This window comes from Anaerovibrio lipolyticus DSM 3074, from assembly GCF_900141865.1.
Lineage (GTDB): Bacteria > Bacillota > Negativicutes > Selenomonadales > Selenomonadaceae > Anaerovibrio > Anaerovibrio lipolyticus.
Genome location: NZ_FQYW01000003.1, coordinates 1 through 57,671 on the forward strand (window position 1 = coordinate 1; position 57,671 = coordinate 57,671).

Annotated in this window: 54 protein-coding genes (1 of these 54 running past the window's edge); 5 read left to right on the plus strand and 49 right to left on the minus strand. The window is 43.6% G+C overall.

The features are described from left to right. Positions 1-100 precede the first annotated feature (100 nt). Positions 101-1,294, plus strand: coding sequence for an IS256 family transposase (locus B6K08_RS00015; protein WP_080325129.1), 1,194 nt, complete (start codon positions 101-103; stop codon positions 1,292-1,294). 49 nt (positions 1,295-1,343) lie between these two features. Here B6K08_RS00015 and B6K08_RS00020 read toward each other — a convergent pair whose 3' ends face one another. The 8 genes from B6K08_RS00020 to B6K08_RS00055 form a co-directional block, all read right to left on the minus strand. Then, on the minus strand, positions 1,344-1,580 hold the full coding sequence (locus B6K08_RS00020) for a hypothetical protein (protein ID WP_080325130.1): 237 nt from the start codon (positions 1,578-1,580) through the stop codon (positions 1,344-1,346). Positions 1,581-1,592: 12 nt separating this feature from the next. Next, positions 1,593-3,008 (minus strand): MBOAT family O-acyltransferase, encoded by a 1,416-nt coding sequence (locus B6K08_RS00025; RefSeq protein ID WP_080325191.1) that lies wholly within the window; start codon positions 3,006-3,008, stop codon positions 1,593-1,595. Positions 3,009-3,153: 145 nt separating this feature from the next. Then, a complete protein-coding gene (locus B6K08_RS00030; RefSeq protein ID WP_080325131.1) occupies positions 3,154-3,909 on the minus strand; it encodes an ABC transporter ATP-binding protein in 756 nt (251 codons plus the stop codon). Then, the gene (locus tag B6K08_RS00035) at positions 3,906-4,724 is read right to left on the minus strand and encodes an ABC transporter permease (protein ID WP_080325132.1); all 819 of its coding nucleotides are present in this window, start codon (positions 4,722-4,724) and stop codon (positions 3,906-3,908) included. The genes B6K08_RS00030 and B6K08_RS00035 overlap by 4 nt, the downstream gene beginning before the upstream one ends. Next, complete coding sequence (locus B6K08_RS00040) at positions 4,702-5,667, minus strand: ABC transporter substrate-binding protein (protein ID WP_080325133.1); 966 nt, start codon at positions 5,665-5,667, stop codon at positions 4,702-4,704. Before B6K08_RS00040 ends, B6K08_RS00035 begins: the two co-directional genes overlap by 23 nt. A gap of 2 nt (positions 5,668-5,669) precedes the next feature. Beyond that, the gene (locus tag B6K08_RS00045) at positions 5,670-7,139 is read right to left on the minus strand and encodes a class I adenylate-forming enzyme family protein (protein ID WP_080325134.1); all 1,470 of its coding nucleotides are present in this window, start codon (positions 7,137-7,139) and stop codon (positions 5,670-5,672) included. Positions 7,140-7,515: 376 nt separating this feature from the next. Then, positions 7,516-8,622 carry a hypothetical protein gene (locus tag B6K08_RS00050; RefSeq protein ID WP_080325135.1) on the minus strand — a complete coding sequence of 369 codons (1,107 nt, stop codon included), beginning with the start codon at positions 8,620-8,622 and terminating at the stop codon, positions 7,516-7,518. A gap of 12 nt (positions 8,623-8,634) precedes the next feature. Continuing rightward, entirely contained in the window at positions 8,635-10,098 is a 1,464-nt protein-coding gene (locus B6K08_RS00055; protein WP_200810368.1) for an MBOAT family O-acyltransferase, read from the minus strand. Between the two features lie 186 nt (positions 10,099-10,284). On the opposite strand from B6K08_RS00055, the gene B6K08_RS00060 reads away from it, so the two are divergent. Then, a complete protein-coding gene (locus B6K08_RS00060; RefSeq protein ID WP_080325137.1) occupies positions 10,285-10,812 on the plus strand; it encodes a helix-turn-helix domain-containing protein in 528 nt (175 codons plus the stop codon). A 608-nt stretch (positions 10,813-11,420) separates the two neighbouring features. Here the strand turns inward: B6K08_RS00060 and B6K08_RS00070 are convergent. The 7 genes from B6K08_RS00070 to pyk all read right to left on the minus strand — a co-directional run bounded on the left by B6K08_RS00070 (position 11,421) and on the right by pyk (position 19,350). Then, the gene (locus B6K08_RS00070) at positions 11,421-11,729 is read right to left on the minus strand and encodes a hypothetical protein (RefSeq protein WP_080325139.1); all 309 of its coding nucleotides are present in this window, start codon (positions 11,727-11,729) and stop codon (positions 11,421-11,423) included. A gap of 837 nt (positions 11,730-12,566) precedes the next feature. Beyond that, the gene (gene pfkA / locus B6K08_RS00080; protein ID WP_039210930.1) at positions 12,567-13,544 is read right to left on the minus strand and encodes a 6-phosphofructokinase; all 978 of its coding nucleotides are present in this window, start codon (positions 13,542-13,544) and stop codon (positions 12,567-12,569) included. Positions 13,545-13,799: 255 nt separating this feature from the next. Beyond that, positions 13,800-14,264: an SsrA-binding protein SmpB gene (gene smpB, locus B6K08_RS00085; protein ID WP_039210927.1), complete on the minus strand. Its 465-nt coding sequence runs from the start codon at positions 14,262-14,264 to the stop codon at positions 13,800-13,802. A 58-nt stretch (positions 14,265-14,322) separates the two neighbouring features. After that, entirely contained in the window at positions 14,323-16,692 is a 2,370-nt protein-coding gene (rnr, locus tag B6K08_RS00090) for a ribonuclease R (RefSeq protein WP_080325141.1), read from the minus strand. A 24-nt stretch (positions 16,693-16,716) separates the two neighbouring features. Then, positions 16,717-17,460: an alpha/beta hydrolase gene (locus B6K08_RS00095; protein ID WP_080325142.1), complete on the minus strand. Its 744-nt coding sequence runs from the start codon at positions 17,458-17,460 to the stop codon at positions 16,717-16,719. An 81-nt stretch (positions 17,461-17,541) separates the two neighbouring features. After that, entirely contained in the window at positions 17,542-17,751 is a 210-nt protein-coding gene (secG, locus tag B6K08_RS00100) for a preprotein translocase subunit SecG (protein ID WP_039210939.1), read from the minus strand. Between the two features lie 180 nt (positions 17,752-17,931). Next, positions 17,932-19,350, minus strand: coding sequence for a pyruvate kinase (gene pyk / locus B6K08_RS00105; RefSeq protein ID WP_080325143.1), 1,419 nt, complete (start codon positions 19,348-19,350; stop codon positions 17,932-17,934). Positions 19,351-19,601: 251 nt separating this feature from the next. Here pyk and B6K08_RS00110 point away from each other — a divergent pair, with 251 nt between their 5' ends. Further along, positions 19,602-21,866 (plus strand): anaerobic ribonucleoside triphosphate reductase, encoded by a 2,265-nt coding sequence (locus B6K08_RS00110; protein WP_039210918.1) that lies wholly within the window; start codon positions 19,602-19,604, stop codon positions 21,864-21,866. Positions 21,867-21,937: 71 nt separating this feature from the next. Here B6K08_RS00110 and B6K08_RS00115 read toward each other — a convergent pair whose 3' ends face one another. From B6K08_RS00115 to B6K08_RS00245, 27 genes are all read right to left on the minus strand, one after another. After that, entirely contained in the window at positions 21,938-22,318 is a 381-nt protein-coding gene (locus B6K08_RS00115; RefSeq protein ID WP_080325144.1) for a WaaS/CpsH family glycosyltransferase, read from the minus strand. After that, positions 22,251-22,898, minus strand: a complete 648-nt coding sequence (locus B6K08_RS00120; protein WP_080325145.1) for a hypothetical protein — start codon at positions 22,896-22,898, stop codon at positions 22,251-22,253. The genes B6K08_RS00115 and B6K08_RS00120 overlap by 68 nt, the downstream gene beginning before the upstream one ends. A gap of 22 nt (positions 22,899-22,920) precedes the next feature. Further along, positions 22,921-24,093, minus strand: coding sequence for a glycosyltransferase (locus tag B6K08_RS00125; RefSeq protein WP_039210914.1), 1,173 nt, complete (start codon positions 24,091-24,093; stop codon positions 22,921-22,923). A gap of 12 nt (positions 24,094-24,105) precedes the next feature. Further along, positions 24,106-25,023, minus strand: coding sequence for a VirK/YbjX family protein (locus B6K08_RS00130; protein WP_039210912.1), 918 nt, complete (start codon positions 25,021-25,023; stop codon positions 24,106-24,108). Between the two features lie 19 nt (positions 25,024-25,042). Continuing rightward, positions 25,043-26,161, minus strand: a complete 1,119-nt coding sequence (locus B6K08_RS00135; RefSeq protein WP_039210910.1) for a glycosyltransferase family protein — start codon at positions 26,159-26,161, stop codon at positions 25,043-25,045. Further along, the gene (locus B6K08_RS00140) at positions 26,161-26,922 is read right to left on the minus strand and encodes a glycosyltransferase family 2 protein (RefSeq protein ID WP_039210908.1); all 762 of its coding nucleotides are present in this window, start codon (positions 26,920-26,922) and stop codon (positions 26,161-26,163) included. The genes B6K08_RS00135 and B6K08_RS00140 overlap by 1 nt, the downstream gene beginning before the upstream one ends. 25 nt (positions 26,923-26,947) lie before the next feature. Then, on the minus strand, positions 26,948-27,445 hold the full coding sequence (gene gmhB, locus B6K08_RS00145) for a D-glycero-beta-D-manno-heptose 1,7-bisphosphate 7-phosphatase (RefSeq protein WP_039210905.1): 498 nt from the start codon (positions 27,443-27,445) through the stop codon (positions 26,948-26,950). An 8-nt stretch (positions 27,446-27,453) separates the two neighbouring features. Continuing rightward, positions 27,454-28,455 (minus strand): ADP-glyceromanno-heptose 6-epimerase, encoded by a 1,002-nt coding sequence (gene rfaD / locus B6K08_RS00150; RefSeq protein ID WP_039210903.1) that lies wholly within the window; start codon positions 28,453-28,455, stop codon positions 27,454-27,456. A 3-nt stretch (positions 28,456-28,458) separates the two neighbouring features. Beyond that, positions 28,459-29,466 (minus strand): D-glycero-beta-D-manno-heptose-7-phosphate kinase, encoded by a 1,008-nt coding sequence (gene rfaE1, locus B6K08_RS00155; protein ID WP_039210900.1) that lies wholly within the window; start codon positions 29,464-29,466, stop codon positions 28,459-28,461. Between the two features lie 15 nt (positions 29,467-29,481). Continuing rightward, the gene (locus B6K08_RS00160) at positions 29,482-30,663 is read right to left on the minus strand and encodes a glycosyltransferase family 9 protein (RefSeq protein WP_080325146.1); all 1,182 of its coding nucleotides are present in this window, start codon (positions 30,661-30,663) and stop codon (positions 29,482-29,484) included. A 17-nt stretch (positions 30,664-30,680) separates the two neighbouring features. Continuing rightward, positions 30,681-31,709: a glycosyltransferase family 9 protein gene (locus tag B6K08_RS00165; RefSeq protein WP_080325192.1), complete on the minus strand. Its 1,029-nt coding sequence runs from the start codon at positions 31,707-31,709 to the stop codon at positions 30,681-30,683. A gap of 1 nt (position 31,710) precedes the next feature. Next, entirely contained in the window at positions 31,711-32,187 is a 477-nt protein-coding gene (gene rfaE2, locus B6K08_RS00170; protein WP_080325147.1) for a D-glycero-beta-D-manno-heptose 1-phosphate adenylyltransferase, read from the minus strand. 30 nt (positions 32,188-32,217) lie between these two features. After that, positions 32,218-33,219, minus strand: a complete 1,002-nt coding sequence (locus B6K08_RS00175; RefSeq protein WP_234985124.1) for a bifunctional heptose 7-phosphate kinase/heptose 1-phosphate adenyltransferase — start codon at positions 33,217-33,219, stop codon at positions 32,218-32,220. Positions 33,220-33,230: 11 nt separating this feature from the next. Then, the gene (locus B6K08_RS00180; RefSeq protein ID WP_080325149.1) at positions 33,231-34,766 is read right to left on the minus strand and encodes an LPS-assembly protein LptD; all 1,536 of its coding nucleotides are present in this window, start codon (positions 34,764-34,766) and stop codon (positions 33,231-33,233) included. A 161-nt stretch (positions 34,767-34,927) separates the two neighbouring features. Continuing rightward, on the minus strand, positions 34,928-35,857 hold the full coding sequence (locus B6K08_RS00185) for a hypothetical protein (protein WP_080325150.1): 930 nt from the start codon (positions 35,855-35,857) through the stop codon (positions 34,928-34,930). An 83-nt stretch (positions 35,858-35,940) separates the two neighbouring features. Further along, positions 35,941-37,260 (minus strand): glutamate-1-semialdehyde 2,1-aminomutase, encoded by a 1,320-nt coding sequence (gene hemL, locus B6K08_RS00190; protein ID WP_080325193.1) that lies wholly within the window; start codon positions 37,258-37,260, stop codon positions 35,941-35,943. Between the two features lie 23 nt (positions 37,261-37,283). Further along, a complete protein-coding gene (gene hemB, locus B6K08_RS00195; protein WP_080325151.1) occupies positions 37,284-38,261 on the minus strand; it encodes a porphobilinogen synthase in 978 nt (325 codons plus the stop codon). Beyond that, positions 38,261-39,778, minus strand: a complete 1,518-nt coding sequence (cobA, locus tag B6K08_RS00200; protein ID WP_080325152.1) for a uroporphyrinogen-III C-methyltransferase — start codon at positions 39,776-39,778, stop codon at positions 38,261-38,263. Before cobA ends, hemB begins: the two co-directional genes overlap by 1 nt. A 300-nt stretch (positions 39,779-40,078) precedes the next feature. Next, entirely contained in the window at positions 40,079-41,020 is a 942-nt protein-coding gene (hemC, locus tag B6K08_RS00205; RefSeq protein ID WP_080325153.1) for a hydroxymethylbilane synthase, read from the minus strand. Further along, positions 41,013-42,293 (minus strand): glutamyl-tRNA reductase, encoded by a 1,281-nt coding sequence (hemA, locus tag B6K08_RS00210; RefSeq protein WP_039206940.1) that lies wholly within the window; start codon positions 42,291-42,293, stop codon positions 41,013-41,015. Before hemA ends, hemC begins: the two co-directional genes overlap by 8 nt. Continuing rightward, positions 42,268-42,915 carry a precorrin-2 dehydrogenase/sirohydrochlorin ferrochelatase family protein gene (locus tag B6K08_RS00215; protein WP_039206904.1) on the minus strand — a complete coding sequence of 216 codons (648 nt, stop codon included), beginning with the start codon at positions 42,913-42,915 and terminating at the stop codon, positions 42,268-42,270. Before B6K08_RS00215 ends, hemA begins: the two co-directional genes overlap by 26 nt. 113 nt (positions 42,916-43,028) lie before the next feature. Next, positions 43,029-43,700 (minus strand): response regulator, encoded by a 672-nt coding sequence (locus B6K08_RS00220; protein WP_027396814.1) that lies wholly within the window; start codon positions 43,698-43,700, stop codon positions 43,029-43,031. 141 nt (positions 43,701-43,841) lie between these two features. Continuing rightward, a complete protein-coding gene (locus tag B6K08_RS00225; protein WP_052211956.1) occupies positions 43,842-45,107 on the minus strand; it encodes a type II secretion system protein GspD in 1,266 nt (421 codons plus the stop codon). Beyond that, a complete protein-coding gene (locus B6K08_RS00230; RefSeq protein WP_039206907.1) occupies positions 45,092-45,703 on the minus strand; it encodes a hypothetical protein in 612 nt (203 codons plus the stop codon). The genes B6K08_RS00225 and B6K08_RS00230 overlap by 16 nt, the downstream gene beginning before the upstream one ends. Positions 45,704-45,842: 139 nt before the next feature. Then, a complete protein-coding gene (locus B6K08_RS00235) occupies positions 45,843-47,291 on the minus strand; it encodes a glucose-6-phosphate isomerase (RefSeq protein ID WP_039206910.1) in 1,449 nt (482 codons plus the stop codon). Positions 47,292-47,354: 63 nt separating this feature from the next. Further along, positions 47,355-48,725: an MATE family efflux transporter gene (locus B6K08_RS00240; RefSeq protein ID WP_039206912.1), complete on the minus strand. Its 1,371-nt coding sequence runs from the start codon at positions 48,723-48,725 to the stop codon at positions 47,355-47,357. Positions 48,726-48,750: 25 nt separating this feature from the next. Beyond that, a complete protein-coding gene (locus tag B6K08_RS00245; protein WP_080325154.1) occupies positions 48,751-49,509 on the minus strand; it encodes a YdcF family protein in 759 nt (252 codons plus the stop codon). A gap of 434 nt (positions 49,510-49,943) precedes the next feature. Between B6K08_RS00245 and B6K08_RS00250 the strand changes: the two genes are divergently transcribed. After that, the gene (locus B6K08_RS00250) at positions 49,944-50,288 is read left to right on the plus strand and encodes a cupin domain-containing protein (RefSeq protein ID WP_039206918.1); all 345 of its coding nucleotides are present in this window, start codon (positions 49,944-49,946) and stop codon (positions 50,286-50,288) included. A 278-nt stretch (positions 50,289-50,566) separates the two neighbouring features. Here B6K08_RS00250 and B6K08_RS00255 read toward each other — a convergent pair whose 3' ends face one another. The 4 genes from B6K08_RS00255 to nagA form a co-directional block, all read right to left on the minus strand. Further along, positions 50,567-52,021 (minus strand): sensor histidine kinase, encoded by a 1,455-nt coding sequence (locus B6K08_RS00255; RefSeq protein ID WP_080325155.1) that lies wholly within the window; start codon positions 52,019-52,021, stop codon positions 50,567-50,569. Next, on the minus strand, positions 52,005-52,703 hold the full coding sequence (locus B6K08_RS00260) for a response regulator transcription factor (protein ID WP_080325156.1): 699 nt from the start codon (positions 52,701-52,703) through the stop codon (positions 52,005-52,007). Before B6K08_RS00260 ends, B6K08_RS00255 begins: the two co-directional genes overlap by 17 nt. Before the next feature lie 24 nt (positions 52,704-52,727). Continuing rightward, positions 52,728-53,606, minus strand: a complete 879-nt coding sequence (locus tag B6K08_RS00265) for a LysR family transcriptional regulator (protein WP_027396806.1) — start codon at positions 53,604-53,606, stop codon at positions 52,728-52,730. 71 nt (positions 53,607-53,677) lie between these two features. Continuing rightward, the gene (gene nagA / locus B6K08_RS00270) at positions 53,678-54,844 is read right to left on the minus strand and encodes an N-acetylglucosamine-6-phosphate deacetylase (RefSeq protein WP_080325157.1); all 1,167 of its coding nucleotides are present in this window, start codon (positions 54,842-54,844) and stop codon (positions 53,678-53,680) included. Positions 54,845-54,949: 105 nt separating this feature from the next. Between nagA and deoC the strand changes: the two genes are divergently transcribed. Next, positions 54,950-55,615, plus strand: a complete 666-nt coding sequence (gene deoC / locus B6K08_RS00275; RefSeq protein ID WP_080325158.1) for a deoxyribose-phosphate aldolase — start codon at positions 54,950-54,952, stop codon at positions 55,613-55,615. A gap of 136 nt (positions 55,616-55,751) precedes the next feature. On the opposite strand, the gene B6K08_RS00280 is transcribed toward deoC, so the two are convergent. The 3 genes from B6K08_RS00280 to B6K08_RS00290 form a co-directional block, all read right to left on the minus strand. Then, positions 55,752-56,072, minus strand: a complete 321-nt coding sequence (locus B6K08_RS00280; RefSeq protein WP_080325159.1) for a hypothetical protein — start codon at positions 56,070-56,072, stop codon at positions 55,752-55,754. Between the two features lie 84 nt (positions 56,073-56,156). Further along, positions 56,157-56,765: a DUF3846 domain-containing protein gene (locus tag B6K08_RS00285; RefSeq protein WP_039206935.1), complete on the minus strand. Its 609-nt coding sequence runs from the start codon at positions 56,763-56,765 to the stop codon at positions 56,157-56,159. A gap of 426 nt (positions 56,766-57,191) precedes the next feature. Further along, a protein-coding gene (locus B6K08_RS00290) for a DAK2 domain-containing protein (protein WP_080325160.1) crosses the window boundary here: on the minus strand, positions 57,192-57,671 show its 3' portion. It continues 849 nt past the right edge of the window; only the last 480 of its 1,329 coding nucleotides appear in the window; its start codon lies off the right edge, out of view — the gene reads right to left on this strand; its stop codon occupies positions 57,192-57,194.

Below are 57,671 nucleotides of genomic sequence, written 5' to 3' on the forward strand. Positions count from 1 at the left end.
GATAACGTATAATATCTTTCGCAAAATTAAATAGACATGGACTATTACCACTTAGTAAGATTGAATCACCACAAACAACTTACGAAAGGGGTAAAGTACCATGTCTACTAAAATAATACAATTAAATGAGGCCGCAATAAAGGGGGAACTGAAAAATCTTGTAAAAAATAGTGTTGAAGAAACACTGAATGCCTTACTGGATCATGAAGCAGATGAGTTGGTTAATGCCGACCGCTACGAACGTTCCAACGAGCGGAAAGGGTATCGTTCAGGACATTATGACAGAAATTTCACTACAGCTGCCGGAGATGTGACTCTTCATGTTCCAAAATTAAAAGGAATTCCCTTTGAGACAGCAATAATCGAAAGATATCGTCGTCGTGAAACATCCATTGAAGAAGCACTTATTGAGATGTATCTTGCCGGAGTATCTGTGCGTCGCGTGGAAGATATCACTGAAGCCTTATGGGGTACCAGAGTATCATCCGGCACAGTAAGCAACCTAAATAAGAAAGCCTATGAGCACATCGAGAAATGGCGTTGTCGCCCGCTGGCTGGGCAATATGCTTATGTCTACGTTGACGGTGTATACCTTAAACGAAGTTGGGGTGGAGAAATCCAGAATGTCTCTGTGCTTGTGGCAATAGGTGTTGACCAGGATGGATATCGTGAAATACTTGGGGCCGCTGAGGGAATGAAGGAAGACCATGAAAGCTGGAAGAATTTTCTCCTTTGGCTCAAAAAACGCGGTCTAAATAATGTAAAACTATTTATTGGTGATAAGAATTATGGAATGCTTGAAACAATAGCGGAAGTATACCCTAAAGCTAAGTATCAGAGGTGTATTGTCCACTTTTATCGCAATGTCTTTTCAGTAGTTCCGAGAGTAAAAGTACGTGAAGTAGCAATGATGTTAAAAGCAATCCATGCCCAGGAAAGTAAGGAAACTGCTCAAGAGAAAGCCCGCCAGGTGGCTGAGAAATTAATTGATATGAAACTCAAAACAGCTGCCAAGAAAATAATAGATGGCATTGATGAAACACTTACTTTTATGGATTTTCCTAGTCAGCATTGGACAAGGATTCGTACCAATAACACCCTTGAACGGCTCAACCGTGAGATAAAACGGAGAACTAAGGCCATAGGAGCATTTCCTGATGGCAACAGTGCTCTTATGTTGGTATGCGCCAGATTACGTCATGTGGCTTGTTCTGACTGGGGTGTAAAACGCTACATGAATATGAAACACTTAGAGGATAAAGAAAATGATTACGCCGATGTAACGGTCGTGTGATATTCAACCATTAAGTGGTAATAAATGATTTTGCGAAAGATTCTTGACACTATCCAATAACTTCTGGTTTATTGTAATTTGTATTCAATAGCTTATAGTATGCAGTTTGTTCATTATACCCTAACCCTATCAAACAATCACTATTGTTTCTCTGCCATTTTATACAGGTATTTATATCATCCAATTCGCCACTTTTTTCCATAACAACATAAAAAGGTATGATAAAACATATCAGTAAAATAATTGGGCTAAGAAATAAACATACATTTTTTATAAATTTTTTCATATTATAATTCACCTAAAATTGAAAATAGACAAACTGATTACTACCTATGCTATTGTTTAATCCAAACAATATAAAAGCGATTAACATGTATAAAAATGCCAAATTAGTTATGTTGCTTTTCCTCTGTAACAAAGCTATGACATCTTGTTTTAATGAAATATAATCAAATACAAATACAATTGAAATTGACACCAAAAGATATAGGCATATGAATTTTGATAAACCAATATACGATGTTGGTGCGTATAAAATAAATTTCAGATTTTGCACTATAAATATAGCATCCCCCAATGATTCTGCTCTAAAAAATACCCAAGCAATATTGCAAAAGGTGAATACAAGAGCCCAGTGAATTACTTTAGAACAAATTGATTCCTTAGGAGAAAAACCAAAAATTTTTTCTAAGACTTGAGCTACGCCATGTATCCCCCCCCAGCACACAAATGTCCAATTTGCTCCATGCCACAAGCCACTTATTAAAAACGTCACCAAAATATTGAAATAATTTCTGAGACGAGTGCATCTGTTTCCTCCCAACGGGATATATAAGTAATCTTTGAACCATGATGACAGTGAAATATGCCACCTAGACCAAAACTCTTTCACCGATAATGATAGATAAGGACTTGAAAAATTTGTCATCAAGTTGATGCCAAATAACTTTGCTGTTCCAATAGCGATATCTGAATAACCAGAAAAATCACAATATATTTGGACAGAGAACATAAGAACAATAAAAAGCAGGTCAAATTCTGTGCAAAATGGAAGGTTATTGTATCCCTTATCGACATAGCCGGAGACTACATCAGCAATAGCAATTTTCTTAAATAATCCCCACAATATTTGTTTTGCACCACACATTGCTAGTGGATAGTAAAAAATTTTAGGTGATTTTATTTGTGGAAGTAAATTTGCAGGTCTTTCAATTGGCCCAGCAACTAACTGTGGGAAGAATGAAATAAAAGTAGCATATTGCCCGAAATGGCGTTCAGCCTTTACCTTTCCCTTATAAACATCAATCACATAACTCAATGTCTGGAATGTATAAAAGGATATCCCCACTGGCAACAACACTTGCAATGTTACAGGATGTAGCGGTATCGCCAACCGACCACACACATAGGCTATCGATTCGGATATGAAATTAAAATATTTAAATAAAAACAGCACGCCTAAACAAATAAGGCTAGCTAAGAACAGGATAATTTTCTTTCGCCTTGCTGACTCCGTTCGATCCAATAAAATAGCAGAGATATAAGACACTATGGTTGTGCCTAAAATCAGTACCACATACTTTGGATTCCAACTCATATAAAAAAAATAGCTTGCAACCAACAATAATATCCACCTAAATCTGTGTGGTATTGACCAATACAAAAGAAAAACTATTGGCAAGAAAATTGCATATTCTATAGAATTAAAACTCATTGTATTCCTCACTTCAATGTAAACATCAAAATATACCATATCAAAAATACAGGCCACCAGTACAAAACCAGCGACCTGTAGTATTCTATCACAATTAATAATTATATTCAAATATATGGCGTATCAAAAGCCTTATGCTCTATTTTTATTCATCCACCCCCTGTAGAATTTTAGAGTACCTGTCCCACAATTCACCATACCCTTTTGTAGATGGTCTAACAGGATGCGGTAAATTATTTTCCTCGTCCACAACTATTTCTCCATTACTATTCATTATAAGAATACGAGTACCCAAAGTAATGGCCTCTTGAATGTTATGTGTAACAAACATAACTGTCATATTTTCCGTGCGAGAAATATTATATAACTCCCCTTGTAGCCTGTTCCGTGTTATGGCATCTAAAGCAGCAAATGGTTCATCCATAAGTACAATCTGCGGTATCAAAGCTATCGCTCTAGCTATAGCCACTCTCTGTTTCATTCCTCCTGAAAGTTCATGAGGATAAAACTTTCTGTACTCATACAGGCCCACTTTTTTTAGCATATCTTCACATCTGCACCGCAAGTCGTTTTCATCTTTTATACCTTGTATTTTCATTGGATACTGGATATTTTGCTCCACCGTCTTCCAAGGGAAAAGCTGATTATAATCCTGAAAAACCATCACACGTTCTACTGAAGGTTTTTTTACTACCTTGGAATTACAAATTATCTCACCACTATAGTCTTCAAAACCTGCTATACAACGCAATAAGGTAGACTTGCCACAACCTGAAGGACCTAATATGCAGATGAATTCATTAGACTTAACTGTCAAATGTAAATTGTGCAATATTTTATTTTTACCACGAGGTGAGGAATACTGCTTAGTCAATCCTGTTATTGATAAAATATCACTCATCTAATCATTCCCCACCTTTTTACTGTCCTGCTCTCTATCACGTGAAAAAAGCCATATTCCACAATAACACCAACTATTATAATGAGGAAGATTGCACCATAAACGCTAGGGTAATCAAGCCATATGGTTCGGGCATTATTAATATATACCCCTATCCCCGCGGACTGTGCAGCACCGAAAATCATTTCAGCACTTATTAGTCCCCGCCAAGCCCTTGCCCAGCCAATCTTCAACCCCGACAAGACATTGGCAAATGATGCTGGAATATATACCCCTGCAAGCAAACCATAAATGCTAAGTCCATAATTCTTGCCAGCTTCAATATAGGTAGGTGGAATCATGCGAAATCCATCCATTATATTTCGTGACATGGGCCAAAGGACTGAATGTATTACCAAAATCAAAATTGAAAGATCATTGGCCCCAACTGTAATCATCAAGATTGGCAACAATGCCACTCCAGGTAATAAATCAAATATGGATATTAATAACCTATAAATTGAACCAATTATGTTATTCACAACTGACAGCCCCGATAAAACAACAGCAGTCAAAGCCCCAATGGCTAAACCTTCTACGATTAAGATGAAGGAATGTGCCATGTAAAGCAAGATCGGTTGTCTGGTGCTGGTAAATGAATCTATGAGGTGCGCTACTATCACATCTAGTGCCGGAAACCCCATAATATTTCGTGACGTTGCGTATAATTGCCAAGAAATGCAACAAATTACAACGAATATGAACTGTACCCCTAAACTAGTATATCTACTCTTAAGCTTTGTATAGTTTTCTTTATTCACAAGACACACCGCCATAGCAGAATTGTTCTTTGCTCACATCTTTTTCAACGAAACCTGCACGCTTCATAAATTCAGCCATTAAACGCAAACCGCGAATATCTGTGAAAAACTTACAATCCGGTTCTTTCAGATAAGATTTAATTACCTCTTTATCCAGCTTAAGATATTGTTCTTCAATGGAAATAGTATCATCTGGATTAGAATTAATATAATCTACTGATTGCGCAAATGCCTTCTGTACGGCCTCAAAAAGCTCTTTATCATTTTCCAAGGTGGTTGCTGCCATAGCAACTAAAAATGTATTGCCCTGAGGCCATGCCTCTTTTACTTCTGGTAATTCAATATACTTTGCCTGTGCACGTTCCTGATAAATAAACGGAGCAGAGGTCAAATGCAATTTGACAACTCCAGCCTCCAAAGCCGCCATCCCCTCTGCGTGAGACATACGTTGAATATTATTGTCCAGCGCATGAGCATCACCTAATGTTTTTTCAGCAGCCATACCTAACAGAATGTGCTGAATAGACCCTGTAGAAACTAATGCTATTTTATCTTCTGGCTTAATCTGCTTCAATGAAGAAATGCTGGCATCATTACTCATAAGGCCATTTGATTGCGAACAAAGATTAGCAATTGCTTTGTATGGTATTCCTTTAGATACCCCTGAAATAGCCGGAGCCAGCCCCATACAACCAATATCAATAGTGCCGCCTATAATTCCCTCATTAATTGCTGCTCCAGAATCCAGCTTAACATAATTTACTTCTACATTACCATTATAATTCTTTTCGATTAGCTTTTGTGATTCCATCACATGGACAGGGGCATATCCAATCCCCCCCTGATAAGCAATAGTTATTTTTTTCGGCGCATTGCCATCCTGCCCATTAGTACCACAACCTTGCAGTAAAAACATTCCTAAAACGAAGATAGCAACTAAAGAAATTATTTTTTTCATATTCAAAACTCCTTATGTAATTCTAGTAACTCCTTACGCTTAATCTTACCATTAAAAGTTCGTGGTATACTATCCACAAACTCAATAAAACGTGGGACTTTGTATGGTTCAAGTACGCTTTGCAAAAATGATTTTATATCCACTTCATTGGTTGTAACACCTTGCTGTAAGACGACAAACAACTTAGGAACCTGACCTACGGTAGCATCTGCTAGTGGAATACAAGCACTATCTTTAATAGCAGGCATCTCTCTGGCAGCCTCTTCAACCTCCTCCGGTGATACTTTTTTCCCCCCAACGTTGATTATATCCCCCTTTCTTCCCAAAAGAATTATATCTCCATCCACATCGATATACGCCTCGTCAGAATTATAAACTACACCATCGCGTAGTACTTTTGAAGTTTCTTCTTCGTCTTTCCAATACCCCTGCATATTCATAGTACCACAACAAGAAAGCAGTCCTGTTTTCCCACGTGGAACTTCATTATTATTCTCATCGATTATTCGTATTATTGCATTACATGTAGGTCTGCCAATACATTTCTTTTTGGTATTTGGTCTATTAAAATTATAGATAGCAATGCAACCGCTTTCAGTACTGCCGTAAAAGTTATATAAACGACTCTTGGGAAGTAATCTGCACAATTCTTCTTGATCGCTCTCAGGTAAGGGAGCAGCCCCCAACTGTATATATCTTATGGTATCTTGATAATCTGCTAAACGGCCTTCGCTCATTCGCAGAAAAATTGTCAACGCAGCTGGAACAATATCCATCGCATTTACTTTATATTTATCCATATACTCAAAAAATGCATCTGTGTTTATGATATCAGCAATAAGAACCACTGTACCTCCGCACACCATATTTGCATAATACCGACGCAAGCCATGTGAATGATTTAACGGTGAAGGAATAATCTCTACATTATCATGCTCCATCTCAACACCAGTGATAACATTTTCTGCCAGAGCAATATCAGCACCATGCGTCATGACAATTCCTTTTTCTTTACCTGTAGTACCTGTACTAAAAAGCATTTCACTTATATCATCCGACTTAGGGAATGACAGCTGAATATTATTACTATGCTCGCTCACGAGATCAGAAAAATCTTTAAACAATAACGCTTTTATGCTAGTTTGAATGGGTCTAATTGTAACAATTAAATCCGCCTCTGCCCTTTGCACAAAGGTATTCATCTTTGTTGACGCACAATTATTTTCAATCGGAACAAAAATTCCTCCTAATAGCTGTACCGCAGCTTCCAAAGCTAAATATGTAATAGAGTGCTCTGCCTCAACAATCACTCTATCACCTTTGTTAATTCCAACCTCTTTAAGTTTCAATAATGTCGTTATTATTTTATTTTTAAAATTGCCATAACTAATCTCTCCATACTGATCAACCAAACACAGTTTATCTGGCTGCTTATTGGCATGAAAAAAAATATATTCAACTACCGATTCCATGAGTACCTCTACCTCTTTTCAAGAAAATAGTGCATTATGAATAACTACCGCAAGAGCCGTGTGGATAAATTTCCCGCATACAACTTTTCACATTCACTTTAACCTTCCAAACTCTTTTTTCAATTCACCCTTGTACATAATTAGGAAATTCACTAACTGTGTATAACCCACTTCATTATAAATGTCCCCCCCCCCGTGGTCAAATGTTTTTTTCAACATTCGACCACGAAAGTTTGCGAAATAAAAAGACAGTAATCCTAAATAAGATCACTGCCAAAAAAATAGACACAGTCGTATTTAACACCCAAAAGAACCATATTTTAGTTCCTTGCCAGATACCATTACATTGTCAGATTATTATTTTAATATTTAAAAATTACATATCACAGTCTGTACATATTATATTATTATTTACATATTTATAATCCTCAAACATTTTATCAGGTTTTAAATGAAGCCAATCCATAAAATCATTAGTGGTATAATTATTCTTGATCGGATTATAACTGCCATGAACAGGAATATTATATTTTTCACCAAGCTTACGAACTGCATTCTCAACGTTTTCTACACCAGAGAAGTTCTCGTGAGATACAAAAAATTCATACACTTTGGGGTGCCAGACAGGTAAATACAAATGTACCTTTACGCCATTGTCCAACAAATATTTTATCAACTGCTCAAATTCATTCCACTGCTCAGGGGGAATATCTTTAAACCCTTTCCCCACTTGATATATAGTCCCCGACTTTACTTGAGTTGCTACTTCATTCTCTATGTCACGACTCGTATGAAATTCTTTTATCGCTGGAACATATCGTCCCCCGGGTGCTATTTTTTGCTTTTCCCCTACAACCTCATCACTTGCCACTGATACCGTTTCATTCCCCTTTTTAAGCCCAGTCTTTTCCAGTCTTTTTAAGGAATCCCTAAAATATTCTAGCGAGTATAATTCCTTTATCTTGGAATACCCACGAATGTCCTTGACATTTTTATCATATAGATGTTCTTTCTCTGAAAAACCATCTATTAAATATACCGCATATTGGGTGATGGAGGTCTGACGACCATTGGAAGCAGCACGCAAAAATGCCCAAGGATCCACACCAATTACCACCCGTTTCGGCATTTTATCATAATATTTTAACAAGCCTACAATTGAATAATAGTCTCCCAAATAGGCCCCTGACATACCTGCATTATATGTATCACGGTAATCAAACGGTATATACATAACATGGCTAGAGCCAATTATCACTGTTTCGGGTGCATGACTCATGGCTGCAATTTGTTTTTCCTTTAATAGCCCCTCATCAAGGTTTGCCGGTACTTTCACTATATATCCGGCATTTAGATATTCTGCAACTTTAGTCACCATAGCATCATGAAAGCGATTGGCTGGATCTACAAAATAGTTACAACTTATGATAGGCACAAAGGTCATACAAGTTATCAAAAAGAATTTTATAATAAACTTTTTCATAATCAAGCCTCATTAAAATTGAAAATAAATAAAAGAAGATGTAGCCAATGGCATCTTTAAAATAGTCCAGTATATAATGACAATATAGATCCCCCAGCGCAGTATTGTTTTACGATGAGATAGCCATTCTAACACATCTTGTTTAAGCGATACATAATCAAAAACAAATATTAAAGCGATAGGATAAAGTAATGCCCTTACATCAGATTTAAATATTCCTATACCACTATGTAGATACCACTCTATGCCGCCAGTTGGAACAATAATATTGCCTAAAATATAAAAGGCATCCGAAATCGTTCTGGCTCTGAAAAACACCCAAGCTATATTACATACAACAAATATAAATAATATTGAAAGAATTCTTCTAAGACCATGTTTCTCAATTTTATTAAAGCTCAATACATTCTCAATAACCTGGATAATCCCATGGATTCCGCCCCATAAAACAAATGTCCAATTTGCACCATGCCAAAGGCCACTCACCAAGAAGGTTATCATAATATTTATATTATGTCTTAACGCCGAACATCTGCTACCGCCAAGAGGAATATACAGATAGTCCCTAAACCAGGTAGACAGAGAAATATGCCACCGTCCCCAAAATTCTTTCAAACTACCGGACCAATACGGACTCTTGAAATTGGTCATTAACTTAATACCAAGTATTCTGGCAGACCCAATAGCAATATCAGAGTAACCGGAAAAATCACAATAGATCTGTAGTGTAAATAAAAATACTGCTAATAGCAAATCAAAACCTGTGCATTTGCCCAGTGAACCATATACGTTATCTACAATAATGGCGGCATTATCCGCCACTACCAGCTTCTTAAAAAATCCCCACGCCATTAATCTGAGACCATATACTGCCTCATCATAATCAAATTTCTTAACCGACTTTATCTGCGGCAATAAATTTGGGGTTCTTTCGATAGGACCCGCAACGAGCTGTGGAAAGAAGGAAATAAAAGTTGCATATTGTCCAAAATGGTGTTCAGCCTTTACCTTACCTTTATAAACATCGATAACATAGCTCAAGGTCTGGAAGGTATAAAATGATATTCCCACCGGCAACAACACCTGTAAAGTAACAGGATGTAATGGCAGTGCCAACTGGGCACAGACGTAGGCCACCGATTCTGATATAAAATTGAAATACTTAAACACAAACAATACACCTAAACAAATTAGGCTGGTCACAGCTAGAACAAGCTTCTTTTGTGTTGTCGATTCTGTTCGTTCCAATATAATAGCCGAAATATAAGACACTATGGTCGTGCCTAATATTAGTACCACATACTGGGGATTCCAACTCATATAGAAATAGTAGCTGGCCACCAAAAGTAACCACCACCGATAACGATGTGGCAGCCCCCAATATAATAAAAACACTAATGGTAAAAATATTGCATATTGTTGAGAATTAAAATTCATAATAACGCTAAAACGCTCTTCACCTCCGACATCCTTCACATACTATCATAAACTGAAACAGCCAACAACCAAAAAAGGAATTCAAATGATTATCCAGCATTATCTTGGGTACACGTAAATTATCTTTCATACTTGCATATTTCGAATACATCCTATATAATAACTCAAAACGAGTATTGCTCATTTTGAGTTATTGGGGTTACTTTTTTAGTGGAGGGATGCAAAATGAAAAATAGAAAAGTAAATTCTGTCATTCCAGGCAGGCTAAGAATATTAAGAAATTCAAAAAAAATGCAACAAGCTGATATTGCCAAAATCCTCGATGTTTCTACCACATGTTACGCGCAATATGAACGAGGTGAACGTGACTTACCTTTGGATGTCGCCGGTAAGCTTTGTAAATTATATGGCTGTGATATTTCTGTAATTATGACCCTACCAATCATAAGCGAAGTTATAGTTCCAAATAATTTGATTATCAATGCCCAAGAAGTCATTAATAATGCCCATATTACAGGTGACTGGCAAATTGATAGTGAAACATTTAAAAAAATTGATGACGCTATGGCTCCTATTTTTAAAGCGCGTGAAGAGGCATTCAACATTTCAGATATCCCCACTGATATCTTGAAAGATATTACCCCGATTACCATAAAAACAGTTAGATTAAATAATGATGTAGAACAATTAATAAACACCTACCTTCGTTTAAATCGGGAAGCTCTTAACAAAGGACCAATTGAACAAAAATAATAATTTAAATTGATTATATCTTATATTCATGCAAGAATAATTGTAAATATATTATATAAAAAATTGGGATGGTGGTAAAAATGAGTTTAACTGCATTTAACTGGAAAAATAAGGGTGGTACCGGAAAACGAACGTGTAAATGCGGAAGTTGGAAAAATCATTGGTTGAAGTTTTCTAAAAAGCCCTGGCCAAGCCAATGCTCTGTGTATGGATGCACTAATCCCCCTACGTTAGGTGCCCACATTATAAATACAAATGTGATAGGAGAAAAAATTGTCCCTATGTGTGAATCATGCAACAAATTAAGCGGAGTGTTTGATCTAAAAGGAGGAATAACGTTAGTAGAAGCAAATGTAGCTAACACTTGTGGTTAAAATACTAACGCATTAAATATCATCGATGACTTTAATGTTATCAATTAATTTGCTTAGAGAAATAATTAGGACCAACTTCTCTTTCGAGCGGTTGGTCCTATTATTATTTAAAACTTAAACTTCCTCAGCACAGTCTGTACATCATGGGCCAGTTTGGCCAGTGCATCAATTGCCGTTGCAACGAGAGGACTACAATTACGAAGCTAAGGGGATTAGGTATAAATTTATATTCAGTTAGACACATTTAAAAACAAACATGGCTGCAACAAAGCATACAGTACCTATCCCAGCTAACAGCCAATGAATTTTCCCATCACTAAACATCGATTGGGCAAAACTTATGAGCAATGCTATGCTGCCTACTGTACCAAGATTAAAGCAAATCGTTTTAGCCATAGTCCCCATTCCCGATGAATCTTTTACCCAATCAACATTAATATTGATTAATGTAAACAATGCTATGAATATAGTCATCACCATAACATTGGCATATATATTCTTCTCCATTGACTTGAACTCAGTTTTTTCATCTATCTTGCGCATAGCCTGTTTGTATATTCTGCCATGCCAGTAAAATCAATTTCATCCTTAAAAGTACCATCATATAAAGCGTCAACATCCCCATTGACCTCTTCAAAATAATATTGCACCATCGTAATATGCGTGTTAAAATGTGCGTGTAAGTATTATCATATGGTAAAAATGGCGTTTTTTACCATATGCCACATTGATATATAGTAAAATTGGTATTTTTTACCATATCAAATTAGAAGGTGAAAATACTCATGAAATATCAAGATTTAAAGAAAATATATTATAAAGACTCCAAGTCACATGAAAAGGCATACCAATTACGCTATTCAGCTCCGTTTACCGAACACCTGAATTTTACCGTACACCAATACAACTATGATTCCAATTATCCAGGCTTTTACTGTTATACACAGGAAATAGTCTGCTTACTGGATGAGATTTATTCTAAGTGTATGAGTCTATATACATTATTACCAAATATCCCCGAAGCCGGCATAATACAATATCTGCATAATCTACTTATACAGGAAATAAAATCCAGTAATGCCATCGAAGGTGTACGTAGCACACGACGCGAAATTTCAAATGCAATGAACCAACGTAATCCGTCAAAATATGTACGTCTATGGGGAATTGTAAATAAATAACAAACACCATTGAAAAGACTAGAAAAACGGTACAAAAAAGAATTGACATACTACCCAAACACCTATTACGAATCAATAATAGTTCAAAGCCTTATCGCTATCGTTTTAATAAAGCAGTGCTAGATACGTATCTGAATGATATACAATAACGCCAAAGGGGTTGCCACACGGCAACCCCTTTCAATTGCATAGTATAATTTTATGCCAATACCTTGGACAATCTGATAAACTCTGTATCCAGAGTCTTTCTGTTATTAGTGGCCTCGTCGATTGGAATTTCCACCACCATGCCGGTATCGAAGCCTACCACTACGTCCTTCTTGCCATTAATTATGGCCAGTACAGCCTTTTCCCCAAGCATGCTGGCATTTATGCGGTCCTCCACTGTAGGGGAGCCGCCACGCTGGATATGTCCCAGCACTGTTACCCTGGTGTCAATTTCAGTTTTCTCCTGAATCTGCTTGCCCAGCTCTGTGGTGGTGACCCCCATTCCCTTCAGGGCACCATCGGCAACCACCAGCAGACTATACTTTTTCCCCTTGGCATAGTCTGCACGGATTTCCTCACAAATCTGGTCAATGTTGGACTTGGTTTCAGGCACCAGTACATACTCGGCACCGCCGGCGATGCCAGCTGTCATGGCCAGCCACCCGGAGGTCTTGCCCATTACCTCAATAAGCACTATGCGGCGATGAGCACATGCCGTATCGCGGAGCTTGTTTATGGCATCTACCACTGTATTGGCGGCTGTATCAGACCCGATGGTATAATCCGTACCCCACACATCATTTTCAATGGTAGCCGGAATACCAATAACAGGCATACCAAATTCCTTGCTCATGGTGGCGGCACCTTTGATGCTGCCACTGCCGCCAATGACGATAAGACCTTCAATGCCGTGCTTTTTCAAATTTTCATAGCCCTGACGACGGCCATCCTCCTCGAAGAACTCTCCGCTGCGGGCGATACCCAGGAAAGTGCCTCCCCGCTGAATCATGTCACCCACACTACGGGTATTGAGCTCCTCGATTTCGTCATTAACAAGTCCTTTGTAGCCGTTGTGTACGCCCCAAATATGGACACCCTGATGGACTGCGGTGCGTACTACTGCACGAATGCAGGCATTCATGGCTGGACAATCGTTACCGCTGGTTAATACTGCTATATTATGTAACATGGTGAGGATTCCCCCTTTAAATACATATATTTTTCTTCAGGGGCATTACTTTCAGCAAGGGACTCAGGGCTAAAACTATTGTTTTGCTTTCAATTAGTCAGCAAGAAAAATCCAAACTCGCTTCGCCCTTACAGGCCTCGCTCAAACAGTGGATGTTTTCTCGCTGTGAAAGTATGCAAAAAATAGCTTCTTAACGCCCATCGCCCAACGCTTCAAGTAATTGCCCCTAACGAAACATCTTCTAAGCTAAATAGGTCATCTGCCACGTAAATCGCGTTCTATGTCGCGTTTTACGGCCTTATCCTTAAGATCCTGACGCTTGTCATAATTGTGTTTACCGCTGGCCAAAGCAATTTCAATTTTCGCTCTGCCCTTAACAAAGTATATTTTCAACGGAACTATGGTAAAACCCTTCTCACGAGTCTTACTAAATAATTTTATTATTTCCTGTTTATGCATCAAAAGCTTACGGGGCCTGCGTTCGTCGTGATTAAAAATATTTCCGTGATCGTAAGGACTGATGTGCATATTTACAATAAATATTTCGCCGTTTTTTATTTCGGCGTAGCTGTCCTTAAGGTTTGCTTTGCCTTCACGCAGGGATTTTACCTCGGTTCCCTGGAGAACCAGCCCTGCCTCGAAGGTGTCGTGAATAAAATAGTCGTGGCGGGCCTTGCGGTTTTCGCAGACTATTTTAGTGCCTTGGTTTTGTTTACTCATTAAATACCTCATCCGCCCCCTGCGGGGGCACCTTCCCCAGAGGGGAAGGCTTTATGCTTTATATTTCAACAATAATATCTTTTTTACGCTTGACGGCCTTATGGTCATGTTTATTGCGTTTGGAAGCTTTTGTTTTCTTTTTAGGTTTATCTAAAGGTGTCTTTTCAACCTTTTTCTTGGCTTCCTTTTGCTTCTTGTCTTTAGGTGGCTTTTTGCGGTCAATTTTCTTGGCGGATTTTTTATCCGACTTGCCAGCTTTCTTCTCCGCTTTAGTTGATTTTCTGCTGCCCTTTGTAGCCTTGCTGATTTTCTCCTTGGATTTTTTACCGTAAGCCTTTTCTCTTGGTTTGCGGTCGGCAGAATTTTCCATTCGTAAGGCCCGTGGGTCGCAGTTATCCTTTACCACGAAGTCCAGTGCTTTTTCCTCCACGCTGGCCCGTACCAGAATAACCTCCACCGTATCTCCCAGCTGGTAGCTACGATGATGATGGTTGCCCACCAGAGCATAGCGATTTTCCACATAATCGTAGTAGTCATCTTTTAGGGTGGTCATGTGAACCAGCCCCTCTACGCCGTTATCCAGCTCCACAAAGAAGCCAAAGCCGGTAACACTGCTGATAACCCCTTCAAAGGTGTCCCCCACGAACTGCTCCATGTATTCTACCTTCTTAAGGTCGGTGGTATCCCGCTCCGCAGATACTGCCACCCGCTCCCGCTTGGATGCATGCTCCGCCATCTCCGGTAGCTTCTGAACCATCTGCTCCCTACGGGCCTTTGGAATGCTCCCTGTTGGGAAGCTCTCCCTAAGGAGTCTGTGTACTATTAAATCGGGATAGCGGCGGATAGGAGAAGTGAAATGGGTATAGTATTCAGCAGCAAGACCAAAATGGCCTTCATTTTCCGCAGCATATCTTGCCTGCTGCATGGATCTGAGAGATACAGTACCCAAAATCTTTTCCTCAGGCTTACCCGCTATTTTTTCAAGGGCAAGCTGGAGCTCCTTTGGACGGATATTTCCCTCTGCAGAGGTCTTTAAATGAAGTCCGAAGGTTCCCATAAGGCGATTTAAAGCCTCGATTTTCGTCGGCTCCGGTGTTTCGTGGATACGGTACATAAATGGCTGCTTACGTCGGCACATGTGCTCAGCCACAGTCTCATTGGCTGCCAGCATACACTGCTCCACAATGGACTCACCCAGATTGCTGACACGCTTTTTAAGGCCTACAGCCCTGCCATTTTCGTCCAGCTTCACCTTTATCTCCGGTACCTCGAAGTTAATAGCCCCCCGTCTATGACGATAGCTATACATGGCATTGCGCACTTCTTCCAAATTATAAAGAAGTGGCAAAATATCCTCATTATCCTGACAGAAATCCTTATCCCTGTCCACCAAAATCTTATTTACCAAGGTATAAGTCAAACGGCGATATACATGAACCACCACTGGCAAAATCTTGTATTTGGTCACCTTGCCCTCAGGGCTGATTTCCATTTCACAGGCCATGGACAGGCGGTCCACCCCTGCATTAAGACTGCAAATACCATTGGAAAGCTCCCTTGGAAGCATTGGAACCACACGGTCCACAAGGTACACAGAGGTACCTCGGGCCTGAGCCTCAATGTCCAGTGGCTGATTTTCCCGCACATACCAGCTTACATCCGCTATATAAACACCAAGGAAAAAGCTGCCGTCATCATGCTTTTCCGCGTAGACGCCATCATCAAGATCCTTGGCATCCTCACCATCAATGGTGACAATTTTAAGATGTCTGCGGTCCTCACGGCCATTTTTGCCAATATGCTCCTCAGCATTTATGGACTGCTCCACAGCATTGGCAGCTTGCTGAACCACATCGGGGAACTCCTCTGCCAAATCGTACTGACGCATAATGGAAAGGATATCCACACCGGGGGCGCCAGATTTTCCCAGCACCTCCACAATATGGCCCTCGGCCTTTTTGCCGCCCTCTGGCCATTGGGATACCTCCACTACCACCTTGTCACCAGTCTTGGCCCCCAAAAATTGCCCTGAAGGAATATAAATATCCTCCCTTATACGGGTATCATCCGGGGAAACGAAGCCGAAGTTACGGCTGGCGGAAAAAATACCAACGATTTTGCTGTTGGCCCGCTCAATAACCTTATATACCTCTCCCTCCTTGGAACGGCCGGGAGTAACGGCATACTGGGGAAAGAGGCGCACCTGCACGGTGTCACCATTCATGGCGGTATGAAGGCCACTTTTCAAAATGAAGATATCGTCCTCATTTTTCTGCCTTCCTTCAGGGGTAACAAAGCCAAAGCCACGGGAGGACAAGGACAGCACGCCTGTAACCAGCTCCTCTGCCACCGGCTCCCTATGTGTTATTTGGGATTTTACCTGTTTTATTTTCTTATCTATTTTTTTATGTTGTAATTTTCTCTTCATTTTATCTCTCTATTTTTATATATCTTATGAATGTTCCCTAATAAATTCATCCACCAGCTCGAAGGCCTTTTCCCTTTCACACCCTATGGTTATCAAATGTCCGGACTCCTCCAGCCACACCAATTCCTTTTCATAGCTTCCAGACAAATCATAAATCTTATTTGCACTACGGTCACGGGCGGTGTGGTCGCCATGGCTGTGCATCACCAGCATCGGGCATTTTACCCGTGGAAGCTCCCGCTTGGTTCTGTCAATAAGGTCCAAAAGCTCATGTACGGACACCATTGGGTACTCACCATAGGATGCATTACACACCTGGGGCACATCGAAATGCATCCGCTTCTTTTTAGGCCAGTATTTATTTTTGCAATATTCCTTGGCCGGCAAACGATACAGCTGCTTATCCTCGTGAATAAATATGGGAGCAGCCAAGGTACAGCAGCACTTCACGCTGGCATTGGCGGCAAGAAGAATACTTAACAAGCCTCCCATGGACTGTCCAACCACGGAAATCTTTTCACATATTGAAGCTAATATGGAATAACCATCGCACACAGAATCATACCAATCCTCCGAGGTCATGTGAGCCATATCCTCGGTGGTGGTGCCATGTCCGGCCAGACGCACTGCCAGCACTGTGTAACCCTTGTCGTTAAGATATCTGCCCAACAAAAGCATTTCTGCCGGAACTCCGGTGAAGCCGTGAATTAAAAGTATGCCGTGTGGCCCTCCCTTTAGGAAGAAGGGCTCGCCGCCGTTAATAATCATGCTGGTTATCCTTTCAAAAAAGAAAAAGCGCCTACTACCTACCATAGAAACTATGATGGATAGTAAGCGCCTTGTGTCAAATTACATGGTCATCTTGGCAATCACCAAGGTGATTACTGCAAAAAGAATCGCAAAGACTACAGTTACTCTTGCCAAAAGTGCATCCATACCACGGGCACTGCTGCTAAATACTGTGTCATTACCGCCGCCCAGGCCCATACCTGCAGACTTTGGAGACTGAGCTAGCACTGAGCCAATCAGAACGATAGCTACCAATGCATCTATTACCATCAAAACCGTAAGCACTCTACGGACCTCCTATTCCATCTCAAAGTATAGTATAACGCAATTGTTCAATTTTTTCCTCATTTTTATGAGGAAAAATTACCTCATAGCGTTTCATCGAAGTATATATAGTTTATCAACTTCGATATATCATAACACAATATATTATTAAATACAAGAGACGGATTAGTCAATGGTTCTGATCTGAATCTTGTTGGTGTTGTTGCCCTTGCTCATGTTTATACCTGAGGTTACTACCGCAATATCACCCTTTTCCACCAAGCCGGAACGGAGAGCAGCAGCAATGGAGGCCCCAGTACGATCTGGCTCATCATCCCAAATACGACCATTAACCAGCTGTACACCCCAACGAAGGTTCAGCTGACGGGCCACCTTGGAGGTGCTGGCGTAGGCAATGATAGTTGCCTGTGGACGATATTTGGACACCATCTGAGTGGTGAAGCCAGTCTCAGTTGGAGTAATGATAGCTGTGGCATCCAGCTCGTAGGCCAGCTGTACAGTGGAATGGGCCACTGCATCGGTAATGCTCTTTTTATGCTCCATTCCCTTGGTAATAAAGCGGTTCTCATAATGAATGGACTGCTCAATGCGCTTGGCAATGGTGCTCATGGTCTGTACTGCCTCCACTGGGTAATCACCACTGGCAGTTTCACCACTGAGCATAATGGCATCGGTGCCGTCGAATACCGCATTACCAACATCGGAAACCTCGGCTCTGGTTGGACGAGGATTGCTGGTCATGGACTCCAGCATCTGGGTGGCCACGATTACCAGCTTGCCGGCCTTGTTACACTTGGCAATAACATCCTTCTGAATAACAGGAACATCCTCAGCAGGAATCTCCACACCCAAGTCACCACGGGCTACCATAATACCATCAGCCGCGGCGATAATAGCATCAATATTCTTTACGCCCTCAAGGTTTTCAATCTTAGCAATAATTTCCATGTGACCGTTATTGTCCTTAATGAGCTTTCTGATAGCCTCCACATCGCTGGCACGCTGAATAAAGGAAGCGGCCACAAAGTCCATATCGTGCTCAATACCAAAAAGGATATCCTTTTCATCCTGCTCGGAAATTGGTGGCAAACCTATAGCTACTCCCGGTACAGCCACACGCTTGCGGGTACTCATTGGACCATTGTTGAGAATTTCAGTTACAATATCCTGCCCGTCAATTTCCTTTACCTTAAGTCCTACAAGACCATCAGAAAGGAGAATGGTGTCACCTGGCTTAACCTCCTGATAAAGATTCTTGTAGCTTATAGGAGCCCCGTTTTCATCACCTGGCTCATCGGATTGGGTAAGACGGAAGGTGTTGCCCTTGACCAGCTGAACCTTGCCATCCTTAAAGGAACCCAGACGCATCTCAGGCCCCTTGGTATCCAACAGAAGCGGAATAATGGTATCGGTGTGTCTGGCCGCCTCACGAACTCTCTCAATTCTCCCCAGCTGCTCTGCATGATCGCCATGGGAAAAATTAAAACGGGCGCAGTTCATGCCGTTTTTCATCAGCTCTTCAATAACTCCAGGCTTATCAGTGGTAGGACCCATGGTACAAACGATTTTGGTTTTCTTAAACATTGCTCAGCACACTCCTTACATTATTTCTGTTTATGTATATTAGAATAGTAATTAAACGCTATTATGATTAGTTTATACATTCTATTCTATTGTACCACGAATGTCTAGCACAAACACGGTAAAAAATCAAGAATTGTTATTCATTGCAGTTTGGTATATTCTATATGAGATAGTTTTTTTGAACATCACCCCTCCTGTGGAGGGAACTTCCCCAGTGGGGAAGGCTATACATGAAAGGAATGTGTTGATATATGAAGCTTAAGCATGTTATAAAGCGCTCCGGTGTTGTGGTGGACTACGATGCCTCCAAAATTTTTAACGCCATTGCAGGAGCCAGCAAGGCTGTAAATGATTCCTTATCTACAAGGGATATCCAGAAAGTGGTGGATCAGGTGGAGTCCGCCATCGAAAATTGGGAAAATATCAACGTAGAGGATATTCAGGATATTGTTGAGAAGACTCTCATGGAGCAGGACTACTATGAGATTGCCAAGCGCTACATCATGTATCGCCAGCGCCACGCCAATCGCCGTGAAGCCCAAAAGCATCTGATGAACAGCTACAGGGATATTTTCTTCGCTGATGCTGTGGACTCAGACATGAAGCGTGACAACGCTAATATAAACACCGATGCTTCCATGGGGATTATGCTGAAGCTGGGTGCTGAGGGTGCCAAGCATTTCGTGGATAACTATATGCTGCCTGAGGAATTTGCCAAGGCTGACAGGGAAAATTATATCCATATCCACGACAAGGATTTTTCCTTGATTACTCTGAACTGCTGCCAGATAGATTTGCTGAAGCTGTTCCACGGTGGTTTTTCCACGGGCCACGGCTTCCTGCGTGAGCCAAATTCCATCCGTGCTTACGCATCCTTGGCCTGTATTGCCATTCAGTCCAACCAAAATGATATGTTTGGTGGCCAGTCCATCAACGCCTTTGATTATGCCATGGCTGAGGGAGTGCGCAAAACCTTTAAAAAGGCTTTGGCTGACGAGGCCTACAAGGCTTGTCTCTACCACTTTGGCGGTGACAAGTTGGCTGCTGCCAAGGAATTCCGCAAGGCCTTTATGGAGGCTATGGACTACGACCACTGCACCTTTACCGACGGTGAGCCAATAGCAACAGAAGATAACCTCAAGGCCATTGCTGAAGCTCTGAGTAAGGTGCTGCCTACAGATATTATGGAAACAACCCCTGATTTAAAGCTGGATGCTGCCAATATCTATCGTCTGGCCTGTGATGATACCACTGAGGAAACCCATCAGGCCATGGAGGCACTTATTCATAATTTCAATACCCTCCATTCCCGTGCCGGTGCCCAGGTTCCATTTAGCTCTATTAACTACGGTATGGATACCTCTCCTGAGGGCAGACTTGCCATGCGGGAGGTTATGAATGCCATTATGAGCGGGCTTGGTAATGGGGAAACAGCTATTTTCCCTATCTCTGTATTCCAGCTTAAATCCGGAGTAAACTACAATCCCGGGGATCCAAATTACGACCTTTTCCAGCAGGCCTGCAAGACCTCTGCCAAGAGATTGTTCCCTAACTTCGTAAATGTGGACGCTCCATATAATCTCCAATATTACAAGCCCGGCAATTACAACAGTGTTATCGCCACCATGGGTTGTCGGACCCGTACCATCAGCAATGTAAATGGTCCTAGCGAGGTGGGCAGCAGAGGGAATTTCTCCTTTACCACCATTAATCTGCCTATGCTGGCTCTGGAGGCTGACGGCAATATGGATAAGTTCTGGTGCCTCTTGGATAAATACATTCAGATTAGCCACGACTATCTCCTGTTCAGACTGCAGACCATCAAGCATAAGCACGTTTATAACTATCCGTTCCTTATGGGACAGGGTATTTGGATGGACAGTGACAAGCTGAAAAATACCGACTCCATTGAGGAAGTATTGAAGCACGCCTCATATTCCATTGGCTTTTGCGGTCTGGCTGAATGTCTGGTGGCCCTTATTGGCAAGCATCACGGTGAGTCTGAGGAAGCCCAGAAGCTGGGTCTGGAAATCGTGGGCCATATCCGTCAGAAGACTGATGAATATACCAAGGCAGAAAGTATGAACTGGACCTGCTTTGGTACTCCAGCCGAGTCCACTGCCGGTCAGTTCCAGCGGGCAAACCGCAAGAAATTTGGCAAAATTGCGGGAGTTACCGACAGAGATTATATGACCAACAGCTCCCATGTGCCTGTATACTACGACATTAAGGCTTTGGACAAGATTCGTATTGAGGCCCCTTACCACGAACTGGAAAATGCGGGGCATATCGCCTATGTGGAGATGAACGGCGACCCTTCCAAGAATGTGAAGGCCTTCGAGGCTCTGGTTCGTGCCATGCACGATGCTAACATGGGCTACTTCTCCATCAATCACCCAGTTGACCGTGACCCTGTCTGCGGCTACACCGGCATTATTGAAAATGAATGCCCACACTGCAAACGAAAGGAAATCATCACCGGACATAAGATTGTGAAGAGACCTGTTTTTGAATAATTTTAAGACAAAAATAACGCTGACTAATTTGTGCCAGCGTTATTTTAGTTTTAGCATATATTTTTTTGTTATTATTCTATAAAAAACGATTCCAGCCAGTTCTCAAAAACATATTCATCCCTAATGGACTTATCCACTTTGACTGGAGATGTGGACACGAAGGATGGAAGTTCATTGATTTTCCTTGTACCCAATACAAATATATTTTCAGGATTATAAAAAGGATAATTAATAATATCAGTAAAATTAGTAATCAACTTTTTCCCAAAGCACATAGCCTCCATAGGACGCCAGGTAAGCCCATGCTGACCTTCTTGCACAATATCTAAAATGGCACGGCAACCTTTAATTCGGCTAATAATCTCATCATATGAAATACCATCCTTAAAGGTATGTTTTTTTATTCCATGGCCAATATAAACTATGTGGATTACGCTTAATATGAAAATCACACGACAATCCAATTTCAATGAATTTTTCCTTTAATTGCAGCAAATAGGATAATCTATCCTTATCTTGACCAACAAAAAAAATGTCATTTACATCGTTAGCACTAATAGAAGCATTAACATTCTCCAGCTGGCTGGTATTATTCAATGACATATATGGATAATAGAAATGTTTAAACGGTATGCCATACTTTTTTGCATTTTCCTTATCAAATGTATACATTTCACAATTCAAATCTTTATAATTGCAGGGTTCACACCGATGTCCTGGAAAAATCGTGTCCAAATAATATAAGATTACCCTAATATTAGGATTAACTTTGTTTAAGTAGGCTACTATATCTGGGCCTCTACCGCCATCTCCTATAAAAACCGTATCATACTCATTTATGTATTGTTTCCATTCACCATACCATTTACTCATGTCACTTCCGCTGACATGTTCTGCAAATTTAAATTTTCTCTTCTCCCAGCCTTTTATATCTTTATAGAGAGAGGCACATCGCATATGAGGATACGTACCCATATTTTCACAAATATTCAGAAATAATATTTTGTGTTTTTTAAAGATAAAGTCGTTCATTATGTAATCCTCTTCGGTCATTTCATTTAGTTGCCGTTTCCCGAATCAACTTTTCCCAGGTGTCCCAAATTTTATCATCACTATATTCCTTCATGGCTTCATGAGCTGCGGTGCCCATTTTTACACGAAGGTCCTTATCTGACATTAAAAGCTCCATCTTATCCCGCAATGGCTCCACACCATCTTCAACTAAAAATCCATCAACGCCATCATGAACCAACTCATTGACTGCAGGACAACTGGCATAGGCCACAGCCGGCAAGCCCACGCTCATACCTTCCGCAATAGTAAGCCCAAAACCTTCATAGGCACTTGGGAATACAAAAATATCTCCCTGTCTTAGAACCGACTCCACGTCATGGGTTGTTCCCATAATTTTTATGCGGTCTTGCAAATTTGCCCCATCTATCTTGGACTCCATTTCCTCAGCATAGCCACGGCTATGCTCCTTGCCCCAAATTTCCACATCCCAGTCACTAAACTTGGAAGCCAATGGTATAAAGGCCTCCAATAATAAATGAGGGCGCTTATGATTACGGGCCAGACGGCCAATAAAGATAATTTTATGCCTCCCCGTGTGATTTGCTATTTCTTCCTTTTCAAACTGTGGTACCACATTTCCGATAACTACTGTTTTGGTATTCGGATAGCGCTTTATAACCGCTTCCCTAAAGGATGGCATCAACACCTGAACTACATCACAATCCTTAATGGCCTTAACCTGCTTATCTGGATAATTACGGAACCAGTCCTCAGCCTCTCCATGACACATGAGAATAATTGGTATATCTGTCTTGATGTCCTGTATATATACCTTGGCCGCCGCTGGCTGAAAGGCAATAATAATGTCAGGATTTTCCTTGTCCAAGATAGCGTTCACATTATCCAGCAGGTAATTCTTGGTAAAATCATCATTGACGGCAGACGCCAGTTTTCTACTGAAAACACGCAGAACCTCACGGCGAATCCGATAACTTAAAGGAAAAGTATAACTACTACCATCATAATGATTTATATTATATTGGCGAACCTCTTTATTAACAGGAAAAAAGCATTCTCCTTGGTTATCATCGCTATACACCATGGCCACATCATGGCCTCGTTGCTGCATAACATTGGCAAAATTACAATGAACTTTTGCGGCACCACCAGTATCTCCCACCATTTTTGAAAAATTTGCCAATAAAATTCGCATAGGATCCTCCTATTATAATCTCATCTGTTTTATTGATGATGCTATAGCCTCGTCAATAGAATCCAAAAGTTCAAAACGACGACGGTACACAGCCCGTTTTCTGGTAGGCACCTCTTCCATGGTCTTTCGCGTTTCTTTCAATGGAAGTTCATCAAAGCGCTTATCATCAGTGGAATGACCGCCTGCCTCTGCCCAAAAATCACTGAATGAAGTTTTCAACTTACGGTCAGCACGAACATGATTATTGGCATAGTACCCATAATTGGTTACGGCATATATCTTTTCCAAGCCTAAATTTCTTGCCACAGCCTGGGCAATATACAGAATTAGATTCTTGGTACGATAGCGATGGCATTTATTTGTTATCTTTTTTACTACTTCCTTGGCATCCTCCATGTTAGGACCTTGCATAGCCCCTATCCACATGGACATTTTCCCCTCTTTATCCGGAGTAATCCAAAAAATAATCTGATAAAGGGCCCGATCATCCAGACGCAGTACCACGGACAACATGCCTTCTTTACGCTGGCCATCCTCGTAATATAGATACGCCCGAAACTGCTGCCCATCAATCTCCTGACCATCCCAAATAGGCAAATTCTTGTATTTATAAAGGTCCTTTATAACTTCCGGACGAAGAGTATCCACCAGGAAATCCACATGGTTTTGTACTATAGCAAGCCTTTCATCAAAGGTGGATTTATTATAGAAAAATGCCCGAGTGGGCTGCTCATAGAAAAACGGATATAACTTTTGAAGCTCTGTCAGAAGTGGGGTTGAAGAAAAGTGACGCTGAAGGGCGTTCAATTTCCCCCTATATATAAAGGAACGCAACAAAAATACATAATATCTGTGTGCTTCCCTGGCCTTACTAGTATCATATATCTGCTTACCCAAAGCTGTATAGCTTTGAAGCTTTGTTTCACTCATCAATATCAACTCATTTCCTTTAAAACAAGCTACGAATAAAGGCAGACTTACTGTATTCCTGATTGGCTTTTTCCAATGCATCGTTATAATGTGCTTTATTTGTCTCGTAATTATTTACAAATTCTTCCAACTGATTGCGGAATATTTCATAATCTGTGGTATCAATATATTCACCGATTGAGTATTTTTCCATAACCTCAGGATTTAATGTTTTGGTAGTCAAAACAGGCTTTTTGGCTCCAATAGCCGTGAAGTAAATGGCACTCCAGTTATAAAGGTATCTTTCAGCTGTATATGGCAAATATACCACGTCCACAGACTGAATAGCGTTGTACCAATCATCCTTCAAAAGCTTGTGAGATATAAACTCCACACGCTTGTCATTTTTCCAACCATCTACTATTTTTTCAACCTCCTGACGGTCTTCTTCCGTAGTGGGTGCCAGCTGAATAATGAATTTCACGGGTATTTTAAACTGTGCTCCCGTAATTGAATTAAGAAGCCAGCCAATATTCTTTTCCCCTTTTCGGTAGTGTCCAAAAAAACCTATCCGCAATACATCCGCAGCTGATTTAGACTTACATCCTGCCGGAATCATAACCGGTGGTTTTATCAGTTTTACATTATCTGGTTTTTCGTTGCCGAAATCATCACGCAGAGTGGTTACACACAAGTGAATATTTTTATATGGCAGACATTCCTTAGCTTTCTTTAAGAATTTTGGCTTTTCACTAGGATTAACGCCTAAGAATATAAAATTAACAGGAACATTACCCAGACGCAACTTGCTTTTCTTTAAAGCACGCAAATAACGGTAGGTTGCTGTGGTAAGCAAAATTGCATCTATGCCTTCCTTTTCTGCCACCTCAAGTGCTGAATCAAACCATTTTACACGACGGGTTTCCCGTAAGTATGAATACCATACCTTTTTTAAACCTTTGACACCATCATAGGAAATAATGCTGCCGCCAGACAGCTCATATTTAGGTACATCGAAATTTTGGTCCAGCACAGTACCAGCCGGCATCATCATAACCGGCTCATGCCCAGCCTCTTGTAATGCCTCAATAATAATTCGATCAAATTCCAATTCAAAGCCGGCACTGGCCTTTACTGTTTCCAGTATAGCAACCTTCATTACTGCTGTTCCCCTTTTCCTATATAGAAATACCTAAGCTTTAAATACTTCAAAAATGTATAATAACCGTGCAGTATGGAAAATACCATCCCCAATTCTCCGTCCAGGAATCCCCTCTTTATTATATACGCCCGAATAAAGGCATATACAGGGCGAAGAGTCAAATCTCCCATACTGGCCTTCTTGCCATCCTGATGCATTCTCGCAGCCATCATGTCAGTGTACTGACCTAGCTTACGGAAATAGCTGCTCCATTCGTTATAGGTGTGATGATGCATTACCCCCTTAAGGTCATGCTGGGGCAATGTAAATTCTCCCCTCTCATGAACAACACCTACCCAATGCACCTCATCCCGTGGATAAAGGCGGACACACCAATCGGGGGCATGAGCACCATATTTTATCAGCTTACCAAATAAAACATTCATCCTTTTAATACGATATACACCAATTCTATCGGATTGAACTATTTCCCTTATTTCATCAACAGCTTCATTGGTCAGTCGTTCATCAGCATCAAGATAAAATACCCACTTGGCCTGGGTCTGAGTCAAGGCAAAGTTACGCTGGCCGGCAAAGCCTTCCTCTGTCATTGGATGCAGAACAAATTTGGCTCCTAATGCTTCAGCCTTAGCCTGCGTTTTATCTGTACTACCAGAGTCTATCACTATTATTTCATCGGCAAATAATGCACTTTTTATACAATCTTCTATATTTGCTTCTTCATTTTTGGTCAAGATAATAACAGCCAAATCTGACATTGTTGATACATCCTTCTCGTAAAATTTATATCATACCTTCGGTTAAAGCCTGGTGCAAATTGCCACCTCTATAACGTATTCCCTTCACCCCGGCAGCCTCAGCACATTCCACATCTCTGGCACCGTCGCCTATAAGATAAGATAATTTTAGGTCAATATTATGGTCTTTCTGAGCCTTGAGGAGCATGCCTGGCTTTGGCTTACGACAATCGCAGTCTATAGCATATTCCTTCACCTTGCCAGTAGGATGGTGTGGACAATAATATATGCCGTCAAGATGGGCTCCATGCTTTGCCAAATCAGCATTCATCCATTCATATAGCTTCATGATGTCGCTTTCCTGGTAATAGCCTCTGGCAACTCCGCTCTGATTAGTAATGACAATGGCTAGGTAACCATTGTCATTACAATACTTTATGGCGTCTATGGCGCCCTCTATCCATTTAAAGTCTTCAATTTTATGAAGGTAATAAACCTCTTCGTTTAAGGTACCATCACGATCAAAAAAAACTGCTTTGTTCATAAAAATACCTATTTGCCGTATTTAAAGTAGCCGCCGGCATCAAGGAAATCACAATATTCCTTTACGGCCTCGTACATATCATAGAAGCCCTGATCATAGCCAGCCTCCAGCAGCTTGGTGGTATCAGACTCAGTATAATTTTGATACTTGCCCTTTAACACCTCCGGGAAATCACGGTACTCAATTTTACCTTTGCCCAATGCCTTGATTACGCTGTCAGCCACCTCATTGTAGGTATGGGCCTTGCCAGTACCGCAGTTATAGATACCGCTTGGTCCCTTATGCTGCCAGAACCAAAGATTTACCTTTACAACATCCTTTACATAGATGAAGTCACGCTTCTGACCGCCATTTGGCACATCGGTACCATCGCTGAACTTTCCCCAGCCTTCAAAGAGACGGCATACCCCATCCTTCTTCACCTGATGATACAGCTGATAGAAAATAGAGGCCATATTTCCCTTATGATGCTCCTGAGGACCGTATACATTAAAATACTTCAAGCCAACAATCTGGCTCTGGGTATCGGACATCACCTGACGCACATAACGGTCAAACAACAGCTTGGAATAGGCATACGGATTCAAGGCATCCTCACATTCGTCCCCCTCACGGAAGCCATTTTCTCCTGCACCATAGGTGGAGGCAGAGGAGGCATAAAGAAATGGAATACGATGCTCCATGCAGAAATGAAGTACAGCCTTGGAATACTCATAATTGGCCTTCATCATATAGTTTACATCATACTCCATGGTATCGGAGCAGGCCCCCTCGTGGAACACTACATCCACATCAACGCCATCAAATTCCTTATTTTGAATGGCAGTGAGGAAGTCATCCTTGTGCATGTAATCTATAAACTGCAAACCACGAAGATTGCGGTAGGACTGACTCTGCTCCTTGCGGTTATTTAAATCGTCAACGATGAGTATATCACTGCGTCCCTGACGGTTAAGCTCTTTTACAATATTGCTGCCGATAAAGCCGGCACCACCGGTTACGATAATCATTTATTATTGTTCCTCCTCAGACTGGGTAGTCTGTAAAAGTACACTTTCCAACTCATCCTTGCTTACAGCATAAGTACCAAGCTTACCCACAACTACACTGGCTGCCAAATTCGCAAGGTATGCAGCTTCACGAGGAATTAGACCTCCTGCGATACCCAATGCAAATACAGCTATAACAGTATCACCAGCACCAGATACATCAAAAACCTCCTGAGATTTTGTAGGAATATGAACTGTCTCCGTTGGAGTTACCATGGACATACCGCACTCAGAACGGGTAGCCAATACATTCTTAATCTTGAATTTGCTCATGATGTATGTAGCCGCCTGCTTAATGGCCTCATCACGATTCTTAATAGGCTTTTCTAAAATTTCATTGATTTCTTTTACATTTGGAGTAATGAAATCCGCATTGGTATACTTGCTCCAGTCACGTCCCTTTGGATCCACCAATACAGGCACCTGAGCGTTGTTGCACATTTCAATGACACTTTCACAAACCTCATCAGTGCAGGCTCCCTTGCCATAATCGGAGAGAATAATCGCATCCACATCATCCAGTGACTGCTCCACATAATTCAAGAGGCGGTTTGCATACAGTGGCTTTACCGGCTCTGTATCCTCAAAGTCCAGACGAAGCATCTGCTGATGACCGCCTATAACACGTAGCTTGGTGGTGGTAGGCTCCTCACGGTAAATTATTCCCTTATAGTCTATGCCACGGGAAATAAACTTATCCACCAAGGTCTGGCAATGGTAATCATCACCCACAAAACCAGCAATAGATGTTTTACAACCAAGAAGGGCCAAGTTATGGGCTACGTTGGCAGCACCACCCATGGTGTCCTTGGTGTCAACCACACGGGTAATTGGCACAGGGGCCTCCGGTGATATTCTGGTTACTTCTCCATAGTAATACTTATCCAGCATTACATCACCTACCACAAGAATATGCACCTTGGACATGCCTGAGGTGACAAACTCCTTTAATCTATCCTTGTTTGTGGTCATGATACTACTTCCTCCTTACTCCGCTTTTGTTGCTTCTACGACCCGGCACTTATATGCACCATATTCTCTTGGCATATTTCCCGCCTGATTTTCGTATTTTTCCAGCAGCTCCCATACGTATTTCATAACGGTTTCTGCTGTAATATTCTTCATACATGCTAAATTCCTATTTCCCTCATGCGGACACTGATGAATGCCACATGGATGACATGGTTCAGGGCTCTTTATAAGCACATCCTTGGCATCATAGGGATAAAATCCCGGCACCGGAGAGGCTCCAAACATGGTAACCACTGGTACACTCTGGGAAACTCCCACATGCATTGGTCCAGAGTCTGTGGTGAGCATAAGGGCACATTTTCTCAGCATGGCCGCCAGCTCTGCCAAAGACAGTTTTCCAGTAAATACCTTTATGAGTTCGCTGTCCTTATTTTTCATCTGAGAAATGCACTTATTAACAATTTCTGTGTCCATTGGACCGCCAAAGAACGCCACCCCGTAGCCCTTATCTAAAAGCTGGTCAGCACACTGGGCAAAATAGCTGTCAATCCATCGTTTGGTTATCCAGCTGGCACCTATGTTAAAGGCCACCACCTTGGTATCATTTGGAAAGCTGTCCTGCCAGATTTTATCAGCAGAGGCGGTATCCTTTTCATCCACCCACATTTCCAGTCCACCATCATCGATTTGCTCTATATCGAGTGCTTCCTTTAAAACATTTAGATGGGCATGAACCTGATGTTCCCACCCCGGTACATACTTGTATGGTGGAAACAGGTGAAATGGTCCCCAGCCGATATGATGAGCCACAGAAGGATTGTTCATTACCTTTGTAAACCACAGAGAAAATATGGGCTTGCTGTAGCCCACAATGGTTTGGGCCCCACTAAAGGCCGCCAGGGCTGACGCTCTTTCATTTCGATGAAGATTTATTACCAGGTCATAATTTTTCTGACGAATTTTTTTTATGAATTTTATAAAGGCCGGCAATGCATTATCTGCACCCTTTTTATCTATCAATAAGCACTCATTAATCCATTTATTATGCACCACCAGATCTGCCAGCTTCTTATCCGCCAGCAGGGTTATTCTGGAATTAGGATAATTAGCTCTCAAAGTTCTCAAGACCGGCGTAGCCAGCATTAAGTCACCAATATGCATAAGATTAATGACCAGAATATTGTTATAGTTTCTCATAGATACTTTTTATACCTTTACTTGTCATTTTTTAGCAGTGCCAACAGCTTCTTTTCAACCTCATCGGGGTGAATCACTGACAGGCACTCCAGTCCCTTAGGGCAAGCCCTTTTCCAGCAATATTTGCATGGACGGTTGGCCTCAATGGCATTTTCCAGCTGTCCATAAGGACCATTACGGTTGGCATCTGTAGGACCCATCACCATTACCGTTGGCTTTCCAAGGCCTGCAGACAGGTGAACGGGGCCAGTATCGCCACCAACTACAGCTTGAGACTGTTGAATAATATAGGCAAGCTGCTTTAACGAAGTTTTACCTACTAAATTAATCGGTGGAATTTCTGCCGCAGCTTCAATATCTGCCGCCAAAGTGCTGTCCAAAACACCACCACCGATAATAACCGGAATAATTTTCATCCCATAAAGCCAGTCAGAGAGCTGAGCATAATATCTGGTTGGCCAACGCTTATTGGGCCAGTTGGCTCCCACAGCAAGCACCACATAGGGATTCTCCATACGAGCTCCCGCCTGCTGCATGGCGCCTTCAGCCCCTATACGGTCACGCTCTGTGATTTCCATGGGAAATACCACATTTTCCACTTTACATCCCAGAGCCCTGGCAACGTCCAGATAGCGCTCCACAATGTGACCATTGGAATTAGGACCAACTACCGGGCGACTTATCTTATGGGACATTTCCCGCATATTGCAGGTGCCAAGACGAAGACGGGCCTTGGCGTTCCACACAATTGCTGCGGACTTAAAGAGTCCCTGCAAATCCAAGGAAGCATCATAACGATCTGCCCTAATAATCTTGGAAAAAGGTCCGTAATTTTTTAAAAAGCCCTTAAAGGACTTAAATTTCTTCTTTTCAAAAACAATAATCTTGTCTATATATGGGTTGTTTTTTAACAAGTCGTAAGCCGGTGGCTCCACTACCCAGGTAATTTTTGCATCTGGATATGTCTCCTTAATGGCATATGACACCGGCAGGGCGTGAATCACATCGCCAATGGCACTAAGCTTTACTACAAGAACACTTTTTATATTAGCCATTGCTGTCACCTGCCTGAATTTTATTGATGATATTAGTGGTGGAACGGCCCTCTACAAGAGTTACCAGCTCCACTTCTCCGCCGTAGGCCTTGACGATTTGCCCCTCCGGAAGTGTATCCAAGGTATAATCCCCACCCTTTACATAAACATCGGGATGGACCTTGGTAATAAGTGACTCAGCTGTAGGCTCGTCGAAAATAACTACATAATCCACGCACCCCAAGGCATCTGCCACCTCTGCCCTATCCTCCTGACAGTTAATAGGCCGGGCAGGCCCCTTAATGCGCCGTACAGAGGCATCACTATTAAGGCCCAGCACCAGACAGTCCCCAAAGGAGCGGGCTTTTTTCAAATATCTCACATGACCTGCATGAAGAATATCGAAACAGCCATTGGTAAATACCACTTTCTGTCCGCCCTCCCGCAGGACCTTACAAAATTCTGCTATTTTTGAACCATCTATAAGCATAATAAATACCTTAAAGCAAGGGAATACCCCTTACATATGTTTAGTAATATAATCTCTAAGCTCTTTGGCACTTACGGTGGAAGTACCCATTTTTCTTACGGCAATCCCGGAAGCTATATTTGACAAGGTTGCTGCCGTCAATGGCTCCACCCCTGCTGCCAAGGCCAATATAACTGTAGCTACACAGGTATCGCCGGCACCGGAAACATCAAATACCTCGCTCTTATCGGAAACTGGGATGTTTTCCACACTGCCGTCGGCCATAAATAGGGTCATGCCCTGTTCCCCACGGGTAATAAGGGCTCCCTTGGCTTCCATTTTTTCCAGGAGCTCCTTGCCGGCAGCTATAAGCTCCTCCTCATTATTCAGAGTGCGCCCCACGGCGTTAGCCAGCTCCGCATCGTTTTGCTTAATATAATCCACTGTTTTAAAGCGGAGAATATCATAGCGGGAATCCACAATGGTAGGGATATCATTCTGATGACAATAGTCAAAAATCTGATTTTTCAGCTTCTCTGTAATAGTACCACTGCCATAATCGCTGAGAACTACTCCCTTAACCTTTGGCAGAACTTCTGCCAAGTACTGTGACATAGCAGTCTCATGCTCTGAGTACATTGGTTCTTTGGTTTCCTTGTCAATGCGGACAATCTGTTGACTAACAGTAGTTCGTCCCCCGGCAATAACCCGGGTTTTGGAAATGGTGTCACGGCTGGCATCCTTTATAAAGCCTGCCACATCAACCCCACGTCCAGTAAGGATTTCTGTAAGGCCCTTGGCACCGTTGTCATCACCTAAAAGGCCTGCGGCGTGAACATTACCACCAAGGGTTGCCGCATTGTTTACCACATTGGCGGCACCTCCGGCCACCACCTTTTCGGCAGCCTGCTCCAGCACCAAAACAGGTGCTTCCCTGGATATGCGGGAAATGGTGCCCTCAAGGTAGATATCTGCTATCATATCGCCGATTACCAAGACCTCTGAGCCATTGATTTTATCTATAACATTTAATAATTTTTCCCTATCCATCATTTGCTCCTTAATTACCAAGGATTAAATTGTAATGTTACATTTATCTGATGACGCTTAACACGATAACGGGAAATCAACTGGAGACAATGGAAATCATGCAACCAGTAAAGATCCATATCAGCCAATGATCTATCATCCACATCGAAAGCTGAACCAACCACTACCCTATCATGGTCACTGAACTTATAGCTAAAGCCCGCAGACAACTTACGGGAATAGCTGTCCAAATCATAGTCAAAGAGAGAATTCTTTGTATTCGCCTGGGAATAGCTATATCTGGTGTAGTATGACCAACGCTTATCCACATCACGGCGCAGCAGAGCTGTATAGCCAAAACCTCGGATACTGGAATCATTGGCAGACTCATTGGTAATGGAATAGCTTGTACTCAAATCCAGTTTATGGTTGCCACCTAAATTAATGGTCTTATGACTTAAAGAGATTCCATAATAGGTGTGGATACTGTGGATATCGTTCTGACTCCACTTACCACGTTCATAGCTAAGCCCCAAAGACAATGGTAAACTGCCCAAAGGGATAGATTTAGAATATGTAAAGGAAGGCTCCTTCTTAACCCATTTATTGTTTGAACTTTCATAGTAACCATACAAAACCTTAAAAGTACCCAACATATTGTTGTGAACCAGATCGGCATGACTGCGGAAGCCATGCTTACCTGTGTATTTAACCTCCGAATCAATATATAGCCGTTTAGCTAAATTATAGCGGAAGTCCTTGCTGATCCACCAACCGTCATCGTTGGTATAACCCACCTTAGGCAAATCTGTCTGGTCATCCTCTTGATCCAATCTAAAGGTCCGCTTCTTGGTGGAATATACTGGCACATGCCCAAGCCAGAATTTCAAATCATAACATATCATCTTGTCCCCAGGATAAACCTCTATTTTGGAGGCAGATGTATGATAATCAGGATTTATGGCGGAGCACTTGGTCATGGTGCCATCATAAACAATGATTTTATCAGGATACATCTCGATGCGCTTGCCCTTAATGTACTCATGGTCAATCTTGCCACTGGCATCTTCCATACTGCCGGTCTTTTTACCATAGTTATACTGGATTTTATAGCCATCCATAACAATTTTGGCCTGTCCCGGAGTCATCTGAACCATGTGTCCCTTACCAGGCACATTAACCTCAGTATTTTGTATATTACCGTTGACCTCTTCAGTCTGAAAACGCTGGGCATCCAAGGAGGTAATATTAACTTGTCCTATGGCATAAAAATCACCATTACGCTGATCATAAAAAAGCTCGTCACCTTCCATTGCCACCGGAACATTCTTGGTAGGATCCAATGGGTCCCGTAGATTTTTTCGCATTTCAAAAGCATCATGCACCAGTTGTTTCTGCTCGTCGGTAATGGCATTTTCCCTAGCTGAGCGTTTGTTGTTTTCCAAATAATCCAATACATTAGCATTGGTATCAGTACTGGCAGTATATTTGGATGCGTCTGCTATTTGTGGCAGGACAAGACTAACAGCCATCAATCCGGCACACAACAATGCCTTGGTATTTCTCTTCATCAAATGTATCCCCTATCTATAAATGGGCACAGTTGCCCTTAATTGCATACATACTCTACTATATGATACTCCATTTAACCATATAACACAAGAAAGCCCCTTCCGATAATAATAATTTATCGGAAGAGGCTACATGAATATTTTAACTTTTTAATGATGAATCAGAACTGCTCAGCGCTGGTGGTTGGAATAGCGTATATCGAGCAATCCTTTTCGGTCTGGAGATACATCTCAGTGCCCTCAGGGAGATTTATGTTCTTGCCCTTTACAAAGGCACCGCCAATAATACCGATAGGTCCAAGAATAATCATGCCAGCCAGGCTGGCACCGGCTGCCATGCCCATCTGCTCCATGTTTTCCTTGGCTTCCTCACCCAAGGTCATGTCAATCTTAGTGCCATCCACGGCCTCCATGTCCTTAAAATCAATGTTTATCTTAGCATCACGGCCAAAGTTCTGAGCCTGGGACACATCGGTAACTTCGCCTTCACCCAAGGCACCGGCAGTTATGAGAAGCATGTCATTTTCGATAACATCCTCTGCTGCCTTGAACTTAATAATATCGCCCTTTTTCAATTCCTTGGCGTTAATTGGAGTTACCAGAGAAATCTTTACCAAGGTGTTGGCTGGTACATTCACCTGGCTCAGTGGAATAGTGGTGCTGCCAAAGGCAAAGGTTGCCAATCCTTCAATGCGTTTCTTGATGGAGGCATCGGAATTCTTGCCATTAATCTGCAGCTCCATATCGCTGATGCGCTTCTGGATAGGGTCTGCACTTACCTTGTGGGAAATGGTCCACTCCAAAGCGTTGAGCTGGGTAATAAGGGATGGGCTGGAAGAATTATCAAAGGTGGTGTCGTACAGGTTATTGATGCGGTTCATCATACCACCGCTGGTGTTGCTGCACTCATAATCCTTTTCCAGCTTTTTAATTCGTTCTACGATGGCACCGGTCTGCTCCTGACCGTAGGTAACTGTTTCCACAGATCCCAGCTTGCCGTTGGCGGTGTTTGGAACCTCTGCTGCTGCCGTACCCAGAGAAGATACCAGGAACACACCGCTTAAAAAGATACTGAATAATTTCTTAAGCATTTCAAAATCCTCCTACTTTTAGTATTCAAGTGGATATTATAATCGTAACATTTAAATCTGATTAAAATATGAATAAAAATGGATTATTTTAAGAACTCTGCAACCTTTTTAAGGGCGACTCCTGCAGCTTCGATGGTTTTATCGATGTCTTCATCGGTGTGGGCACCGGACATGAACAGTGTTTCAAACTGGGATGGGGCCAGATAGATGCCCTGCTCCAGCATGGCCTTGAACCACACCTTGAAGGCCTCCTGATTGGACGCCGCTGAGGTTTCATAGTCCACTACTTCCTCATCGTTAAAGAAGAAGCCAAACATGGAGCCCGCCTGCTGCACCTGAAGGGTTACACCGGCTTCCTTTGCCTTCTGGGCAACCCCCAGCACCAGCTTCTTGGTTTTGATGGTGAGAACACGGCTGTAATCCGGTTCTCCCGGCTCCGGCTCCTCAGTGATAATCTTCAGTGTTTCCAAGCCAGCTGTCATGGCCAATGGGTTTCCGGAAAGGGTACCCGCCTGATATACAGGACCAGCTGGAGCTATGTGATTCATAATATCACGGCGACCGCCGTAGGCTGCTACCGGAAGTCCGCCGCCAATAATCTTACCAAGGCAAGTGAGATCAGGGGTAACTGCATAGGCCTTCTGGGCACCGCCCAAGGATGCTCTGAAGCCGCACATTACTTCATCGAAAATCAGCAACGAACCAGTTTCCTTGGTGAGCTTTCTCAGAAGATCAAGATATCCCGGCTTTGGCAGTACCAATCCCATATTGCCAGCCACTGGCTCCACAATAACAGCCGCAATCTCATGACCGCTCTTTTCCATAACCTCAGTAAAGGCTTCAAAATCGTTATATGGAATGGTAATGGTGTCATTGGCAGTACCAGGAGTAACACCAGGGCTGTCCGGAACGCCAAAGGTAGCCAAACCAGAACCAGCCTTAACCAAAAGGCTGTCACTATGTCCGTGATAGCAGCCGATAAACTTCAAAATCTTGTTGCGCCCAGTGAATCCACGGGCCAAACGCAATGCACTCATGGTGGCCTCAGTGCCGGAGTTAACCATGCGGATAACCTCAATGGAAGGATATACCTCCATTACCAGCTTGGCCAGCTCGCTTTCAATAAGGGTAGGAGCTCCATAGCTAGTGCCACGGGTGGCCGCCTCCTGCAAGGCCTTTACCACCTGAGGATGAGCATGACCTACCACCATTGGGCCCCAGGAGCCCACATAATCTATATATTCATTGCCGTCAATATCGTAAATATGGGAGCCCTCAGCTCTCTCAATAAAGGGAGGGTTGCAGTCCACATTTCTATAGGAACGGACAGGGCTGTTTACGCCGCCAGGCATTAAGGTCTTCGCTTCTTCAAAAGCTGCGGCAGATTTCTCTAAATTAAGCATATTATATTCCTTTCTGCTGATTTTTATTTCTCCATAAGCCACTTGGCGGCGTCAATTGCATGATAGGTAATAATAATATCGGCACCAGCCCGTTTCATGCTGGTAAGTGTTTCCAGCACAATGCGCTTTTCATCAATCCAGCCATTGGCAGCAGCTGCCTTCACCATGGCGTATTCGCCACTTACATTGTAGCAGGCCACTGGTAAATTAATGCGGTCACGAACCTTGGAAATAATATCCATGTAGGCAAGAGCAGGCTTCACCATAATAATATCAGCCCCCTCTGCCAGATCCAGCTCCACTTCCTTCATGGCCTCACGGCTATTAGCTGGATCCATCTGATAAGCACGGCGATCACCAAATTGTGGTGCAGAATCCGCCGCATCACGGAATGGGCCATAATAGCCAGAAGCGTATTTCACCGCATAGGACATGATGGATACGTTGATAAAACCATTTTCATCCAATGCTTCACGAATGGCTGCCACGCGACCATCCATCATATCTGATGGGGCGATAATATCTGCGCCGGCCTGGGCCTGGCTTACAGCCACCTTTTGGAGGAGCTTCAACGTAGCATCATTATCCACATAGTGGCCACAAAGCTGACCGCAATGACCATGGCTGGTGTACTGGCAAAGGCATACATCGCCGATAATAACCAGCTCTGGCACTGCTTCCTTGATAGCCTTAATGGCCCGCTGAACCGGGGAATTCATATCCCAGGCACTGGAACCAATTTCGTCCTTGTATTCCGGAAGACCGAATACCTCCACAGAGGGAATACCCAGCTCATAAATCTCCTTGGCCAGCTTCACTGCCAAATCCACAGAATAGCGGTAACAGCCCGGCATACTGGAAATTTCTTCCTTTTTGTTTTCCCCTGGAATAACAAACATTGGGTAAACAAAATCCTTGGCAGAGAGGTTCGTCTCCCTAACCATGGCACGAACATTTTCACTGATACGCATACGACGAGGGCGCAGCTTCTGCTCAATCATCAAAATGCCTCCTTCAGGGCCTCCACAAGGCCGTCAATAGTATATTCCTTGGCCTCAACGCTTACAGTAAGGCCATTTTTCTTCATGGTTTCGGCAGTAATCGGGCCGATGGCACCCAGCTTCACCTTGCTAAGGAGATCCGTATCTCCCCCAAGCAGCTTGAGGAAGTTAGTTACAGTGGAGGAGCTGGTGAAGGTTACGGCATCAATATTGCCTGCTGCCAATTCCTTCTTGATTTCCTCAGCATCTCCATCTCCCATAACTGTTTCATAGGCTGGAACCACATCAACCTCCGCCCCGGCTTTTCTAAGAGCCTCTGGAAGGATTTCCCTTGCCTCTACTGCTCTAGGAATAAGCACTTTGGTGCCATCTTTAATCTCGCCCTTAAGGGCATCAATAATGCCCTCCGCCTGATAGCGATCTGGTACTACATCAGCCACCAGACCATGGGCCTTCAATGCATCTGCTGTAGCAGAGCCTATAGCACAAATTTTGGCACTAGCCAGTGCTCTGGCATCCTTACCAGCCTTATCCAGACGCTGCCAGAAGTGCTCTACACCGTTGGCAGAGGTGAGAATAAGCCAGTTATATTTATCAAGGCTCTCAATAGCCTTGTCCAAAGCCTTGTAATCATCTGATGGGGCCTTAATGGAAATAGCAGGCGCCTCCATGCACTCTGCCCCTAACTCCTCCAGCTGGAAGGTGAGCTTGGAAGCCTGAGCCCGAGAACGGGTCACCAAAATTTTCTTTCCAAAGAGCGGCTTCATGGCCACATTGTCAAACCATGCCAAATCCTTCCGCAGATTTACCACATCACCCACAAGGAAAATGCATGGTGGCTTAATGGCTTCCCGCTTGGCCATATCCGCCGCATCATCCAGGGTGCTGGTCCACACCTGCTGCTTCAGCTTGGTGCCCCAACGGATAATGGCAATAGGAGTAGAGGCTGGTCTGCCGTTTTCAATGAGCTTTGAAGTGATCTTAGGCAGGTTGGCCACACCCATGAGGAATACGAGAGTGTCCGTGGCCTTGGCCAGCTGTGGCCAGTTAATGTCAGAGGTTTCCTTGGTAGGGTCCTCGTGGCCGGTGATTACGGAAAAGGATGCTGCTACCCCGCGATGGGTAACAGGAATTCCCGCATAGGCTGGTACTGAAATGGCTGATGTAACCCCTGGTACCACTTCAAAGGGCAGATTGTTTTCCTTCAGAAGCAGGGCTTCTTCGCCACCACGGCCAAAGACAAATGGGTCGCCACCCTTAAGGCGTACTACAGTCTTGCCCTCCTTGGCCAAATCCACCAGAAGCTGACAAATTTTGTCCTGGGTCATGGTGTGCTGGCTGGAGGCCTTGCCTACGTAGATGTATTCTGCATTCTTTGGGGCGTACTGAAGGATTCGTGGGTCTGCCAGACGGTCATATACAACGGTATCGGCTATTTTAAGGCAATCCACTGCCTTTATGGTTAAGAGGCGATAGTCTCCGGGACCGGCGCCAACGAGAAATACTTTTCCTGCCATATTGTTCTCCTTATGTTATCTCCTTAATATTGGCAGATAACAGTTGCCTATCGCAAGAACAGGTCACTAAAAATATTTTTTACAATTATTTTAATAGCGATAAAAATTATAACTCGCTACGCTCAAACAAATAATTTTTATCACTAATGCAGGTATGTAAAAAATATTTTCTTAACGTGACCTGTTCAACCGCGCTAGTCAACTGTCATTTGCCACTTCATGTACTATAATTATCACTTAATAAAGCGGGGGAATTTTTCGCATGAAGCCGAAAATGCTTCACCGCTTCTTTTATCTTTATTACAGCTCTATACCTAGCTCTGCAAGAACTGTTCGGCCGCCGGCTTCCAGAAGACGGTCTGCCAGCTGCTGGCCTATAGCTTCTGCATCAGCTGGCTGGCCCATGATGTGGTCTCTGTAGACCTTGCTGCCGTCCAGGGAGGCTATAACCCCCTCCACATTGAGGACGCCATCATTCATGGTGCCGTATACGCCCACAGGGACCTGACAGCCACCCTGAACACGGTTTAAAAAGGACCGCTCGGCCTTGGTGCAAGTCAGTGTGTCATCATCGTTAAGGAAGGCCACCAGTTCATTGACCTCTTTGTCATCAGCCCTTGACTCCACAGCCAGAGCCCCCTGGCCCACTGCCGGGAGACAAACCTTCTTGTCCAGCACATCGGTAATTCGACTGCCAAAGCCCAGACGCTTCAAGCCAGCCGCAGCCAAGATGATGCCATCGAAGTTTTCCTCCTCCAGCTTTTTCAGACGGGTATTTACATTTCCCCGTAAATCACAAATGGTAAGGTCCGGCCTTGCACTTAGGAGCTGGGCCTTTCTTCTGAGGCTGGAGGTACCGATTTTGGCCCCCTTAGGCAGCTCGCTGAACAGCTTATATTTAGGACTTACCAGTACATCTCCCGGGTCCTCCCGCTGGGTAACTGCAGTTATCTTCAGTCCCTCAGGCACCTCCACGGGCATATCCTTCAGGCTGTGTACTGCTATATCAATATCACCATTAAGCATGGCCGTTTCCAGTTCTTTGGTAAAAAGTCCCTTACCACCGATTTTAGCCAATGGGGCATCAAGAATTTTATCCCCCTTGGTGGTCATAAGCACCCTTTCCACCACCAGACCCGGATACTGTTTTCTCAGTCTATCTGCAATGTAATCCGCCTGCCACAGGGCCAACTGGCTGCTGCGGGTGCCGATTACGATTTTTTCTTTTTTATTGTCACTCATCTATGGATTCCTCCTGCAGCTTAAACAGCTTGCGGATGGCAAATTTCAGCACTCTTTCCCGCGAGGTGCCTGCTGTATTATTAACCATGCGCATAGGATCCCGAAGCATCTTGCGCACTATCATGTGGGTCATTTTATCAACAACCTTGTATTCTTCCTCTGTGAGCTCCGGCAGCTTCCGCATGGCTCTCTTCAGCTCCCACTCCCGAATAAATTCTGCCTTGTCCGTGAGCTGAGCCATAACCGGCTGCATGGAAAGGTAGTTAAACCGCTCCAAGAGAGCGTCCACCTCTTCCTGAATTATACGCTGGGCCCTGACGGCTTCACGCTGTCGCTCGTGGAGATTGTCATCCACCACAGCCTCCAGGTCGTCAATGTTATAGAGCTTCACCCCCGCAAGACAGCCCACATCCGGCTCCACATCCCGCGGTACAGCAATATCTATTAACATCAAGGGCTTCCCCTGACGGGCTGCCATAACATGGACCATTTCCCGCTTGTAAATAACATAATGGGGAGCACCGGTGGAGGTTATGATAATATCCACCTTGTCCAGAAGCTCAAACACATCATTAAGGTCCACAGCTATGCCACCGTACTTATCTGCCAGCTGCTCTGCCCTTTCAATATGACGATTGGCCACATAAAGGTTCTTCAAGCCATGGCTTATAAGATGGGTGGCTGTAAGCTCCGCCATTTTTCCCGCACCAAAGAGCAGAACACTGCTATTGGAAAAATCTCCAAAGGTACCCTTTGCCAGCTCTACTGCCGCATAGCTGACAGATACTGCATTAAAGGCAATTCGGGTTTCGGTGCGCACTCTTTTGCCCGCAGCAATGGCCCTATTGAACATAAGATTCAAAATAGTACCAGTGGCCCCTGCAGTCTGGGCAATGGCATAAGCATGCTTCACCTGGCTGAGAATCTGTCCCTCACCAATAACCAAAGAATCAAGGCTGGCGGTAACCCGCAGCAAGTGCTCTATGCAGTCCTCATCCTCATATTTATAGGTGTAGCGATGGAAAAACTCCTGGGAGCATTCCGTTTTGTTCAGATCCCCCCAAAAGCTGGCCAAGGCGTTGCTGCATCCCCGGCTAACCACCGCATATATCTCACTACGATTGCAGGTGGAAAGGACCACGGCCTCGTGGAGATGCTCATATTTATATAGTTTTTTTAGGCCCTCCCGGATAGTCTCCGGGGACAGGCTGAATTTTTCCCGCACTTCTACGGGGGCTGTTCTGTGGTTAAGACCCAGCGCGATTAATTGCATTCCTGATTTCATTTTTCGCCCTATCCAAATCCTGATTGTAAATTAATTCTATTATTTCTGGTGTCAGCGCCTGACGCCAAATTTTCTGTCGCTGTTGGGAGGTGGCAGCCTTGTCTTCTTTTTTTTCGTGGATAAGCTCCTGACGGATGCTGTTAATAAAATCTGCCATTTCCCCAAAGCCATGATGATACCGCTTTTCCAGATCCTGTCTGAGTAAGCGGGTATAGGCGGGACTGGCCCCCTCACTGGACACGGTAAATTGAAGTCTTCCCCGATTTACCACACCGGGAACCGTAAAATCGCAAAGCTCCGGCTCGCTGGCCACATTCACCAGAATACCAGCCGCCTTGGCATCCATTGCCGCCTGACGATTCACATCACCGTTATCCGTGGCACAAAAGACACAAAAAAAGCCTTCCAGCAAATCCTTACTGTAAGTCTCCTGTTTCCATGTAATTTTATTCTCCCGGGCCCAGTCTTGAATTTCACTGTCCGCCTCAGGGGATATAACCGTTATCCGGGCGTTATTTTCCAGCAGCCTGCCAATCTTTCTGCAGGCCACCTTACCGCCACCCACCACGGCACATTTTCTGTTATCAAGCTTCAAATTGATTGGATACATTTTATCCTCTTCAAAAAGCAATTAAATGAATCATATTCATCTTTATAATTATACACCACTCACGGGCAAATTAAAAGAGCCACAGCAGGCGGTGCCATGGCTCATAGGTTGTCTTAGTCAAGTTTCATGATATTATGCTTCAAAACATAAATAAGGGCCTGAGTACGATCATTAACATTCAGCTTACGGAAAATGTTGGTAAGATGGTTCTTAACTGTCTTCTCGCTGACAAACAGGGCCTGAGCAATGTCCTGGTTGCTGAAGCCCTTGGCAATGCAGGACAGCACATCCAGCTCTCTGGCGGTAAGGCGTTCACCGCGACCAGTGCGCCACAGCTCCTTGGCCTTCTCGTTAATATCGTCCTCCACACAAAGGCTGCCGAAAATGCGCTCCTCCAGCTCAGGATAAATATAGGCGCCACCCTCATAGACGATGTGAATGGCCTTAATGAGCATATCCGGCTCCACATCCTTCAGAAGATAACCAGAAGCACCATTCTTCAGCATTTCCAATACATAATTGTCATTATCATGAATCGTCAGGGCAATAATCTTGGTATTACACTTGGCCGCTTGAAGCTGGCTGGCTACGTCCAAGCCATTCAGCCCAGGCATATTGAGATCCAGTAATAAAATATCGGGCTGCAACACCAAAGTCCTAGCCAATGTCTCCTGTCCGTCCTCTGTTTCTCCCACAACCTCAATATCATCTTCAAAATTTAACACTCTTTTAAGCCCCTGTCTCAAAAGAGCATGATCATCAGCAATTAACACTCTTATCGCCATTGTAATTCCTCACTTCATTCACTACAAAAAGTGTAGCCACTCATTACTTCAACATTATACCATATTTGAATTATCTGTTGAAGGTTTTTCATATAGCCTTTTTTTACTATCTTTTATCATAAGACCTTTGTTCTAGTGGCCTCACAAAATTGTGGCCTTAATGAATATGGTGAGTTCCTCCTCCGTCACTTTAGAGGAGGTTACCTTGAAAAGGTTTCCCAAAATAGGGATATCTCCCAAAAATGGAATCTTTTGAAGCTGCTTAATCTCCTCCCTGCTAATGAGACCACCGATAACCAGAGTTTCCCCGTCCTTGAGTCTCACTCTGGTCTGGGCTGAGCGCTTTTGAAAGCTGTAGGCATTCATTTCCTTTACATAGCTTGGGGCACTGACCTCAATATTCAGCAGGGAATCAATATAGCCATCCTCGTTTACAAAGGGACGGCACTGCAAAAGAATACCAGCCGGCCTGTATTTTATGGAGGTAGTGGTGGTGGTATTTGTAATGGAAACCTCAGGGACAGGAACCTCTCCACCAATATTTATAACCGCCTCGCGCCCCTGCATGGTGACGATATTTGGTCTTGACAGCACCTTGGCCTTGCCCTTGGAAATTAATAAATCCAATGTGGCATCATATGTAAAATCATGGGGAATTTTAGTCCACTCCCAGGTCACCCCCAGCTTCTCCAGATCCTCCCGCTTCATAGCCACCACCTTGGCTTCCAAAGCCACCTGAGGTGCCGGAATATCCACCCTCTTTAAAAGCTGACTTATTTCCCTGGCTTCCTCCGGAGTACCATATACCAACAGAGAACGAGTATTAATGTCCACCTCCACCCGGGGATTTTTGCTGATATTGCTGCCACTGTTACTGCTATTTCCAGCCACATCAACCCGCTGGGAGCTTTTCCCTGATTCCTTATTGATATCATTGCTGATGGCATTTTCAGATGCTTTTCCAGACTTGGTCTCCTTGTTTTTAGCTGCTTTTTTCGGTTCCGTTAAATACTTGTTTTGAAAATACAGCTCCGCTTCCCTTTTAAGCTCCTCCAAATCCCCATAGGCAACCGGTATCACATGGACCTGCCCCAGCTGGGACACAATATTTTTCCCCCTGCCAATTATTAAAGTACCTTCCCGCTCACTGATGCTAAGACCACTGGCCAGCACGATTTTATCAATGGCCTCCCGTGGAGAGATATCCTGAAAATTTACGCTCACATGGCTGTCCGCCCCGCTATCTATAATCACATTAATATTACCTTCCCGGGCCGCAAAGCGGATAAGCTCTGCTGCACTGCCATCAGCCACCCGCATGGACAGGGCTTCACCCCTGGTATAAGTACCCCAAAATACATTCATCAAGGCCATGACCAGCCCCATAATTATTATCTTTCTACCCACATTATTCTCCCCTGTACATTCACCTTAACACTGTTCTCTCCCACTGCCTCCACGAATATATTGTCCACCACATCTCCCGTTGACAGCATATATTGACTTCCACCGTACTCCAGCAACACCGCCGGACCACTGCTCCCCTCCACAATACCTTTTATCCTGGGAGCTATCCCTTTCGGAGCTTTTTTATCCTTGGCTTCCTTCGTATTTTCCCTGGAAGGATTTTTCCCGTTGGCATTTCTGTTGTCAGCTTCTGTTATACCACTTTTCTTAAATTTATCTCGCCGCCCCTGCCTTCCTTGTCCTTCCTCAAATGGATTATTCAGGCCCTTAAACTCCTGAACCTCCTTCATGCCCTTTATTTCCTTAAAGCCGCCTTTGACAGCCTCCTTTTCCTTGCTTACAGTTCCCTCCGAAAAAGCAGTAATGGCCTGAGAAGAGTCTCCCAGGCCATCAATTACCGTAAATACCGGAAAAATAAGGGCGCAGATGACTGTAAATAAAGCCACCCGCGCCAGCATATTTTCCTTCAGCAATGTCATTAACTGCAATAAATGCCGGCCAGCCTTTTCAGCAAGGGATTGAATCATTCCCTGCATTTTTGCCTCTCCTTTTCGACATATTATGCTGACAGAAAAACCATGCAAAAGGATACACGCTTGCGAATTTCTGCCATATAATACTGAATTATTTAGTTTAAAGTTTATTGTATACGATTTATATATCCGCTATGACAAATCACTTCTTCAGTGCCTGCAGACTTGGCCCCATAATGCGCTTATAAGCCTCAACACCAGGCTGATTGAAGGCATCCACATCTGCCAGCTCGCCCTCGTAAGCAATGGTCAAAGCCAGCATATAAAGGAGCTCGCCTAAATGATAGGCATCCAGCTTTGGCAGTGAGAACAGGGCATTGAAGCGGTTGTTGGAAGCCAAGGCATCCGCATTGGACTGACGGGCCACCTCCAGAGCCTGACTCATCTTTACGCCGGAAATATCAGCCAGCTTCTTCACCTCTGGGAAGGAATTTGGAATAACAAAATCCGTATCCCAATTTTCCACTCTGATAAACTGAACCACCTTGTTCAGCTTGCCCTCCTGATGCTGCTGGGTCTGAGCGTGCATATCAGTGGTACCCACAGCCACAATAGGGGTACGGCCATAGTACACGTCCTTGCCGTTTCTGTCCACCTGCTTGCCAAGGGATTCAGCCAACAGCTGAATGTACCATTCGGAAACAGATTTCAGATAATCACCATAAGGCATCATAACTTCCATATCGCGGCCATATTTCTCAGAGGCAATATATTTCAGCACTGCATTAAGGAGAGCCGGATTCTGCCATACATCTTCGTTCTGGCAGGCAATATCCATATCCTTGGCACCATTGAGGAAAGCCTCAATATCAAAGCCGCATACGGCCGCCAGCACAAGGCCAACATCACAGAAAATGGAGAAGCGTCCCCCAACGCCATCAGGAACACTGTACTGCGGCCAATTGTTGTCCATGGCCAGCTTCTTCAGGATGGTAGGCTTTTCCTCGTTAGGATCAGTAACTGCAATTACCTCCACCTCGATATCCGGGTTCTTCTTCAGCTCCTCATAGATAACCATGAAATTGGACATGGTATCCAAAGTGCCGCCGGATTTGGAAATAACCATCAAATCCACCACCAGCTTGCGCTTCAGATGGGACTTGGCAATACGGGCTGAACGCTCCAGCTCCTTGATTAAATCCCCGGTGCGACGTGGATCAATGTTGTTGCCGCTGAAGTAAATCTTTGGCATACCACCACGTTCCTCAGTGGTCATGGAATTCCAAAACTCGCCACACTGAACATCAAAAATAACCTTGTCCCCCAGATAGGAACCGCCAATACCCAGGGATACCACCGCATCCACACGATTCTTTACGGAAGCAGTCAGCTCCTTCAGATGCTTGATGGAAGCCGGAGAATTGAGATGTCCCTCCTCCACATAAGGCAGCTGGGAGAAATAAACCTTCTCCGGAGTGCCATCCTTGGACAGATGACCACGGATAATGCCCTCTTCGCGCATTACCTTGATAGCCTTGTTGGCTTCATCAATCTTGCCAGCCAGTTCCTTTACGTCATCCTTGGTAACCTTACCTTCACCTACCAGATTGCCGTAATCAAAGGTAAAACCGGATTTTAATTTTAACTCCATAGAAAATCCCCCCTATAAGTCTTTCACCTTATATATTTCTCTATTCAGTTCAAAAGTCCTTGTTTATTTTGAAATTATTTGTTCCCTTTTTAGTTTTCGAATATTTTTCTTCATCCTGCGAAGGGTATAATAGTAGGCCACAGCCAAAGGAATACAGGAGCCAAACCAGGCTGCAGGACTGGCAATGGTGGCCCCCCAGAAGCCCAGTGTATCCACGAAACACAGACCCACGATAGCCCTCATAACCAGCTCCATAATACCCGCAAAGGTTGGTACAAAGCTCTGTCCCAGTCCCTGTAGGGTATTACGATAAATAAACAGCAGTGCCAACACAATATAGCACGCAGAAGTGGTTACCAGATATACCTGCCCCAGCTCAATTACATCAATCTCCTCAGACCCCACAAAAAGCTCCATGAAGTTTGGACCAAAAATAACAATAAATATCCCCACAAGAATACTGAAGGCTCCGGACATGAGGATACACTGGTTTACGCCTTTTTTTATGCGTGCAAATTTTCCTGCGCCATAATTCTGTGCCGTATATGCCGCCATGGCAATACCAAAGGACATCATTGGCATCAGGGCAATCATTTCCACCTTCTGGGCCGCCGCAAAGGCTGCCACTGCCACAGGCCCAAGGCGATTCAGGGCCATCTGCACAATAATGGTACCAACGGCAATAATCGAAGTCTGAAAGGCCATTGGCAAGGCAATGACCAGATGCTTTTTCATAAAGTCCCAATTAAGATACTGCCAGTCCCGACGGCGAATTATCAAATGAGGAACCCTTTTCCAAATGTAGGTAACCACAATTACGCCACCAATGAACTGGGACACCAGGATGCCGTAGGCAGCTCCCGGGATACCCCACTCAAAAACCAGCAGAAACAAAGGCTCCACAATAATATTAATAATAAGGGCTGTGGCCAAAATATAGGTTGGAGCACGGCTGTCCCCCAAAGCTCTAATGAGATTTGCCTCCAGCATGAAAACCACTGTAATCGGGATACCAGCACAGACAATGGAAATAAAAGCCACTGCCCCCTCCAGTATTTCCGGTGGCGTATCCATAAATACCAAGGCATCCCGCGAAAAGACGTAGCCGATTACCGCCAAAACAAAGCCAACCGCCAGGCCCAGCACCAAACAAGCGGCAGCACTGTGATGAACTCCCTCATAATCCTTGGCACCAAACCGCTGACCAGTAAATATGGAAAGTCCCGATGACAGGCCGATTATAAATCCCACTGTAAGAAACATGATACAGCCAGTACATCCCACAGCTGCCAGGGCTTCAACCCCCAAAAAACGACCTACTATCAGGGTATCAACAAAGCTGTATAGCTGCTGAAAAATATTTCCGCCAATTAGCGGCAAAGTGAAAAACAATATTAGCTTTGCAGGACTACCTTCGGTTAATTTTTTTGTCATTATAAGACCTTACTTTCTATGATTATCAATAACCCAGATACTGCGTCACCACGCTTCTGAGCTTTTTCTGCATATAAATTACACTGTCGCCCAGGGCATCTGCATTTGGACGGAGCTTATTCATATTAAAGCTCTGGGGCCGATTTGTGCGAAAATCTGCTGGGGCAGGAATAACCTCCACTCCCTCTTTTTCAAAATTCAGCACCGAGCGGTCCATGTGAAAGGCAGAGGTTACCAAAATTGGCCTATTCCAGCCATGTTGTCTAATAATTTCACATGTAAATATGGCATTTTGCCGTGTATTAAGACTCTTATCCTCGATAAATATTTTATCCTCCGGAACCCCCAGAAGCATCAGCTCCCGAGTGGCAATATGGGCTTCGTTGCCGCTGTCGTCATAAACCTGGCCACCGCTGACAATAACGGGAAATCCAGTCTTTTTATACAGCTGGGCCACCAAGACCATACGACTGGCCGCCGCCCCGGAAAGAGTGCCTTCACCACCTAATGCCGGTGTTCCGGACAAGGCCCCACCACCAAGCATCACAATACAATCACCATTAAATTTTTCTGGCATAGAATACTTATTTTCCAAGGAACCTATAAGTATCCCTGAAATCCAAAAGGTGGACAGCAGATAAAATACTATTGTTACCGCCCCGACTACGGAAGCAGCCCTTTTCTCATTTTTCCGCCAAAGCCATATTCCCAGCGCCAAGAATATTAGAATAAAAACTCCCGGCGGCATGAGAAGGCTAGCACCAAATTTTAATATATAAATCATAATGCGCTCCGATAAAAACTTTAAGAATAATTATATAGGCAGGGGGCTGCTGAGTTGAACATTGAGTCCCAGTACGTTAAGAAACTTTTTATTGCTATACCTTGATTATAGTGGGAAAAATCATCTGTTTGAGCGACGCGAAGCTGGTCCTTTAGGACGAAGCGAGTTATGATTTTTGCCACTATATAAGAGCAAGAAAAAGTTTTAGGGCTGGGACGGCGTGAAGCTCAACAGTCCCCTGCCTATAATTTTCCTCTTTTTTTAGAGGAAAAATATGAACAACTACGTTATGTCGAGAAAACCTATGCCTCGACGAAACGTCAATAAAGAATTTTTTCCTCTAAATAGAGGAAAAATATGAACAACTACGTTATAATATACCATAAGTGAGATAATATGGTTATCATATTGTGTAATAAAGGAGAGAAAGAACTATGCAGACATTAACAAGCAACATCGTAAAGGCTGAGAACAAGGCTGGCGGCAAGGGTACCATCACCATTGAAAAGCTCCTGGGAGAAAAGGAACTGGGTGGCAACGACATGTTCGCCAAGGTTACCATTCCACCTGGATGCTCCATTGGTTTCCATGAGCACCATGGCAATGCTGAGACCTATCACATTCTTCAGGGTGAGGCTCTCTACAATGATAACGGCAAGGAAATGACCATCGGTGTAGGCACCACTACTTACTGCCCTGACGGGGAAGGCCACGGCATCGAGAATGCCTCCTCCTCTGGGGATCTGGTATTTATGGCTCTGATTTCCAAGACTCTGTAATTGATTGCCAAATTCATATTAAAACTCAAAGCCCGCTCTGCACACCGCAGAACGGGCTTCTCTATTTGCGTAATAGCAACGGGCAGATGACAGTTGTCTGTCGCAAGAACAGGACTCTAAAACTATTTTTTACAACTATTGTAATAGCAATAAAAATTATAACTCGCGTCGCTCAAACAAATAATTTTTATCACTAATGCAGGAATGTAAAAATTAGTTTCTTAACGCGACCAGTTCAACCGCTCCAATCAACTGCCATCTGCACTTTTTATTCACCGCTATTTTTCTTCTTCAATCAAAGGAATCATCAAAATAAATTTGGTGCCCTTCCCTAATTCGCTGTCCAGAGAAATACCAATATCGTGGTTATCCGCAATCCACTTGGCAATGGAAAGTCCCAGCCCGGTTCCCCCTGGCTGCCCTGCAGCCTTGGTTCGGGAGCTGTCCACACGATAAAACCGCCGGAAAATCTTTTCCCTGTCCTCAGGGGCAATACCAATACCATTATCTGCAATTTCCAGGCACATATAGTGGGGCATCCCATGGCTGTCAATGGTGATTGTACCACCCTCAGGTGTGTATTTTATACCATTTTCCAGGAAAATTCGGATAAGCTCCTTCATAATGACCTTGTCACCCATTATGTAGCCTTCCTCGTTGCGAAGAAGCTCCACTGTATGGTTGTTGGCGGTCAGCTTCAGCTTCTTATAAACATCCTCCACCAGTTCGCTAAGCTCCAAAGGAACCTTGTTTACTATCTGGCGGTTCTGGTCAGCCCTGGCCAAAAACAACAGCTTTTCTATAAGCTCCTGCATATCCTCTGCCTCAGTTTTTATGGCATTAATCCCCTCATCAAGAGTGTCCGCATCAGAATGACCCCAGCGGCTCAGCATATCAGCATATCCCTTAATTACCGTAACCGGAGTTCGCAGCTCATGAGAGGCATCAGAAACGAAACGCTGTTGAAGCTTAAAGCCTTCCTCAATTCGGTCCAGCATCCTGTTGAAGGTGGTAGCCAGCTCCGTCATTTCATCATGGCTTGGAGGCACCTCCATACGGGTACTCAAGTCGCTGACCTCAATGGTTTTGGCTGTAGCAATAAAATCCCTGAGAGGCCTGAAGGCCCGCTTTATACCGATGTAAACGATCAGCACAACCAATAAAATACCTATTGCACCACCTAAAATGAGACGCTCCTGCATCTTGGCCAGCATTGGCCGCTCAGCAGTAATAACACGGCTAAAAATCAAGGTATAGTGATGCCCCTTGTAGTCCATAGGAACCTCATGATAATAAATCATAAAATGCTTCAGCCGCACCAGCTGATATTTATCGGAAGTCCAAAACATTTTGTCATCAGTAAAATTCTCCCTAAGCCTGTCCACCGAAGCAAAATGCCTGTCCGTATCGTACACAATATTGCCATTCTCATCGGCCACCCTCAGTACCACTCCCGGAAGCAGTACTTCCTCCGTGGCCTCATGGGGTTTTTCTGCCGCCTGACTCATGAATTGTGGGTCATTCATTTTATCCAGAGCTATTTCCACACTGATGGTCATTTCCGTCTCGGCCTGATGGTAAATTATATAATACATACCAATAACCGAGGCCATACAGGCACAGCCCAAAAGAATGGTGATAACCGCGGTGTAAATCAGGGTAAGACGGGTGGAAATTTCCCATTGCTTTGGATAATTGATGATTCTTTTCCAGAGACTAGTCTTTGACGACATAGCCTACCCCCCGCATAGTATGAATGTATTTTTCATTAAATTTATCATCCAGCTTGGCCCGCAAATAGCGGATATAAACGTCTACCACGTTGGTATCCCCCATATAGTCATAACCCCAGACCTGGGAGAGAATCTGGTCACGGGTAAGTACACTGCGCTTGTTGCGTATAAGGTATTCCAAAAGGTCAAATTCCTTTTTGGTCAGCTCCACCAGCACATCATCCACCATAACCTCGTGGCGGGCTATATTCATGGTGAGATTTTTCAGCTTCAGCTCCTCACCGTTGGACGTCTCCCTGGAATGCTCAGGGGCAGTATGTTTTCTGAGGGCAACCCGCATACGGGCAAAAAGCTCTGGGATGGCAAACGGCTTGGTCACATAGTCATCAGCACCGATATCAAGGCCCTGGACCTTGTCATTTACGTCATCCCGGGCAGTAAGCATTATAATCGGCACATCTGAAAGCTCACGCACCTTCTTGCAGATTGTAAGGCCATCCATATCCGGCAGCATCACATCCAGCAGCACCAAATCAAAGTCACCCTGGATAATGCGCTCATAGGCACGGCTGCCATTGGATTCCGTCTCAGTTTCAAACCCCTCATGCTCCAGCTCCATTTGCAGGAAACGGGCAATGCGGTTCTCATCCTCCACTATAAAAATCTTTTTTCCATCTGCCATATTCATACCTCTCTAAATATCAACTTACTTAACGTATTTCTGACGGAACATTTCAATAAAGTGCTGACAACTGCTGGAAAGAGTGCGACTCTTCAGCCAAGATACAACAGTATGGGTATAGATTTCTGCCTCCTCAAGATGCTTGAACACGATATCATCAGAGCGCATCAGACTACGGGCAGATAATGGAACCAGGGAAATGCCTATTCCCCGCTGGGTCCACAGCATATTCTGAATCTGGCTGTCGCTGACACTTAAGATATTTGGCTCAAATTTTGCCTTCTGACAATGGGACATAAAGGCGGTTTTCCAGCGAAGAGGCACCAGAAGTGGCTTGTCCTTCAGATCCTGAATATGAACAAACTCGCTCTTGTCGTCATCACAGAAGCTCTTGTGCATAGCCAAAACCAGTGGCTCATCCGGAAGGATAATGGACTCATAGGACGCGTTATCCACCTGGGTGCGGGTAATGGCAATCTCAATAATATGACTGTCAAGGAGCTCCAGCATACGGGCACCCTCACCCTCCCATACCTGGAAGGTTACCAGTGGATACTTTTTGGTAAAGTCCTCCACCAGCTCCGGAATGAGCATGGAGCCCGATGAAGTAATGGTCCCCAGCTTAATTGTTCCAGCCACCCCAGAGCCAATATCAATCAGCTCCCTCATGGTGCCGTCCACCATGCCCAATATGTGCTTTACCCTGGAATAGAGAAGCATTCCCGCATCAGTAAGACGAATACGGCGGCTGCCACGCTCAAAGAGCTTTACCCCCAAAGAAGTCTCCAGACGCTTCATCTGACGGCTGAGTGCCGGCTGGGCCACGTTAAGTCTAATGGCCGCGTGACTGATATTGCCTTCTTCCACAATGGCGTAAAACGCCTGCATGTCTTTAATTTCCATAAAATCATACCTTCCGCAGTATATAATATATTACATATATAATATATACTTTTATGCTTAGCTATGCAAATTTATTCCAAAAATATTTCTTTTCCTGCACAAAATGTTATAGTTATATGAACATTCTCATCAAAAACTGTAATATCTGCCATTTTGCCGACCTCTATAGAGCCTAAATCATTTTCCATACCGATGGCCCTGGCCGGAGTTCTGGTGGCACATTCCACAGCCTGCCATACAGGAATATGAATATTTTGAGCATAATTATATATAGCTTTATCCATAGTTAGCACACTGCCGGCAATGGTACCATCCTCAAGGACAGCCCTTTGTCCCTTAACAAAAACCTTCTGACCTCCCAGCTCCGATTCCCCATCCCCAAGGCCACAGGCCCGCATGGAATCAGTAATCAGAACTGTCCGCTCTTTTCCCTTTACTTTATGTACTATGCGCTGAGCGCCCGGGGACACATGAATATTATCCGTTATGAGCTCACAAAAAGCATCGGAATCAAAGGCCGCTCCCACCACTCCCGGGTTACGATGATGAAGTCCCGTCATAGCGTTAAAGAGATGGGTAATATGGGTTACCCCCTGGGTATTGATGGCATTTATAGCGCAGTCATAATCTGCCGCGGTATGCCCCAGGGACACCCTTATACCAGCAGCACGGCATTTACTTATAAAATCACTGCCGGCCGGAAGCTCCTCAGGGGCGATGGTTATAAGCTTTATCACATCACTGTATTCTTTTATCAAATCGAAATCGGCCTTTCTAATATGGGATGCCTTCTGGGCTCCCTTATGGCTTTCACTAATAAAAGGCCCTTCCATATTAGCCCCCAGAATTCTGGCACCATCCCTGTAGGATGTAGCCTGACGAACAAGATTAAGTGCCGCATTCACCTTGGGCATATCATAGGTCATGGTGGTGGGCAGCATGGAGGTTACCCCTGTAGATGCCTGAAAAACAGCCATACGACGAAGCCCCATTTCCCGGCAATCCATTGTATCCGAGCCTACACAGCCATGAATGTGAAGATTTATAAATCCCGGAGACACATATTGTCCCTGGGCGTAATATACTTCCTCAAAGGAGCCTCTGTCCCGCGTATCAAATTCTGCCTTATTAATTATTTCAAGTATTCTGTCCTCAAAGATAACTACCTTGTCCAGCTCCACCCGAAAGTCCCCATTTGGACCTGGAGTAATCAGTTTGCCATTGACAATTGCCTTCATATTTTCACCTTAATTTTTACCATTTTATGTTATATAATTAAACTCATCATTGAATTAACAAATAGTATAATTAAAATATATCACGATATAGGAGGATTTTCTATTATGAAGGGATCTGAAATTCTTGCCCACGTGGACCACACCTTGTTGAAGCCAACAGCCACCTGGGAACAAATCAGGGAGCTTTGCCAGGAGGCCATTAGCTGTAAAACCGCCTCTGTTTGTATTCCTGCCAGCTATGTGGCGCCGGTTCACAAGGAATATGGAGATAAAATCAACATTTGTACCGTTATTGGTTTTCCTCTGGGGTATGACAGCAGAGAAGCAAAAATAACTGCCGCTGAACAGGCCGTAAAAGATGGCGCAAAAGAAGTTGATATGGTCATCAATATTACGGATGCCAAAAATGGAAGCTTTGAAAAAATCACCGAAGAAATTGCTGAAATAAAAAAGGCCGTGGGGAATAATATCTTGAAGGTTATTATCGAGGTATGCTACCTTACAGATGAGGAAAAGAAAGCCCTGTGCAAATGCGTTACCGATGCCAAGGCAGACTTTATTAAAACCTCCACAGGCTTTGGAACAGGTGGCGCCACCCATGAGGATATTAAGCTCTTTGCCGCCCACATTGGTCCAAATGTGAAGATGAAGGCTGCAGGTGGTATCCGCACCCTGGAGGATATGAAGCAGTATTTGGCTGAAGGCTGTGAGCGTATTGGTGCCAGTGCTGCTGTGGGGCTTCTAAAGGATAAGATGAATTCAGAGGTTTAATAAAAATTTAGCTCTGGCTTCAACTGCTCCAGTCAATCGACCTCGCCACTTCCTTAAACAATAATCCAACTAAAAAAGACAGGTAAGAATTCTGAGGTGCCCTCACAACTCTCTACCTGTCTTTTAATTATGCATCTTAATCTAAGGTTGGATGTGCCTTTACGTACTCTACAGGACGACTCCAGTCCACGTGAACCTCGGTGTTCTCCCACAGTCTGGTGAGCACGGTCTGGAAGCTCTTTACGTCTGCCAAAGGATCGAAGGTCTCCTCGGTGAAGTCCAGTAATGACTCGTGAGGCACCTTGATTACATGCTTCTCGCTGAGGAACTTCTCAGCATCAGCCACGGCCTTTTCATCGTCCAAAAATACCTTTACGGTCTTAGCCTCGGTATCATATTCTACCCAGCCATTAACTCCACGGCAGCTTACAGCTACGCTATATATTTTATCGTCCATTTTATTTCTCCCTTAAAATATATTCAAAATTAACTACTCATATTGACGTTAATATTATACTACAAAAGTCAATTTTGGCTAGCATTAATTCAGCTTTGAATCAGAGGTATATACCGCCACCTTCTTAAAGTAGCGATCATTTATCTCCATTACCTCCTGGGCTGGCATACGGTAAAACTTTACACGACCGGCCTCCAGTGGCTTTGGCAAGCCGGAAGGCTTGGAAATCTCAATCCAACGATATGGTGCAGGATTCCCCTCCTCATCCTCATCGTAATAAAGGGTATCCTCCGGACGTGGTTCCTCAGTGCCATCACACATTGGGAAGTTCAGCTTAATCTGTTCAATAAACATAAGGCAGGTTTCCTCGGACATGTCCAGAGTACCTTCCTTGGTTTCATCGTCACCATTATAGGCTGCAATAAAAATAGCCTTACCCCAAATAATCTGGTCACTGTCAGCACCTGGGAAGCGACGGTTTGGCTTCATTCCCAGAGCTGCCGCCAAATCATTAACCAGAATAAACAGGGAAATTCCGGGCTGAATCTGGAAAAATTCCACAGCACCATAGTTGCCCTCCAGAGTATCCTTGATGGCCTCATCATGAGGACCGTGAGCTGCCGGCAGCTTGATAATAGACGGGTCCTTGCCTGGTTCTATCAATATGGCACGCATCAACTGCTGGTTACTCATCCTTGTTTATCTTCCTTCCTAAATTTCAGCTTTTTTGGGTATTTTTTCTACATATAAAAAAGATTCTACTTTGTATGCTATTTTGTATATAGTAACTATAATTTTACCACACTATTCTTTAATCTTACCCACCTTTTAACCATTTTGTCAAGTCTTGTTATTCCCATAAACCTATGGTATTATACAGCTAAAGAGGGATAATCTTCTTTGACCGTAGCTTCCATTCATCGTCTAGCCGACTCTTTTTCATAAGGGAATCTGATTTTGTGCAGCAGATGCTGGATCGTCTCCGAACGAATAGCAGAACCTGTTACTTAGGATACCCACTTTAACATACAGGTTTAGCCTGTTGGACTACGGCATATGCGGACCCCGCTTTCGAGGAGCTGTTACTTCGGTAGCAGCTCCTTTCTTGTTCTTAGAAAGTTAATTATCCTTATCTTCCTGAAGGATATTCTTTTTTCTATCCTGTGACATACGACGGATAGCCTCCCGCATCTGAGCCACATTTTCCTCCATGGAAAGTTCAGGGAAAAATGCCCGTACAGCATAAATCTGCTCCTCATTGTTATTGGCCACCACCACACTGACACGGTCACCCATAATACGCTTCACCTGATGCATTACAAGACGCAGATGCTCCGAATCCGTCAACAGAATATATTTATTGGCAATATCACTATGGGCCGCATTGACGATTTCCTCCACTGATGGTCCCGAAGGATCACTGCCGTCAATAATAACCATGGCCCCGGCCTCCTGGAGCTTCTGGGCCCATTCATCATTTTCCGCCACAGTCAACAGAGCCTGCGGCATAATGCAGGCCTGCTGCACCATGGCCATGGCATGAGGCTCTGCCATAATGTTAATATGAATCTCTCCCACATGGCCCCAGGCAACAGCACG

Excerpts from the sequence above, each read along its gene's own strand:
- B6K08_RS00015 (WP_080325129.1), top strand. The coding sequence starts at position 101 with ATGTCTACTAAAATAATACAATTAAATGAGGCCGCAATAAAGGGGGAA.
- B6K08_RS00020 (WP_080325130.1), bottom strand. The coding sequence starts at position 1,580 with ATGAAAAAATTTATAAAAAATGTATGTTTATTTCTTAGCCCAATTATT.
- B6K08_RS00025 (WP_080325191.1), bottom strand. The coding sequence starts at position 3,008 with ATGAGTTTTAATTCTATAGAATATGCAATTTTCTTGCCAATAGTTTTT.
- B6K08_RS00030 (WP_080325131.1), bottom strand. The coding sequence starts at position 3,909 with ATGAGTGATATTTTATCAATAACAGGATTGACTAAGCAGTATTCCTCA.
- B6K08_RS00035 (WP_080325132.1), bottom strand. The coding sequence starts at position 4,724 with ATGGCGGTGTGTCTTGTGAATAAAGAAAACTATACAAAGCTTAAGAGT.
- B6K08_RS00040 (WP_080325133.1), bottom strand. The coding sequence starts at position 5,667 with ATGAAAAAAATAATTTCTTTAGTTGCTATCTTCGTTTTAGGAATGTTT.
- B6K08_RS00045 (WP_080325134.1), bottom strand. The coding sequence starts at position 7,139 with ATGGAATCGGTAGTTGAATATATTTTTTTTCATGCCAATAAGCAGCCA.
- B6K08_RS00050 (WP_080325135.1), bottom strand. The coding sequence starts at position 8,622 with ATGAAAAAGTTTATTATAAAATTCTTTTTGATAACTTGTATGACCTTT.
- B6K08_RS00060 (WP_080325137.1), top strand. The coding sequence starts at position 10,285 with ATGAAAAATAGAAAAGTAAATTCTGTCATTCCAGGCAGGCTAAGAATA.
- B6K08_RS00070 (WP_080325139.1), bottom strand. The coding sequence starts at position 11,729 with ATGCGCAAGATAGATGAAAAAACTGAGTTCAAGTCAATGGAGAAGAAT.
- pfkA (WP_039210930.1), bottom strand. The coding sequence starts at position 13,544 with ATGTTACATAATATAGCAGTATTAACCAGCGGTAACGATTGTCCAGCC.
- smpB (WP_039210927.1), bottom strand. The coding sequence starts at position 14,264 with ATGAGTAAACAAAACCAAGGCACTAAAATAGTCTGCGAAAACCGCAAG.
- rnr (WP_080325141.1), bottom strand. The coding sequence starts at position 16,692 with ATGAAGAGAAAATTACAACATAAAAAAATAGATAAGAAAATAAAACAG.
- B6K08_RS00095 (WP_080325142.1), bottom strand. The coding sequence starts at position 17,460 with ATGATTATTAACGGCGGCGAGCCCTTCTTCCTAAAGGGAGGGCCACAC.
- secG (WP_039210939.1), bottom strand. The coding sequence starts at position 17,751 with ATGGTAATAGATGCATTGGTAGCTATCGTTCTGATTGGCTCAGTGCTA.
- pyk (WP_080325143.1), bottom strand. The coding sequence starts at position 19,350 with ATGTTTAAGAAAACCAAAATCGTTTGTACCATGGGTCCTACCACTGAT.
- B6K08_RS00110 (WP_039210918.1), top strand. The coding sequence starts at position 19,602 with ATGAAGCTTAAGCATGTTATAAAGCGCTCCGGTGTTGTGGTGGACTAC.
- B6K08_RS00120 (WP_080325145.1), bottom strand. The coding sequence starts at position 22,898 with ATGAACGACTTTATCTTTAAAAAACACAAAATATTATTTCTGAATATT.
- B6K08_RS00125 (WP_039210914.1), bottom strand. The coding sequence starts at position 24,093 with ATGCGAATTTTATTGGCAAATTTTTCAAAAATGGTGGGAGATACTGGT.
- B6K08_RS00130 (WP_039210912.1), bottom strand. The coding sequence starts at position 25,023 with ATGAGTGAAACAAAGCTTCAAAGCTATACAGCTTTGGGTAAGCAGATA.
- B6K08_RS00135 (WP_039210910.1), bottom strand. The coding sequence starts at position 26,161 with ATGAAGGTTGCTATACTGGAAACAGTAAAGGCCAGTGCCGGCTTTGAA.
- B6K08_RS00140 (WP_039210908.1), bottom strand. The coding sequence starts at position 26,922 with ATGTCAGATTTGGCTGTTATTATCTTGACCAAAAATGAAGAAGCAAAT.
- gmhB (WP_039210905.1), bottom strand. The coding sequence starts at position 27,445 with ATGAACAAAGCAGTTTTTTTTGATCGTGATGGTACCTTAAACGAAGAG.
- rfaD (WP_039210903.1), bottom strand. The coding sequence starts at position 28,455 with ATGATTATCGTAACCGGTGGTGCCGGCTTTATCGGCAGCAATATTGTA.
- rfaE1 (WP_039210900.1), bottom strand. The coding sequence starts at position 29,466 with ATGACCACAAACAAGGATAGATTAAAGGAGTTTGTCACCTCAGGCATG.
- B6K08_RS00160 (WP_080325146.1), bottom strand. The coding sequence starts at position 30,663 with ATGAGAAACTATAACAATATTCTGGTCATTAATCTTATGCATATTGGT.
- rfaE2 (WP_080325147.1), bottom strand. The coding sequence starts at position 32,187 with ATGCTTATAGATGGTTCAAAAATAGCAGAATTTTGTAAGGTCCTGCGG.
- B6K08_RS00175 (WP_234985124.1), bottom strand. The coding sequence starts at position 33,219 with ATGATGGATAGGGAAAAATTATTAAATGTTATAGATAAAATCAATGGC.
- B6K08_RS00180 (WP_080325149.1), bottom strand. The coding sequence starts at position 34,766 with ATGAAGAGAAATACCAAGGCATTGTTGTGTGCCGGATTGATGGCTGTT.
- B6K08_RS00185 (WP_080325150.1), bottom strand. The coding sequence starts at position 35,857 with ATGCTTAAGAAATTATTCAGTATCTTTTTAAGCGGTGTGTTCCTGGTA.
- hemL (WP_080325193.1), bottom strand. The coding sequence starts at position 37,260 with ATGCTTAATTTAGAGAAATCTGCCGCAGCTTTTGAAGAAGCGAAGACC.
- hemB (WP_080325151.1), bottom strand. The coding sequence starts at position 38,261 with ATGATTGAGCAGAAGCTGCGCCCTCGTCGTATGCGTATCAGTGAAAAT.
- cobA (WP_080325152.1), bottom strand. The coding sequence starts at position 39,778 with ATGGCAGGAAAAGTATTTCTCGTTGGCGCCGGTCCCGGAGACTATCGC.
- hemC (WP_080325153.1), bottom strand. The coding sequence starts at position 41,020 with ATGAGTGACAATAAAAAAGAAAAAATCGTAATCGGCACCCGCAGCAGC.
- hemA (WP_039206940.1), bottom strand. The coding sequence starts at position 42,293 with ATGCAATTAATCGCGCTGGGTCTTAACCACAGAACAGCCCCCGTAGAA.
- B6K08_RS00215 (WP_039206904.1), bottom strand. The coding sequence starts at position 42,915 with ATGTATCCAATCAATTTGAAGCTTGATAACAGAAAATGTGCCGTGGTG.
- B6K08_RS00220 (WP_027396814.1), bottom strand. The coding sequence starts at position 43,700 with ATGGCGATAAGAGTGTTAATTGCTGATGATCATGCTCTTTTGAGACAG.
- B6K08_RS00230 (WP_039206907.1), bottom strand. The coding sequence starts at position 45,703 with ATGCAGGGAATGATTCAATCCCTTGCTGAAAAGGCTGGCCGGCATTTA.
- B6K08_RS00235 (WP_039206910.1), bottom strand. The coding sequence starts at position 47,291 with ATGGAGTTAAAATTAAAATCCGGTTTTACCTTTGATTACGGCAATCTG.
- B6K08_RS00240 (WP_039206912.1), bottom strand. The coding sequence starts at position 48,725 with ATGACAAAAAAATTAACCGAAGGTAGTCCTGCAAAGCTAATATTGTTT.
- B6K08_RS00245 (WP_080325154.1), bottom strand. The coding sequence starts at position 49,509 with ATGATTTATATATTAAAATTTGGTGCTAGCCTTCTCATGCCGCCGGGA.
- B6K08_RS00250 (WP_039206918.1), top strand. The coding sequence starts at position 49,944 with ATGCAGACATTAACAAGCAACATCGTAAAGGCTGAGAACAAGGCTGGC.
- B6K08_RS00255 (WP_080325155.1), bottom strand. The coding sequence starts at position 52,021 with ATGTCGTCAAAGACTAGTCTCTGGAAAAGAATCATCAATTATCCAAAG.
- B6K08_RS00260 (WP_080325156.1), bottom strand. The coding sequence starts at position 52,703 with ATGGCAGATGGAAAAAAGATTTTTATAGTGGAGGATGAGAACCGCATT.
- B6K08_RS00265 (WP_027396806.1), bottom strand. The coding sequence starts at position 53,606 with ATGGAAATTAAAGACATGCAGGCGTTTTACGCCATTGTGGAAGAAGGC.
- nagA (WP_080325157.1), bottom strand. The coding sequence starts at position 54,844 with ATGAAGGCAATTGTCAATGGCAAACTGATTACTCCAGGTCCAAATGGG.
- deoC (WP_080325158.1), top strand. The coding sequence starts at position 54,950 with ATGAAGGGATCTGAAATTCTTGCCCACGTGGACCACACCTTGTTGAAG.
- B6K08_RS00280 (WP_080325159.1), bottom strand. The coding sequence starts at position 56,072 with ATGGACGATAAAATATATAGCGTAGCTGTAAGCTGCCGTGGAGTTAAT.
- B6K08_RS00285 (WP_039206935.1), bottom strand. The coding sequence starts at position 56,765 with ATGAGTAACCAGCAGTTGATGCGTGCCATATTGATAGAACCAGGCAAG.